General features: G+C 64.8%; 49 protein-coding genes and 1 tRNA gene (2 of these 50 running past the window's edge). 21 read left to right on the top strand and 29 right to left on the bottom strand.

Going from position 1 to position 56,974, the window contains the following annotated elements:
• Positions 1-609, bottom strand: partial view of an RlmE family RNA methyltransferase gene (locus tag ASE49_RS01725; protein WP_056768060.1) — the 5' portion only. It extends 72 nt beyond the left edge of the window; the window shows 609 of its 681 coding nt (coding positions 1-609); its start codon is at positions 607-609; the stop codon falls past the left edge of the window.
• Complete coding sequence (locus tag ASE49_RS01720) at positions 606-1,991, bottom strand: Ppx/GppA phosphatase family protein (protein ID WP_056768057.1); 1,386 nt, start codon at positions 1,989-1,991, stop codon at positions 606-608. Before ASE49_RS01720 ends, ASE49_RS01725 begins: the two co-directional genes overlap by 4 nt.
• Before the next feature lie 154 nt (positions 1,992-2,145).
• On the opposite strand from ASE49_RS01720, the gene ASE49_RS01715 reads away from it, so the two are divergent.
• From ASE49_RS01715 to ispG, 3 genes are all read left to right on the top strand, one after another.
• Positions 2,146-2,219, top strand: a tRNA-Gln gene (locus ASE49_RS01715).
• Between the two features lie 152 nt (positions 2,220-2,371).
• Complete coding sequence (locus ASE49_RS01710) at positions 2,372-2,884, top strand: GNAT family N-acetyltransferase (protein WP_056768054.1); 513 nt, start codon at positions 2,372-2,374, stop codon at positions 2,882-2,884.
• A gap of 63 nt (positions 2,885-2,947) precedes the next feature.
• On the top strand, positions 2,948-4,078 hold the full coding sequence (gene ispG, locus ASE49_RS01705) for a flavodoxin-dependent (E)-4-hydroxy-3-methylbut-2-enyl-diphosphate synthase (RefSeq protein ID WP_056768051.1): 1,131 nt from the start codon (positions 2,948-2,950) through the stop codon (positions 4,076-4,078).
• Positions 4,079-4,172: 94 nt separating this feature from the next.
• Here ispG and ASE49_RS01700 read toward each other — a convergent pair whose 3' ends face one another.
• The 4 genes from ASE49_RS01700 to rpoB all read right to left on the bottom strand — a co-directional run bounded on the left by ASE49_RS01700 (position 4,173) and on the right by rpoB (position 14,545).
• Positions 4,173-4,856: a hypothetical protein gene (locus ASE49_RS01700; protein ID WP_056768047.1), complete on the bottom strand. Its 684-nt coding sequence runs from the start codon at positions 4,854-4,856 to the stop codon at positions 4,173-4,175.
• 187 nt (positions 4,857-5,043) lie between these two features.
• Entirely contained in the window at positions 5,044-5,631 is a 588-nt protein-coding gene (locus ASE49_RS01695; protein WP_056768042.1) for a hypothetical protein, read from the bottom strand.
• Positions 5,632-6,008: 377 nt separating this feature from the next.
• Positions 6,009-10,301: a DNA-directed RNA polymerase subunit beta' gene (gene rpoC / locus ASE49_RS01690; protein ID WP_056768039.1), complete on the bottom strand. Its 4,293-nt coding sequence runs from the start codon at positions 10,299-10,301 to the stop codon at positions 6,009-6,011.
• A 77-nt stretch (positions 10,302-10,378) separates the two neighbouring features.
• Positions 10,379-14,545, bottom strand: a complete 4,167-nt coding sequence (rpoB, locus tag ASE49_RS01685) for a DNA-directed RNA polymerase subunit beta (protein ID WP_056768036.1) — start codon at positions 14,543-14,545, stop codon at positions 10,379-10,381.
• 715 nt (positions 14,546-15,260) lie between these two features.
• On the opposite strand from rpoB, the gene ASE49_RS01680 reads away from it, so the two are divergent.
• The 7 genes from ASE49_RS01680 to groL all read left to right on the top strand — a co-directional run bounded on the left by ASE49_RS01680 (position 15,261) and on the right by groL (position 21,879).
• Positions 15,261-16,028, top strand: coding sequence for a hypothetical protein (locus tag ASE49_RS01680; protein WP_162234210.1), 768 nt, complete (start codon positions 15,261-15,263; stop codon positions 16,026-16,028).
• A gap of 389 nt (positions 16,029-16,417) precedes the next feature.
• Entirely contained in the window at positions 16,418-16,933 is a 516-nt protein-coding gene (gene rplJ / locus ASE49_RS01675; protein WP_056768030.1) for a 50S ribosomal protein L10, read from the top strand.
• An 88-nt stretch (positions 16,934-17,021) separates the two neighbouring features.
• Positions 17,022-17,393 carry a 50S ribosomal protein L7/L12 gene (rplL, locus tag ASE49_RS01670; protein ID WP_056768636.1) on the top strand — a complete coding sequence of 124 codons (372 nt, stop codon included), beginning with the start codon at positions 17,022-17,024 and terminating at the stop codon, positions 17,391-17,393.
• Between the two features lie 152 nt (positions 17,394-17,545).
• Positions 17,546-18,133, top strand: coding sequence for a hypothetical protein (locus tag ASE49_RS01665; RefSeq protein ID WP_056768027.1), 588 nt, complete (start codon positions 17,546-17,548; stop codon positions 18,131-18,133).
• 171 nt (positions 18,134-18,304) lie between these two features.
• On the top strand, positions 18,305-19,723 hold the full coding sequence (locus ASE49_RS01660; RefSeq protein WP_056768025.1) for an MATE family efflux transporter: 1,419 nt from the start codon (positions 18,305-18,307) through the stop codon (positions 19,721-19,723).
• 176 nt (positions 19,724-19,899) lie between these two features.
• Positions 19,900-20,187, top strand: coding sequence for a co-chaperone GroES (groES, locus tag ASE49_RS01655; RefSeq protein ID WP_056768022.1), 288 nt, complete (start codon positions 19,900-19,902; stop codon positions 20,185-20,187).
• 45 nt (positions 20,188-20,232) lie between these two features.
• Entirely contained in the window at positions 20,233-21,879 is a 1,647-nt protein-coding gene (gene groL / locus ASE49_RS01650) for a chaperonin GroEL (protein ID WP_056768020.1), read from the top strand.
• A 305-nt stretch (positions 21,880-22,184) separates the two neighbouring features.
• Here groL and dxs read toward each other — a convergent pair whose 3' ends face one another.
• The 6 genes from dxs to rpe form a co-directional block, all read right to left on the bottom strand.
• Positions 22,185-24,107, bottom strand: a complete 1,923-nt coding sequence (dxs, locus tag ASE49_RS01645; RefSeq protein WP_056768017.1) for a 1-deoxy-D-xylulose-5-phosphate synthase — start codon at positions 24,105-24,107, stop codon at positions 22,185-22,187.
• Positions 24,108-24,222: 115 nt separating this feature from the next.
• Complete coding sequence (locus tag ASE49_RS01640; protein ID WP_056768015.1) at positions 24,223-24,681, bottom strand: Fur family transcriptional regulator; 459 nt, start codon at positions 24,679-24,681, stop codon at positions 24,223-24,225.
• A gap of 64 nt (positions 24,682-24,745) precedes the next feature.
• Positions 24,746-24,895 (bottom strand): hypothetical protein, encoded by a 150-nt coding sequence (locus ASE49_RS18495; protein ID WP_200921938.1) that lies wholly within the window; start codon positions 24,893-24,895, stop codon positions 24,746-24,748.
• 389 nt (positions 24,896-25,284) lie between these two features.
• Positions 25,285-26,877, bottom strand: coding sequence for a bifunctional phosphoribosylaminoimidazolecarboxamide formyltransferase/IMP cyclohydrolase (gene purH, locus ASE49_RS01635; protein ID WP_056768012.1), 1,593 nt, complete (start codon positions 26,875-26,877; stop codon positions 25,285-25,287).
• Between the two features lie 136 nt (positions 26,878-27,013).
• Positions 27,014-28,900: a heparinase II/III family protein gene (locus ASE49_RS01630; RefSeq protein ID WP_200921937.1), complete on the bottom strand. Its 1,887-nt coding sequence runs from the start codon at positions 28,898-28,900 to the stop codon at positions 27,014-27,016.
• A gap of 2 nt (positions 28,901-28,902) precedes the next feature.
• On the bottom strand, positions 28,903-29,565 hold the full coding sequence (gene rpe / locus ASE49_RS01625; RefSeq protein WP_056768005.1) for a ribulose-phosphate 3-epimerase: 663 nt from the start codon (positions 29,563-29,565) through the stop codon (positions 28,903-28,905).
• A 224-nt stretch (positions 29,566-29,789) separates the two neighbouring features.
• Here rpe and ASE49_RS01620 point away from each other — a divergent pair, with 224 nt between their 5' ends.
• Complete coding sequence (locus ASE49_RS01620; RefSeq protein WP_082456245.1) at positions 29,790-30,320, top strand: DUF2141 domain-containing protein; 531 nt, start codon at positions 29,790-29,792, stop codon at positions 30,318-30,320.
• On the opposite strand, the gene ASE49_RS01615 is transcribed toward ASE49_RS01620, so the two are convergent.
• The 3 genes from ASE49_RS01615 to ASE49_RS01605 all read right to left on the bottom strand — a co-directional run bounded on the left by ASE49_RS01615 (position 30,317) and on the right by ASE49_RS01605 (position 33,110).
• Positions 30,317-31,084 carry a nucleotidyltransferase family protein gene (locus ASE49_RS01615; RefSeq protein WP_056768001.1) on the bottom strand — a complete coding sequence of 256 codons (768 nt, stop codon included), beginning with the start codon at positions 31,082-31,084 and terminating at the stop codon, positions 30,317-30,319. The two genes, ASE49_RS01620 and ASE49_RS01615, sit on opposite strands and share 4 nt — an antisense overlap.
• Positions 31,084-31,995: a hypothetical protein gene (locus tag ASE49_RS01610; protein WP_056767998.1), complete on the bottom strand. Its 912-nt coding sequence runs from the start codon at positions 31,993-31,995 to the stop codon at positions 31,084-31,086. Before ASE49_RS01610 ends, ASE49_RS01615 begins: the two co-directional genes overlap by 1 nt.
• 71 nt (positions 31,996-32,066) lie before the next feature.
• Complete coding sequence (locus ASE49_RS01605) at positions 32,067-33,110, bottom strand: diacylglycerol kinase family protein (RefSeq protein WP_056767995.1); 1,044 nt, start codon at positions 33,108-33,110, stop codon at positions 32,067-32,069.
• 149 nt (positions 33,111-33,259) lie between these two features.
• On the opposite strand from ASE49_RS01605, the gene ASE49_RS01600 reads away from it, so the two are divergent.
• From ASE49_RS01600 to ASE49_RS01580, 5 genes are all read left to right on the top strand, one after another.
• Entirely contained in the window at positions 33,260-34,408 is a 1,149-nt protein-coding gene (locus ASE49_RS01600) for a CDP-alcohol phosphatidyltransferase family protein (RefSeq protein WP_056767992.1), read from the top strand.
• The gene (locus tag ASE49_RS01595; protein WP_056767988.1) at positions 34,405-34,836 is read left to right on the top strand and encodes an HIT family protein; all 432 of its coding nucleotides are present in this window, start codon (positions 34,405-34,407) and stop codon (positions 34,834-34,836) included. The genes ASE49_RS01600 and ASE49_RS01595 overlap by 4 nt, the downstream gene beginning before the upstream one ends.
• A 68-nt stretch (positions 34,837-34,904) precedes the next feature.
• Positions 34,905-36,077: a mechanosensitive ion channel family protein gene (locus tag ASE49_RS01590; protein ID WP_056767986.1), complete on the top strand. Its 1,173-nt coding sequence runs from the start codon at positions 34,905-34,907 to the stop codon at positions 36,075-36,077.
• Positions 36,078-36,208: 131 nt separating this feature from the next.
• A complete protein-coding gene (locus ASE49_RS01585; RefSeq protein WP_056767983.1) occupies positions 36,209-38,416 on the top strand; it encodes a TonB-dependent siderophore receptor in 2,208 nt (735 codons plus the stop codon).
• Between the two features lie 113 nt (positions 38,417-38,529).
• Positions 38,530-38,850 (top strand): hypothetical protein, encoded by a 321-nt coding sequence (locus ASE49_RS01580; protein WP_056767980.1) that lies wholly within the window; start codon positions 38,530-38,532, stop codon positions 38,848-38,850.
• Between the two features lie 35 nt (positions 38,851-38,885).
• Here the strand turns inward: ASE49_RS01580 and ASE49_RS17995 are convergent, their stop codons facing one another.
• Both ASE49_RS17995 and mutS read right to left on the bottom strand, forming a co-directional pair.
• The gene (locus tag ASE49_RS17995; RefSeq protein ID WP_156370023.1) at positions 38,886-39,062 is read right to left on the bottom strand and encodes a hypothetical protein; all 177 of its coding nucleotides are present in this window, start codon (positions 39,060-39,062) and stop codon (positions 38,886-38,888) included.
• Positions 39,063-39,085: 23 nt separating this feature from the next.
• Entirely contained in the window at positions 39,086-41,689 is a 2,604-nt protein-coding gene (gene mutS, locus ASE49_RS01575; RefSeq protein WP_235522781.1) for a DNA mismatch repair protein MutS, read from the bottom strand.
• A gap of 114 nt (positions 41,690-41,803) precedes the next feature.
• Between mutS and ASE49_RS01570 the strand changes: the two genes are divergently transcribed.
• Positions 41,804-44,068, top strand: coding sequence for an NADP-dependent malic enzyme (locus ASE49_RS01570; RefSeq protein WP_056767977.1), 2,265 nt, complete (start codon positions 41,804-41,806; stop codon positions 44,066-44,068).
• Between the two features lie 65 nt (positions 44,069-44,133).
• On the opposite strand, the gene sciP is transcribed toward ASE49_RS01570, so the two are convergent.
• Complete coding sequence (gene sciP / locus ASE49_RS01565) at positions 44,134-44,433, bottom strand: CtrA inhibitor SciP (protein ID WP_056767974.1); 300 nt, start codon at positions 44,431-44,433, stop codon at positions 44,134-44,136.
• Positions 44,430-44,792 (bottom strand): hypothetical protein, encoded by a 363-nt coding sequence (locus ASE49_RS01560; protein ID WP_056767971.1) that lies wholly within the window; start codon positions 44,790-44,792, stop codon positions 44,430-44,432. The genes sciP and ASE49_RS01560 overlap by 4 nt, the downstream gene beginning before the upstream one ends.
• 138 nt (positions 44,793-44,930) lie before the next feature.
• Here ASE49_RS01560 and mnmA point away from each other — a divergent pair, with 138 nt between their 5' ends.
• The gene (gene mnmA / locus ASE49_RS01555) at positions 44,931-46,088 is read left to right on the top strand and encodes a tRNA 2-thiouridine(34) synthase MnmA (RefSeq protein WP_056768633.1); all 1,158 of its coding nucleotides are present in this window, start codon (positions 44,931-44,933) and stop codon (positions 46,086-46,088) included.
• A 9-nt stretch (positions 46,089-46,097) separates the two neighbouring features.
• Here mnmA and ASE49_RS01550 read toward each other — a convergent pair whose 3' ends face one another.
• Positions 46,098-46,496, bottom strand: coding sequence for a hypothetical protein (locus ASE49_RS01550; RefSeq protein WP_056767968.1), 399 nt, complete (start codon positions 46,494-46,496; stop codon positions 46,098-46,100).
• Positions 46,497-46,527: 31 nt separating this feature from the next.
• On the opposite strand from ASE49_RS01550, the gene ASE49_RS01545 reads away from it, so the two are divergent.
• Positions 46,528-47,682: a serine hydrolase domain-containing protein gene (locus ASE49_RS01545; protein WP_056767965.1), complete on the top strand. Its 1,155-nt coding sequence runs from the start codon at positions 46,528-46,530 to the stop codon at positions 47,680-47,682.
• An 8-nt stretch (positions 47,683-47,690) separates the two neighbouring features.
• Here the strand turns inward: ASE49_RS01545 and ASE49_RS01540 are convergent, their stop codons facing one another.
• Genes ASE49_RS01540 through ASE49_RS01500 form a run of 9 tightly spaced genes read right to left on the bottom strand, consistent with a single transcriptional unit; the run spans position 47,691 to position 54,188 of the window.
• Complete coding sequence (locus tag ASE49_RS01540; RefSeq protein WP_056767962.1) at positions 47,691-48,056, bottom strand: HesB/IscA family protein; 366 nt, start codon at positions 48,054-48,056, stop codon at positions 47,691-47,693.
• Complete coding sequence (locus ASE49_RS01535; RefSeq protein ID WP_056767959.1) at positions 48,053-48,559, bottom strand: GNAT family N-acetyltransferase; 507 nt, start codon at positions 48,557-48,559, stop codon at positions 48,053-48,055. The genes ASE49_RS01540 and ASE49_RS01535 overlap by 4 nt, the downstream gene beginning before the upstream one ends.
• Positions 48,556-49,032 carry an SUF system Fe-S cluster assembly protein gene (locus ASE49_RS01530; RefSeq protein WP_056767956.1) on the bottom strand — a complete coding sequence of 159 codons (477 nt, stop codon included), beginning with the start codon at positions 49,030-49,032 and terminating at the stop codon, positions 48,556-48,558. Before ASE49_RS01530 ends, ASE49_RS01535 begins: the two co-directional genes overlap by 4 nt.
• Positions 49,029-50,228: an aminotransferase class V-fold PLP-dependent enzyme gene (locus ASE49_RS01525; protein ID WP_056767953.1), complete on the bottom strand. Its 1,200-nt coding sequence runs from the start codon at positions 50,226-50,228 to the stop codon at positions 49,029-49,031. Before ASE49_RS01525 ends, ASE49_RS01530 begins: the two co-directional genes overlap by 4 nt.
• The gene (locus tag ASE49_RS01520; RefSeq protein ID WP_056767950.1) at positions 50,225-50,962 is read right to left on the bottom strand and encodes a SufD family Fe-S cluster assembly protein; all 738 of its coding nucleotides are present in this window, start codon (positions 50,960-50,962) and stop codon (positions 50,225-50,227) included. The genes ASE49_RS01525 and ASE49_RS01520 overlap by 4 nt, the downstream gene beginning before the upstream one ends.
• On the bottom strand, positions 50,959-51,714 hold the full coding sequence (gene sufC / locus ASE49_RS01515; protein ID WP_056767946.1) for a Fe-S cluster assembly ATPase SufC: 756 nt from the start codon (positions 51,712-51,714) through the stop codon (positions 50,959-50,961). Before sufC ends, ASE49_RS01520 begins: the two co-directional genes overlap by 4 nt.
• Before the next feature lie 3 nt (positions 51,715-51,717).
• Positions 51,718-52,212 carry an endonuclease domain-containing protein gene (locus ASE49_RS01510; protein ID WP_056768632.1) on the bottom strand — a complete coding sequence of 165 codons (495 nt, stop codon included), beginning with the start codon at positions 52,210-52,212 and terminating at the stop codon, positions 51,718-51,720.
• A 40-nt stretch (positions 52,213-52,252) separates the two neighbouring features.
• Positions 52,253-53,746, bottom strand: coding sequence for a Fe-S cluster assembly protein SufB (gene sufB / locus ASE49_RS01505; protein ID WP_056767943.1), 1,494 nt, complete (start codon positions 53,744-53,746; stop codon positions 52,253-52,255).
• A 1-nt stretch (position 53,747) separates the two neighbouring features.
• Positions 53,748-54,188, bottom strand: coding sequence for an SUF system Fe-S cluster assembly regulator (locus tag ASE49_RS01500; protein WP_056767939.1), 441 nt, complete (start codon positions 54,186-54,188; stop codon positions 53,748-53,750).
• Between the two features lie 326 nt (positions 54,189-54,514).
• Between ASE49_RS01500 and ASE49_RS01495 the strand changes: the two genes are divergently transcribed.
• Positions 54,515-55,609 (top strand): quinone-dependent dihydroorotate dehydrogenase, encoded by a 1,095-nt coding sequence (locus tag ASE49_RS01495; protein WP_056767936.1) that lies wholly within the window; start codon positions 54,515-54,517, stop codon positions 55,607-55,609.
• A 72-nt stretch (positions 55,610-55,681) separates the two neighbouring features.
• Positions 55,682-56,974: the 5' portion of an AMP-dependent synthetase/ligase gene (locus ASE49_RS01490; RefSeq protein WP_056768631.1), read on the top strand. It continues 537 nt past the right edge of the window; the window shows 1,293 of its 1,830 coding nt (coding positions 1-1,293); the start codon lies at positions 55,682-55,684; its stop codon lies off the right edge, out of view.

Below are 56,974 nucleotides of genomic sequence, written 5' to 3'. Positions count from 1 at the left end.
GCTCGCCGGCGGCTTGGCGTGCTTCACGCTGGTGAAGTGGCGCTTGAGCAGGCCCAGCAGCTGGGTATCAGTGCCCCCCGCCAGAACCTTGGCCACGAACGTGCCGCCCGGCGCCAGCGTCTGGATCGCGAAGTCCGCAGCTGTTTCCACCAGCCCCATGGTGCGCAGATGGTCGGTCTGCTTGTGACCCACCGTGTTTGCCGCCATGTCGGACAGGATCAGATCCGGCGCACCTTCCAGCGCGCCTTCCAGCGCGGCGGGCGCCTCGTCGGCCATGAAATCCATCTCGAAGATGGTCACCCCTTCGATCGGGTCGGTAGGTAGCAGGTCTATGCCCACCACCTTCGCCTCGGGCCGCTTGAGGCGCAGCACCTGGCTCCATCCGCCTGGTGCGATCCCCAGATCGACCGCGCGTTCCACGCCTTTGAACAGGTCGAACTTCTCGTCCAGCTCGATCAGCTTGTAAGCCGCGCGGCTGCGATAGCCGTCAGCCTTGGCCTTCTTCACATACGGATCGTTGAGCTGGCGCGTCAGCCAGCGTGAGGAACTGGCGGTGCGTTTGCGAGCCGTGCGCAGCCGCTCACCGGGATCGCGTCCGGACCGGCTCATGCGGCACCCGCGGTGCTGCGGGCGGCATAGACGCCGGTCGGCGCGGGCCGGCTGCCACGCGGGCCGCCGTGCGATGCGATCAGGCTACGCAGAATGCCTTCGCGGATACCCCGGTCCGCCACGCCCAGCCGGGATGCCGGCCACAAATCCAGGATCGCTTCCAGGATCGCGCAGCCGGCCACCACCAGATCGGCACGCTCACGTCCGATGCAGGCCACTTCACGCCGCTCCTCAATCGCCATGGACGACAGGCGCGCGCTGATGTCGCGCATCGATTCGGCTGGAACGATCAGGCCGTCGACCATCCGCCGGTCATACTGCGGCAGTTCAAGGTGCAGGCTGGCCAGCGTGGTCACGGTACCGCTCGTGCCCAGCAGCCGCAGCGGGCCGTCCTGACTCGCGCTTTCGCGGGCCGGGCCCACGCGCCGGGAAAATGCCGCAAAACTCTCGGCAACAAGGCTGTGCATGTGTGTGTAGCGGGCCAGCCGCTCCTCCTGCGTCGCGCCTTCCGGCCCACAGCTTTCAGTGAGCGACACGACGCCCCATGGCACGCTTTGCCAGTCCAGGATACGCGGTACGGTGCCGGTGCTTTCGATCAGCACCAGTTCGGTGGACCCCCCACCAATGTCGAAGATCATCGCCGGGCCAAAACCCTGCTCCAGCAGCACATGACAGCCCAGCACGGCAAGCCGCGCTTCCTCGCGCGCGCTGATGATGTCCAGGGCGATGCCGGTTTCCTGACGGACCCGCTCGATGAAATCGGGGCCGTTGGACGCACGGCGGCATGCCTCCGTCGCCACCGAACGGGCCAGGAACACATTGCGGCGCATGAGTTTGTCAGCGCAGATCCGCAGCGCCGAAAGGGTACGCTCCATCGCCGCGTCTGACAGCCGGCCAGACTGCGCCAGACCCTCGCCCAGTCGCACCACGCGGCTGAACGCGTCGATCACGGTGAAATTCTCGCCCGAAGGCCGTGCAATCAGCAGGCGGCAGTTGTTGGTGCCCAGATCGATCGCGGCATAGGACTGACGCGGCAAAGACATGCCGGGCGCCGTGGGTGCGAACGCAGGGGCCGCGATGGACGCAGGTGCTGTGCGCGACGCCTCGCCGCCGTCGGAATCAACCGTCGCCGGCGTCAAGCGCGATGGCTCTGCCCCTTGCTCAGCCGCGATGGCGGCGGGCGGGCCCGGGCGGATACCCTCGTTCTTTGCGCGCGGCGCTTTTTTGCCTGCCTTGGGTTCGTGCACACCATTTGCAGTGCGCGCGACCACCTTGGCGGTGTCTCCAGCCGCGGGGCCAGCCTTGCCCTTGCGACCATTGCGGCGCTTTCGCGCGCGCCTCGACACTTCGACTTTTGCTGCCGGCGGATCGTGCTCCGCCATGATTATTTTTACTCGTTACTGTCATCCCGCCGATGGGCGGACACCTGAATGGGATGCTAACGCCCCGGCGCCAAAGGCACAAGGCCTCGTGTTCACAGGGCGAACGAGCGCGCTTGACCCGAATCGCAACCCTCACTAGAGGAGCGGCCTCCGATGCCCCGTCGTCTAATGGTAAGACTACGGATTCTGATTCCGTCTATCGAGGTTCGAATCCTCGCGGGGCATCCAGGATTTCCCAAATTCAGCGATAGGTCGTTGCGGCAGCTGTTCCGGCACAACAGAACCCGCGTAAGCTGGGTGGGACAAACGGTGGAGCGTGTCCGGCTGACCGGCTACATCCTGTAAAACCGAAAACCATCCGCAATGACCGGGAACACCTCATGATCCTGCGCCCAGCTGTGCCCGCCGATGCCGCTGCTCTTGCCCGTCTGGGAGCAGACAGTTTCGTCGCCAAATTCGGGCACCTCTACACGCCCGAAAATCTCGCCGGGTTTCTGGCGAGTACGCACGGCGAGCACAAGATCGCGCGCGAGATCGCGGATCCGGCGATGCGGGTGATGCTGGCGCAGGGCGGCAAGGGGTTACTGGGCTTCTGCAAGCTGGTGATGGCCTGCGGCTGGCCCGAACACGCGCGTGGCAACACCGTTATCGAGCTCAAGCAGCTTTACGCCGCGCCGTCGGCGATCGGCCAGGGCATCGGCACCCGGTTGATGGACTGGGCGCTGGCGGAAGCGGCGCGCTTCGGGGCGGACGAGATGCAGTTATCCGTCTATTCCGACAATCCCGGCGCACAGAAATTCTATGCGCGCTACGGCTTCGAGAAGATCGCCGACATTCACTTCATCGTGGGCAGCCAGCGCGACGAGGAATTCCTGTTCGCTCTGCGCATCTAGGCGCTTGGCACGCATGCCGGATTCGGCTTCTATCCGTCGCATCAAGCGGGTATAGGGGCCTCCATGTCCTCCATCAGACCCTGGCGCGATATCGCGCGCCGCAAGAGCCGCCAGATCATGGTCGGTACCGTCCCCGTCGGCGGCGATGCGCCGATCACGGTGCAGACGATGACCAACACGCTCACCTCGGACGCTGGCGCCACCATCGACCAGATCCGCCGCTGCGAGGATGCCGGTGCGGATCTCATCCGCGTGTCGTGCCCGGATGTGGAAAGCACCGCCGCCATGCGCGAAATCGTGCGCGCGGCCAAAGTGCCGCTGATCGCCGACATCCATTTCCACTACAAGCGCGCCCTTGAAGCCGCCGACGCAGGCGCGGCCTGTTTGCGCATCAACCCCGGCAACATCGGCAGCAGCGATCGCGTGGCCGAAGTGGTGCGCGCCGCCAAGGCCAACGGCTGCGCCATCCGCATCGGCGTCAACGCGGGCAGTCTTGAGCGCGATCTGCTGGAAAAATACGGCGAGCCCTGCCCTGAGGCGCTGGTGGAATCCGCGCTTGATCACATCAAACTGCTGCAGGACCACGATTTCCACGAATACAAGGTGGCAGTGAAGGCCAGCGACGTGTTCCTGGCCGTCGCCGCGTATCAGGGGCTGGCGGACGCGGTGGATTGCCCGCTGCACCTGGGCATCACCGAAGCGGGGGGCCTGATCGGCGGCACCGTGAAATCGTCGATCGGCATGGGCATGCTGCTGTGGTCCGGCATTGGCGACACCTTGCGCGTATCGCTTTCCGCCGAGCCGGAAGAAGAAGTGCGCGTCGGCTTCGAAATGCTCAAGGCCCTTGGCCTGCGCACCCGCGGCGTACGGGTGGTATCGTGTCCATCCTGCGCGCGCCAGGGTTTCGACGTGATCCGGACGGTGGAGGCGCTGGAAGAGCGGCTGCAGCACATCAAGACACCGCTCTCGCTGTCCGTTCTGGGCTGCGTCGTCAACGGACCCGGAGAAGCCCGCGAAACTGATATCGGCCTGACCGGCGGCGGCAATGGCAAGCACATGGTCTACCTGTCGGGCGTTACCGACCACACGGTGCAAAGCGAAGAGATGCTCGATCACATCGTGGCGCTGGTGGAAGCCAAGGCCGCCCAGATTGAGGCGACGGAAGCAGAGGCGGCCGCCATCGCAGCGGAATAGCGCGCAATGCCTTTTGGCCCGCGCGATATTGGCCCGTCCGCTTCCGGGAGAATGCCGGCCCGGGATGTTGCAAGCAGGGGAAAGGTCCACGAGGTCAGAAGCGGGTGAACTCCACCAGTTCGTAGCGCTCTCCCAGCACCGGCACGATGGTCAGCAAAGGCAAGCAGTCCTCTGCGTGCACCCAGAAGTCAGTGACGTGCGGCATCGTATCACTCCACCTGATCGTATAGCGCCGCGCGTCGAAGCGACCTGCAGCCACGGTGATCGTCTCGTACCCGATGAACGTCACCAGCGGCTCGAGGATGCGCACGTCCAGTTCCTCGTCCCCCAGGTGGGCCAGCGAATTGACGGCGCTGGTTATCGGTCGTTCCACGCCGGGATCATCCACCCCGCGCGCCGCCGCGATCACGCTGTCGCCGGCAAGCGGGTGGGTTCCCAGAAACCGGATGGGTCGATCGGCGCTGACGTGCCGGGAGATGCGACCGTGCTCATCCGTCACCCCTTCGCATTGCGCCTGCGCGCCCTCGATATGATACCAGCAACTGGCAAGCCTCACCCCATCCCGCGTCAAGCGCACGAAACCATCGCGCGGCATCCAGTTGCCATCCAGCGACCATGTGACTTCGCGATGCAGCCGCGCGTCGTCCATTTCGCATAAGGCTCGCAGGGTTCGGCCTCCGCTATGGAGTGTCGCAGAAAAGCTTTCCCGGCCCCATTCGCTGCCCGCGCGATCAAGATAAAGGATGCGGCCGGCGTAGCCGGAATGCGAAAATGTCATCGGAAAACTCCCACTGCGGCACAATGCCTGCGCAAGACTATTCCCGCAGCGGCGGTCAATCGGGTCGATGTCGGCATCTTGTCTGCCACGCGATCACCGGGCGTCTCGTTGGCTGGGGATCGGCGCAGCAAAAAGCCCCCCAGATCGCTCCGGAGGGCTTTTTTGTTTGCCGCAAAGGCGTGGCGGATCAGAAGTGTGCGATCACACCGGCCATCGGACGGATGCTGTCGAAATCGAACGTGTCCACTTCGAAGCGCAGGCGCAGACCGCTGTTGCCGGTGAGGCCGCCAAGGCCGATGTCCTTAGGGCCGGCTTCAACGCCAAGACCGTAGATCCAGTCGTGCTGGTCCGAATAGCCGTGCTTGCCGTTGACCCACTCATAACCCGCCGTTGCATAGACCATGCCGCTTTCGCCTGCACGGGCGCCAAGGCGACCCTTCACGCCGTATTCCCAGTCGATGTCGCCAAACCCCTTGGCCACATTACCTTCGACGCCCGCAAACACCGGGCCGACCGGCACGTTGACGCCAACGACGCCCTGGATCAGCGCGCCTTCCATCTTGCCATCATTGATCGAGCCGAACTTGCTGCGACGATCGTACGAATCATACCCGCCCATGACACCGAAGTAGGGTTCGATGCCAAACGCGCGCGTGCCGTCGGGGGCCGTGGCGGGCGCGCTGGTTGTGGGGGCGTCCACAGCGGCATCCTGGGCAAAACCGGCGACGGGGATGGCGGCAACCATAACGGCGGCCAACAGTGCGATCTTCTTCATAGTAATGCTCCATCAATGCCGGGCGCGTGCACCGCAGCATGAATTGGTTTGTGACGTAGTTTGGGAACCCGATGCCGCACCGGCGCATGTGCCCGCTGCTGGACATCGGTGGGATGAAAAAGGTGAAAGCAGGCCTTCCACCGCGAGCTCGCCTAAATACTGGCAGGGTAGGCTTTTGAATTTCAAGACTTAGTTTTTGGCTGCGACCCTTCAATCATCTTGATGGAGTAACGGCCCGCTACGGCTGCAAGTTCCGCTGCACATGCGAAGTTTACGGAACTGTGACGTTTATAATACACCCCGCCAGCCCTACAAAAAACCCCGCCGGATCGCTCCGACGGGGCTTTTGCTGTGCCTTTGGCGGCAGGACGAAAGGCTTATGCCTTGTCGTCCGCAGCCTCGGGGTTCAGGTAATCGCCGGCATCGGCATCGGTGCCGTGGGTCTCGCCTTCGATCGCGGCCAGTGGGCTGTCACCCACATCGTCGCGAACGTCACGGGCCAGTTCCGCCTTGTGCTCTTCCTCGGCGGTGTTCGCCAGGATGAGCGATTCCTGCATCTTGCGGGTGGCCGCGCGCAGGGCAACGTCGCGGCTGGTGGCCGCCACACGAACGCGGTTCATGCCCGCACCGGTGCCTGCCGGGATCAGACGCCCGACGATCACGTTTTCCTTGAGGCCGATCAACGAGTCGGTCTTGCCCTCGACCGCCGCCTGCGTAAGCACGCGGGTGGTTTCCTGGAACGAGGCCGCCGAGATGAACGAGCGGGTCTGGAGCGACGCCTTGGTGATGCCCAGCAGCACCGGCTTGCCTTCTGCGGGACGCTTGTCCTTGGAAAGCTTGCCGTTGATCTCGGCCATCTCCTCGTAGTCGACCTGCTCGCCGGCCAGCAGCGTGGTGTCGCCGCCGTGGGTGATCTCGACCTTCTGCAGCATCTGGCGAACGATCACCTCGATGTGCTTGTCGTTGATCTTCACGCCCTGCAGACGATACACTTCCTGGATTTCGGCGACGAGGTATTCCGCCAGCGCTTCCACGCCCAGCACTTCGAGGATGTCGTGCGGATCGGGCGAGCCCGAAACCAGGTTGTCACCCTTCTTGACCCAGTCACCTTCCTGCACGTCCACGACCTTGGACTTGGGGATCAGGTACTCGACCGGTTCGCCTTCCTCGGGAATGATCGCGATCTTGCGCTTGGCCTTGTAGTCACGCACGAACTCGACCCGGCCAGATACCTTGGCAATCACCGCGTTGTCCTTGGGCTTGCGCGCCTCGAACAGCTCGGCGACGCGCGGCAGACCACCGGTGATGTCGCGGGTCTTGGCGGCTTCGCGGCTGGCGCGGGCAACGATGTCGCCCGCCTCGATCCGCTGGCCGTCCTCGACCGACAACGTTGTGCCCGGGGCCAGCATGTAGCGCGCCGATTCGCCGCTCTCGTCATCCAGAAGGGTGATGCGCGGACGCAGATCTTCCTTCTTCTTGGCGCGGGCAGGCGAGCGATCCTCGGTGACGACGCGGCTGGTCATGCCAGTGGCGTCATCGACATGCTCGGTCAGCGTGCGCGTGTCGATCAGGTCCTGATACTTCACAATACCCGAAGTTTCGGTGATGATCGGCAGCGTAAACGGATCCCATTCGGCCAGGCGTTCGCCCTGCTCCACCTTGGCGCCGTTGGCGTGCAAAAGCACCGTACCGTATGGCACGCGGTGGATTGCACGTTCGCGACCTTCGGTATCGAACAGGATGATCTCGCCGTTGCGCGCCAGCGACAGCAGGCGGTTGCGCTTGTCCACGATCGTGGGAATGTCGCGATATTCGACATGGCCCGCGCTGATCGCTTCGAGGTGCGAGGTTTCGTTCAGCTGCGCCGCACCGCCGATGTGGAAGGTACGCATGGTCAGCTGCGTGCCCGGCTCACCGATGGACTGCGCGGCAATAACGCCCACGGCCTCACCGATGTTCACCGGCGTGCCGCGGGCCAGATCGCGCCCGTAGCACTTGCCGCACACGCCCTGCGTGGCTTCGCAGACCAGTGGCGAGCGGATGCGCGCGTTCTGCAGGCCGGTGGCCTCGATCGCGGCAACCGCCGCTTCGTCGAGCAGCTGCCCATTCGACGCGATCGTGTTGCCTTCCTTGTCGACGATATCCTCGGCCAGGGTGCGGCCCAGGATACGCTCGGCAAGCGAGGCGATCACCGAACCGCCCTGCACGATCGAGCGCATTTCCAGCGCCCGCTCGGTGCCGCAGTCGTCGACCACCACCACGCAGTCCTGCGACACATCGACCAGACGGCGGGTCAGGTAACCCGAGTTTGCCGTCTTGAGCGCGGTGTCGGCCAGACCCTTGCGGGCGCCGTGCGTGGAGTTGAAGTATTCAAGAACGGTCAGACCTTCCTTGAAGTTCGAGATGATCGGCGTCTCGATGATCTCGCCCGAAGGCTTGGCCATCAGGCCGCGCATACCGGCAAGCTGCTTCATCTGCGCAGGCGAACCACGCGCACCGGAGTGGCTCATCATGTAGATCGAGTTGATCTGCGCCATGCGGCCGGTTTCCGGATCGATCGGCTGGGCCTTGATCTCGTCCATCATGGCGTTCGCCACCTGATCGCCGCAACGGCTCCAGGCGTCGATCACCTTGTTGTACTTTTCCTGCTGGGTGATCAGGCCGTCTTGGTACTGCTGCTCGTAGTCAGCCACCAGATCCTTGGTCTCGGCGACCAGGGCCACCTTCGATTCCGGAATGATCATGTCGTCCTTGCCGAACGAGATGCCAGCCTTGAACGCGTTGCGGAAGCCCAGGCTCATGATCGCGTCGGCGAACAGTACCGTGTCCTTCTGGCCGGTGTGACGATAGACCTGATCGATGACGTCGCCGATTTCCTTCTTGGTGAGAAGGCGGTTGACGACATCGAAGGGCACCGTGTGGCTCTTGGGCAGGCATTCGCCCAGCAGCATGCGGCCCGGCGTGGTGTCGAAGCGCTTCATGTACTGCTGACCCTTTTCGTCGGTCTGCGGCACGCGGGCCTCGATCTTCGAGTGCAGGGTGACAGCTCCGTGGAACAGCGCCTGATGCACTTCGGCCATGTCGGCGAACTTCATGCCCTCACCCGGCTCGCCGGTGCGATCCAGCGACAGGTAGTACAGGCCCAGCACCATGTCCTGCGAAGGCACGATGATCGGCTTGCCGTTGGCGGGCGACAGGATGTTGTTGGTGGACATCATCAGCACGCGTGCTTCCAGCTGGGCTTCCAGCGAAAGCGGCACGTGGACGGCCATCTGGTCCCCGTCGAAGTCGGCGTTGAAGGCCGAGCAGACGAGCGGATGCAGCTGGATCGCCTTGCCTTCGATCAGCACGGGTTCGAACGCCTGGATGCCCAGACGGTGCAGCGTGGGCGCGCGGTTGAGCATCACCGGGTGTTCGCGGATCACCTCGTCCAGGATATCCCAGACTTCCTTGCGCTCCTTTTCCACCCACTTCTTCGCCTGCTTGAGGGTCATCGACAGACCCTTCGCATCGAGGCGGGCGTAGATGAACGGCTTGAACAGTTCGAGCGCCATCTTCTTGGGCAGGCCGCACTGGTGCAGCTTCAATTCCGGCCCGGTAACGATGACCGAACGGCCCGAATAGTCGACGCGCTTGCCCAGCAGGTTCTGGCGGAAGCGGCCCTGCTTGCCCTTGAGCATGTCGGACAGCGATTTCAGCGGACGCTTGTTGGCGCCGGTGATCACGCGGCCGCGGCGGCCGTTGTCGAACAGCGCATCGACCGCTTCCTGCAGCATGCGCTTTTCGTTGCGCACGATGATGTCAGGCGCGCGCAGTTCAATCAGGCGCTTCAGACGGTTGTTGCGGTTGATGACGCGGCGATACAGGTCGTTAAGGTCAGACGTGGCGAAGCGGCCGCCGTCCAGCGGCACCAGCGGGCGCAGTTCGGGCGGGATGACCGGCACGACGTCGAGGATCATCCATTCCGGGCGGTTGCCCGAATCGATGAACGATTCCACGACCTTGAGCCGCTTGATGATCTTCTTTGGCTTGAGCTCGGACTTGGTGGTCTCCAGCTCGTGCAGCAGATCGGCCCGCTCCTGCTCCAGGTCCAGGTTCATCAGCATGTGCTTGACGGCCTCGGCGCCGATGCCGGCGGTGAAGGCGTCCTCACCGTACTCGTCCTGCGCGTCCAGCATCTCGTCTTCTGTGAGCAGCTGGTACTTTTCGAGCGGGGTCAGGCCCGGCTCGGTGACGATGTAGCTTTCGAAGTACAGCACGCGCTCAAGCAGCTTGAGCTGCATGTCGAGCAGCAGGCCGATGCGCGAAGGCAGCGACTTGAGGAACCAGATGTGCGCAACCGGCGCGGCCAGTTCGATGTGGCCCATGCGCTCACGGCGCACCTTGGTGACGGTGACTTCGACGCCGCACTTTTCGCACACGACACCCTTGTACTTCATCCGCTTGTACTTGCCGCACAGGCACTCGTAGTCCTTCACCGGACCGAAGATGCGCGCGCAGAACAGGCCGTCACGCTCGGGCTTGAACGTGCGGTAGTTGATGGTTTCCGGCTTCTTGATTTCGCCGAAGGACCAGGAGCGGATGCGCTCGGGGCTCGCCAGACCAATCTGGATCTGGTCGAACGTCTCGGTCTTGGCCATCTGGTTCGTGAATTTTGTAAGGTCGTTCATATTTTCAGTCCCTCTGGAGGGTCAAATGTCTTGGGCGAAACGCAGGAGCGCCGTCGCTAAACGGCGCTCCTGCCGATTCACTCCGCCGCGATCGCGATGCCGTCGTCGTCGCGGTCGATGGACGACAGCTCGACGTTGAGGCCCAGCGAGCGCATTTCCTTGACGAGCACGTTGAAGCTCTCAGGGATGCCGGCCTCGAAGGTGTCGTCGCCCTTGACGATCGCTTCGTAGACCTTGGTGCGGCCGACCACGTCGTCCGACTTCACCGTTAGCATTTCCTGCAAGGTATACGCCGCGCCATAGGCCTGGAGCGCCCAGACCTCCATTTCTCCGAAGCGCTGGCCACCGAACTGCGCCTTACCGCCCAGCGGCTGCTGGGTGACGAGGCTGTACGGCCCGATCGAACGGGCGTGGATCTTGTCGTCCACAAGGTGGTGCAGCTTGAGCATGTAGATGATGCCCACCGTCACCTTGCGGTCGAACTTGTCGCCGGTGCGTCCGTCATACAGGTCAGACTGACCCGAACTGTGCAGCCCGGCCAGCGCCAGCATGTCGGCAACGTCAGCTTCCACCGCGCCGTCGAACACCGGGGTGCCCATGGGGACGCCCTTGGTGACGTTCTGCGCCAGTTCGAGCAGCGATTCGGTATCGCGGCTCTCGATGTCCTCGACGTAATGCTCACCGTAGATCACCTTCAAACGCTCACGCACCGCTTCGGGCGGGGCTGCGGTCTCCGGGTTGGGGTTGGCATGGCGCCAGTCCTCCAGCGCCTGCTTCACCTGCTGGCCCAGACCACGCGCGGCCCAGCCCAGGTGGGTTTCGAAGATCTGCCCGACGTTCATGCGCGAAGGCACGCCGAGCGGATTGAGCACGAGATCGACCGGGGTGCCGTCTTCCAGGAACGGCATGTCCTCGACCGGCAGGATGCGCGAAATGACGCCCTTGTTGCCGTGACGGCCAGCCATCTTGTCGCCCGGCTGCAGCTTGCGCTTCACCGCCACGAACACCTTGACCATCTTGAGCACGCCCGGAGCCAGCTCGTCGCCGCGCTCCAGCTTCTCCTTGCGATCCTCGAACTTCTCCTGGATCGCCTTGACGGTGGCGTCGTACTGGGTCTTCACCGCTTCGAGCTGCGACTGCATGTGGTCGTCCGCAACCGCGAACTTCCACCACTCGTGGCGCTCGGCCTCAGCCAGCACGTCCTCGGTGATCTCGCCACCCTTCTTCACGCCCTTGGGCGCAGATGCGGCAACCTGGCCCAGCAGCATGTCGCGCAGGCGGTTGTATGTGGCGCGGTTGAGGATCGCGCGCTCGTCCTCACGGTCCTTGGCGAGGCGTTCGATTTCCTCGTTCTGGATCGCGCGGGTACGATCGTCGATCTCGATACCGTGGCGGTTGAACACGCGCACATCGACGATTGTGCCCGAAACGCCCGGGGGCAGGCGCAGCGAGGTATCACGCACATCGCTCGCCTTTTCGCCGAAGATGGCGCGCAGCAACTTTTCTTCCGGCGTCATCGGCGATTCGCCCTTGGGCGTGATCTTGCCGACCAGGATATCACCCGGGTGCACTTCTGCGCCCACATACACGATTCCCGCCTCGTCGAGGTTGCGCAGGGCTTCCTCACCGACATTGGGAATGTCGCGGGTGATGTCCTCTGGCCCCAGCTTGGTGTCGCGGGCCATCACCTCGAACTCGTCGATATGGATCGAGGTGAACACGTCGTCCTTGACGATGCGCTCGGAGATCAGGATCGAGTCCTCGTAGTTGTAGCCGTTCCACGGCATGAACGCGACGAGGCTGTTGCGGCCCAGTGCCAGTTCACCCAGCTCGGTCGACGGACCGTCAGCCAGGATGTCGCCCTTTTCGACCACGTCGCCCACCTTCACCAGCGGACGCTGGTTGATGCAGGTGGACTGGTTCGAACGCTCGAACTTCTGCAGACGATAGATATCGACGCCGGACTTGCCGGCTTCGATATCGCCGCTGGCGCGGATCACGATACGGGTGGCGTCCACCTGATCGACCACGCCGGCGCGGGTGGCGGAAATCGCGGCGCCCGAATCGCGCGCCACGGTGCCTTCCATGCCGGTGCCCACGAACGGCGCGTCAGCCTGAACCAGCGGCACCGCCTGGCGCTGCATGTTCGAGCCCATCAACGCGCGGTTGGCGTCATCGTTTTCCAAGAACGGGATCAGCGATGCGGCGACCGACACCAGCTGCTTGGGCGAAACGTCCATCAGCGTGATCTGGTCGCGCGGGCTCATCACGAACTCGCCGTTCTGGCGGGCCGAGACGAGTTCTTCGGCGAAGCTGCCGTCCTCGTTGGTGCCGGCCGACGCCTGCGCGACGGTGTGCTTCTGCTCCTCCATCGCGGACAGATACACGACATCGCCGGTCACCTTGCCGTCGATCACCTTGCGGTACGGCGTTTCGATGAAGCCGTACTTGTTGACGCGGGCGAAAGTGGACAGCGAGTTGATCAGACCGATGTTCGGGCCTTCCGGCGTTTCGATCGGACAGATACGGCCATAGTGGGTGGGGTGAACGTCGCGCACTTCGAATCCAGCGCGCTCACGCGTCAGACCGCCTGGCCCGAGCGCCGACACGCGACGCTTGTGCGTTACTTCGGACAGCGGGTTGGTCTGGTCCATGAACTGCGAGAGCTGCGAGGAGCCAAAGAACTCACGCACCGCGGCCACTGCGGGCTTGGCGTTGATGAGATCGTTGGGCATGACCGTCGATACGTCGACCGAGGACATACGCTCCTTCACGGCGCGCTCCATGCGCAGCAGGCCAACGCGGTACTGGTTTTCCAGCAACTCGCCCACCGAACGCACGCGGCGGTTGCCGAGATTGTCGATGTCGTCGATCTCGCCCTTGCCGTCCTTGAGGTTCACCAGTTCCTTCACCACGGCAAGGATATCCTCGACGCGCAGGGTGGTGACCGTGTCCTCGGCATCAAGGCCAAGGCGCATGTTCATCTTGACGCGGCCCACGGCCGACAGGTCGTAGCGGTCGGCATCGAAGAACAGGCCGTCGAACAGCGCTTCTGCGGTTTCCTTGGTCGGCGGCTCGCCGGGGCGCATCACCTTGTAAATGGCCTCAAGGCCCATCTCGCGGTTCTCGGCCTTGTCGGCCTTGAGCGTGTTGCGGATCCACGGACCGGTGTTGATCTCGTCGATGTCCAGCAGTTCGATGCGGTCGATACCGGCCTTGTCGAGCGCTTCCAGGTTCTCAGGCGAAACTTCGTCGCCGGCCTCGATGTAGATGCGGCCGGTGGACTCGTCGATGAGGTCCTTCGCGGAATAACGTCCGAAGATTTCTTCGGTCGGGATCAGCAGTTCCTCAAGGCCGTCCTTCTGCGCCTTGTTGGCGGCGCGCGGCGAAATCTTGGTGCCGGCGGCGAACACGACTTCGCCCGACTTCGCATCGACGATGTCGAACGTCGGCTTGGCGCCGCGCCATGCTTCGGGGGTGTACGGCAGCTGCCAGCCACCCGACCCGCGCTTCCACGCGATGGTCTGGTAGAAGTAGTCAAGGATCGCTTCGCTATCGAGGCCCAGGCCATACAGCAGCGACGTGACGGGGAGCTTGCGCTTACGGTCGATGCGGACGTTGACGATATCCTTGGCGTCGAATTCGAAGTCGAGCCAGGAACCGCGATAGGGGATCACGCGCGCGGCGAACAGGAACTTGCCCGAAGCGTGGGTCTTGCCGCGATCGTGGTCGAACAGCACGCCGGGCGAACGGTGCATCTGCGAGACGATGACGCGCTCAGTGCCATTGATGAAGAACGTGCCGTTCTTCGTCATCAGCGGCATGTCGCCCATGTAAACGTCCTGCTCCTTGATATCGAGGACCGAACGGGTTTCCGTCTCGGCGTCCACCTCGAACACGATCAGGCGCAGCGTCACCTTCATCGGTGCGGCATACGTGATGCCGCGCTGGCGGCACTCGGTCACGTCGTACTTGGGATCTTCCAGTTCGTAGTGAACGAAGTCCAGTTCGCTGGTGCCCGCAAAATCGCGCACCGGGAACACCGACCGCAAGGTCTTTTCCAGTCCGGAGACATAGCCGATCGACGGGTCCGAGCGCAGGAACTGCTCATAGCTCTCGCGCTGCACTTCGATCAGGTTGGGCATCTGCACGACTTCGTGGATGTCACCGAAGATCTTGCGGATACGCTTCTTTGCGGAACGCACCGGATTGGTCACGCCGGGTTCGATGGGCTTGGTTGCCATGAGCTGGACTTGCCTCTTACAAAGGGCCGATTCGCAACTGGTGCGCGCCGGCCCGGAAATTTCGTCGTCGCGAGAACGCCTGCTTTCAAGGCAAGCCATCCGAACGCGCAAAAGGCCGCCAGACGCGGCGCTTTTTCATAGAAAAGCACTTGCAGCCCGCAGCCTTCGACGTCGGATGAAACCTGATCGCTTCCTTCCCGGGCACGTCCCCGCGCATGGACCCGCCTTGCTCGAAGCGATCGAGCGAGAGCCGCATATAGAAGCCGCCCCCCACTATGTCAAACCGCGTGACTGTGCCATTTCCGTTAATCTGGCAGCAAGAAATGCAGGCGATTAGCACATAGTAATTTGGTTTATTTCGATCAACTCGTCGCAAATTGCCCGTCAACTTATCCTGTATTTCGCGGGCGCAATACGACTTCGTGCCGTTTTGCGTGTTGCTACTTGCATGGAAAACACAAGCACCCCCCGCTCGTCCCGCGCCATGACGGCGATCGCCGCCGTTTTCGCGCTTTCCGCAATCCCGGCAGGATCGGCTCATGCACAAGATGTACAGTCGGCCCCCGCTATAGCGCCCGCGCCAGTCCCTGCACCCGCGCCGCAGCCAACGATCGTATTGCCGTCCCCCCCGCCTGCAGACACAACGCCGCCTGCCAGCACAGCTTATGGTACACCGCCGGTCATGATTTCGGCCCCGCCGCCAGCATCGGAATCGGTGGCTGCGCCGACTGATAGCGCCGAAACCGCATCGACGAGTGATACAGCCCCGCCGGTCGCTGCGGTCAGGCGCGCCGCGGGCCGCACGCCGATCGAAGCTGCGCGTCGTTCGCCGGTCAAGCCTGCTGTGCCCGCGACCCGTGATCAGGCCGCGGCTAATGACAGCGCGCTGGCCTCAGGCGCGGTCCCGCGTGCCGCCGTGTCGCCGGCGCCCGTAGCCAAGCCCGCCGCCCGTGCGACGACGCCAGTCGTTCCGGCCACGCAGCAGTCGAACGTGCCGGTCGCAGGGATTGCTGGCATTCTCGCGGCACTAGGCGTTGCAGGCCTCGGAATTTTTGCGCTGCGTCGCCGCCGTCGCAACGAGCCGGAGTATGACGAGGCCGACTACGCGCCCGCATCGCTGGCTGAAACGGCTTTAGAGGCCGAACCAGCGCAAATGGCCGTCGCCCGCGAGGTCGCGCGCCCTGCAATGCCCACGCTGTCGGGTAACACCGCGAGCCGGGTGCTGGCCACTGCGGGTATGCCGCATTCGCCCGAAGAGCGTCAGGCCCTGCTGGAGAGCATGGTCGCGGCAGAGCCGGACGAGGGCAATCCGTTCACCTCGCGCAAGGCGAGGATGCGTCGGGCCCGTATCCAGTTGCAGCATGCGGAACATCAGGAGGTGACGATGCAGAACACGCCGTTCGATTATCGTACCTACCAGCCTTCGATACCGCGCACCGATCAGGTCAGACATTCAGAAAAGCCACCGCTGATCGACGCTTAACCACCAATCCAATACCGTCACGCGAAAGGGCGGCTCCGTATGGGGTCGCCCTTTTTCGCAAATCCCAACATTCCTGCTGCGCTTGACTCGGCGGTACGTTTCCATCATTGGGCCCGCTCGACCGGTGCGGGAATCGTTTTTTTCGATTTTTGTGCTGTCGTCCGTCCGAGACAGTTGCTGAGGGTTTCCTTCTTAATTTGCAGCCTAGGCGGGGAACAGGAATTATTCCGGCCGTTCGCTTTTCAAAAGCGTGGTGCCATTTTCGTGCTTCAGCGCGAAGCTCCTTCCCCTTCGAACGGAATCGCCCGCAGCGCCTCACGGCATTGCGGACACACGTAGCCGGCTACGCGAGGTTCACGCCGCGTGTAGCCATTGTGAAGGAGTAAGGCATGGATCGTTCGCAGAAAGCCGAATCGGTCGCCACTCTCAGCGCGGTCTTCAACGAGGTCGGCGTGGTGGTCATCACCCGCAACCTCGGCATGACGGTGGCCCAGTCCACCGCCCTGCGCGGAAAGATCCGTGATGCGGGTGCGACCTACAAGGTTGCGAAGAACCGTCTTGCCAAGCTTGCCATCGTAGATACCGACTATGCCGGTATCGGCGACTTCCTGACCGGCCCGACGGCCATCGCCACATCCGTGGACCCCGTCGCCGCTGCCAAGGCCGTCGTCGAATTCGCCAAGACGACCGACAAGATCGAGATCGTCGGCGGCGCGATGGGGTCGCTGGTTCTGAACGCGGACGGTGTCAAGGCTCTCGCCTCGATGCCCTCGCTCGACGAACTGCGCGCCAAGCTCATCGGCCTCGTTCAGGCTCCCGCGACCAAGATCGCCCAGCTGTCCACCGCTCCGGCGGCCAAGCTGGCCCGCGTCTTCGCCGCGTACGCCGAGAAGGACGCCGCCTGAGCGCGAGCGAAAGCAGCACGTTTCTAACGATTTATTCCGCCGTTCGGCATGAGGCCGGCGGCGGACCACAGGATCAGGAGTGAATATCATGGCCGACATCGCCAAGCTTGTAGAAGAACTGTCGAAGCTGACCGTCCTCGAGGCCGCTGACCTCGCCAAGGCGCTTGAAGAAGCATGGGGCGTTTCCGCCGCTGCTGCCGTTGCCGTTGCCGCCCCTTCGGGCGACGCTCCGGCCGCTGCCGAAGAGAAGACCGAATTTGACGTCATCCTCACCGGCGACGGTGGCAAGAAGATCCAGGTCATCAAGGAAGTCCGCGCCATCACCGGCCTGGGCCTCGCTGAAGCCAAGGCTCTTGTCGAAGGCGCGCCCAAGGCCGTCAAGGAAGGCATTAACAAGGCTGAAGCCGAAGACATCAAGAAGAAGATCGAAGAAGCCGGCGGTACCGTCGAACTCAAGTAAGCTTCTTGCCGGGTCTTCCGGTGGAAATCAGGAAAGGGCGGCCCGGCAACGGGTCGCCCTTTTCGTTTGCGGTTGTAATCGTGCGTTCAGCTTTGCGGTAGCAACCTGTCCTCCTCAACGCAGGGTCGCATTACCAAGGAGGATTGAACCCCATGCGAATGCTTCAACGCAAATACCTTGTCGGCGGCGCCGTACTGGCACTGCTCGGCGCAGGCGTCGCGCAAGCCGCCACGCAGCAGATTCACACTATGAACTTGGCAGCGCCCGATGAGGTGGTCGTGCAGGTGCAGTACAGCGGCGATGTGCCGCCACAGGTGCAGGTGGTGCCGGCAGCAATGACGCAAGAAGCCGCGCCCGATCCGTTTGCATCGATGGCGCAGATATCGGCGATGATGGATGCGCAGATGGCCGCTATGATGCAGCGCGCCGCGCTTATGCAGCATCAGGCCGCGCACATGCAGCAGCGCGCGGTGCAGGCCAGCGATAGCACCGGCGCTCCGGGCGTCACCTTGGTCGGCGACATGCCGCAAGGTATGCATGTGACGTATTATTCATCCACTACCGACGCGCACGGCTGCACCCGCGCCACCACGTACAACTCGGACGGTTCGGGCGCAGCACCCCAGGTCGTGCAAGCCGCATCGGACGGCTGCGATGCCGCCAAGCCGACCACGCAGGCGATCCCTGCAAAGGCAGAAGCACCCGTGGAACAGGCTCCCGCCCCCGGCCGGAAAGTCTGAACGCATACCCGCGGCGTTGTCTGTCCCGAACGCCGCACCACGAGGGCCTTGCGCACGGGATCGCGCAAGGCCCTTTTCGTGTCTGGCCCGATCGCGCGCCTGATGGCCAAAGCATAACGCTGCCAAGGAAACGCTTTCCCTCGCGCGCCGCGCCCCCTATCGCGCGGGCCTATGTCGGGCAGCATCCCAACCCATCCGTTCCGCACCGAACTGGCCGCCACCGTGCGGCTGGCCGCGCCGCTTGCCTTGGCCAACATGCTGCAGATGGCCGTTTTTGCGGTGGACGTGATCTTCGTGGCCCGGCTTGGTCAGGAATCGCTTGCCGCCTCCAGCCTTGCCGTGGCCATCGTGGCAGTTCTGATGATGGGCCTCAACGGCGTGACCGGGGCCGTCGCTCCGCTGATCGCGGCGGAAGTGGGCCGACGGCGCCATTCGGTGCGCGAAGTGCGCCGCTCGGTACGCATGGCCTTGTGGGTGGCGGTCACGATCGGGCTGGTGACGGTCGCCATCTCGTTCCAGGGTCAGCGGATCATGCTGGCGACCGGGCAGGATGCCCATGTCGCGCAGATCGCCGGTCACTTTATCAAGGTGCTCTCGCTGGCGCTGGTGCCGATGGCGGTGGCCAACGTGTTGCGCACGTTCGTGTCCACGCTGGGCTGGCCAGTCTTCGCGACGCTGATCACCGCTTTGTCGATCGGCGTGAACGCGCTGGGCAACTACGCGCTTGTGTTTGGTAACCTGGGAGCCCCTGCGCTGGGGCTGACGGGGTCGGCCATTGCCAGCGCCATCACTGCGTGCAGCACGGTTGTCGCATACGTGTTGGCGATCCGTTTCAACCGCACCTTGCGGCGATTTCGCATCTTCGGGCGCTGGTGGCGACCGGAGTGGCAGCGCATGCGTCAGATGCTGGTGCTGGGCCTGCCGATCTCCGCCACGCTCATCGCGGAGGGCGGCCTGTTCAGCGGCGCGGCGTTCCTGATGGGCCGGGTGGGAGAAACCGAACTGGCGGCCCATACCGTGGCGCTGCAGATCGCCGCCTTCGCCTTTCAGGTGCCGTTCGGCATCGGGCAGGCCGCGACTATCCGCGTGGGCTACCACTACGGCGCCGGGAACCGCGATGCCATCGGCCGCGCCGGTTGGGCGGCCCTTGGCACCGGCATGGCGTTCGTCGGGCTCTCCGCCTTCGCCATGCTGGCCTTCCCGCGCACGATCCTGTCCGCTTATCTGGATGTGACCGCGCCGGCCAACGCAACGCTCGTCGCGCTGGCGGTACAATACCTGTTTGTCGCCGCCGTATTCCAGTTGACTGACGGGCTGCAGGCGGTGGCCGCCGGCGCCTTGCGCGGCCTGCAGGATACCCGCGTGCCTGCGGTCATCGCCATTGTGGGCTACTGGCTGGCCGGCTTCACCACCTCCGTCGCCCTGGGGCTGTTCACGCCCTTGCGCGGGGTCGGCGTGTGGATCGGCCTTGCCGTAGGCTTGACCGTCGCGGCGGTGCTGCTGTTGGCACGCTGGTACTGGCGCGGGCGGCTGGGACTGTTGCCGACGGGCCAAAGTCCGCATTCGGCGCCGATCGTCGGCCTGTCATGACCGGGTCATCGGGGCGTCCTACCGGTTGATCGCCAAGCGCCATACGCCGCATGATTTTTCTGACACGCGGCGCTTGACGCACCCCCACTCCAAGACCATATCGACGCTCGTTGGCACTCTCAACTGATGAGTGCCAACCCAGTTTTTATGTTCGTTGGATTAAGGGAGACACCCCAATGACTTTCCGCCCGCTGCACGACCGTGTTCTCGTGCGCCGCGTCGAAGCCGAAGAGAAGACGGCCGGCGGCATCATCATTCCTGACAGCGCCAAGGAAAAGCCGGCTGAGGGCGAAATCGTCGCCGTCGGCACGGGCGCCCGCGCTGAAAACGGAACGATCACGCCGCTCGACGTCACTGTTGGCGACCGCGTGCTGTTCGGCAAGTGGTCCGGCACCGAAGTCAAGGTCAGCGGCGAAGACCTGCTCATCATGAAGGAATCGGACATCCTGGGCGTCATCGCCTGAGATCTGCCGCTTCCCACTACCTGATCTAACAAAAGGAATTCTATCATGGCAGCCAAGGACGTACGCTTTTCGCGCGACGCTCGTGAGCGCATTCTGGCCGGCGTGGATACGCTCGCCAACGCCGTCAAGGTGACCTTGGGCCCCAAAGGCCGCAACGTCGTCATCGACAAGAGCTTCGGCGCCCCGCGCATCACCAAGGACGGCGTTACCGTCGCCAAGGAAATCGAACTCAAGGACAAGTTCGAGAACATGGGCGCGCAGATGCTGCGCGAAGTGGCCAGCAAGGCCAACGACAAGGCCGGTGACGGCACCACCACGGCAACCGTACTGGCCCAGGCCATCGTGCGCGAAGGCATGAAGTCGGTCGCGGCCGGCATCAACCCGATGGACCTCAAGCGCGGCATCGACATCGCTGTCCTCAAGGTTGTCGAAAACCTCAAGGCCCGTTCGACCCCGGTTTCCGGTTCGTCGGAAATCGCCCAGGTCGGCATCATCTCGGCCAACGGTGACGTGGAAGTCGGCGAGAAGATCGCCGAAGCCATGGACCGCGTCGGCAAGGAAGGCGTGATCACTGTCGAGGAGGCCAAAGGTCTCGAATTCGAACTCGACGTCGTCGAAGGCATGCAGTTCGACCGCGGCTACCTATCGCCCTACTTCGTCACCAACCCCGAGAAGATGACGGTCGAACTCGAAAACCCGTACATCCTCATCCACGAAAAGAAGCTCTCGTCGCTCCAGGCGCTGCTTCCGATTCTGGAAGCGGTCGTGCAGTCGGGCCGTCCGCTGCTCATCATCGCCGAGGACATCGAGGGTGAGGCTCTGGCCACGCTCGTCGTCAACAAGCTGCGTGGCGGCCTGAAGATCGCCGCCGTCAAGGCGCCGGGCTTCGGCGATCGTCGCAAGGCCATGCTGGGCGACATCGCCACGCTGACCGCCGGCGAGATGATCTCTGAAGACCTGGGCATCAAGCTGGAGAGCGTCACGCTCGGCATGCTGGGCCAGGCCAAGAAGGTCACCATCGACAAGGACAACACGACCATCGTCGATGGCAACGGTTCGGCCGAAGACATCAAGGGCCGGGTCGAGCAGATCCGTTCGCAGATCGAAGTCACCACTTCGGACTACGACCGCGAGAAGCTGCAAGAGCGTCTGGCGAAGCTGGCCGGCGGCGTGGCCGTCATCAAGGTTGGCGGCGCTTCGGAAGTCGAAGTGAAGGAGCGCAAGGACCGCGTCGACGACGCGCTGCACGCGACCCGCGCTGCGGTTGAAGAAGGCATCGTCCCTGGCGGCGGTACGGCCCTGCTGTACGCAACGCGCGCCCTGGAAGGCCTGACCGGCGCCAACGAAGACCAGACCCGCGGTATCGACATCGTCCGCAAGGCGATCGTTGCCCCGGTGCGCCAGATTGCCGAAAACGCCGGCAGCGACGGCGCGGTGGTTTCCGGCAAGCTGCTTGACCAGACGGACGAGAACATCGGCTTCAACGCCGCGACCGACGTGTACGAAAACCTGAAGGCCGCTGGCGTGATCGACCCCACCAAGGTCGTGCGCACCGCGCTGCAGGACGCCGCCTCGGTAGCCGGCCTGCTGATCACCACGGAAGCGGCGATCGTGGAGCGTGCCGAAGACAAGCCGGCAATGCCCCCGATGGGCGGCGGCGGCATGGGCGGCATGGGGGACATGGGCTTCTGATAAAGCCGTGATGGTGCGGGCCATGCGGCTCGCACCATCATCCCAAATGCCAGACATGCAAAAGGCCGGGGAGCAATCCCCGGCCTTTTCGTTTGCCCATGCGGCTATGAACGTAAATTAAGGCGTCCGAGGAACCCGAAGTTCTCCATCTGGGACTACCTGCCCGGCGGCAACTGGTGGGGCTCCAACTACTGATGCCACAGCGGCACCAAAAACGGGCGCGATGCTTGGTAGCACCCGCGCCTGCTTCAGGTATAACCAGGATGTGGCCGTAGACCAAACGACACGGCGTAAACGGCTGGAATTCAGGCCCTGGCTTCGGCAACGCCCGCGCTGTTGTAGCGCAGGGCTTTCAGCACGGTGTCCACGATCTGCGGTGCATTGAGGCCCGCCTCGTCGTATTGCGCATCGGGCTTGTTCTGATCCTGGAACACGTCCGGCAGGCGCATGGTGCGAATTTTCAGGCCGGCATCGGTCAGCCCTTCGTCGCTTGCCATCGTCAGCACATGCGCGCCAAGTCCCCCGATCGAACCTTCCTCCACCGTCACAATCACTTCGTGAGTCAGCATCAGGCGGCGGATCAGATCGGTGTCGAGCGGCTTGGCGAACCGCAAGTCGGCCACTGTCGTTGACAGGCCGCGGGCTTCCAGCACATCGGCGGCCTTGAGCGCCTCGCTCAGGCGCGTGCCGAGCGAGAGCAGCGCAACCTTGGTGCCTTCGCGTACGACGCGCCCCTTGCCGATTTCCAGTAGTTGCGGCGTTTCGGGCAAAGCAAGACCGACGCCGTTACCGCGCGGATAGCGAAACGCGATCGGCCCGGCATCGTACCGCGCGGCGGTATGGACCATGTGGACCAATTCCACTTCGTCCGCCGCCGCCATCACCACCAGGTTGGGCAGGGTTGCAAGATAGGTAATGTCGAACGAGCCGGCGTGCGTTGCCCCGTCCGCGCCCACCAGCCCCGCGCGGTCGATCGCGAAACGCACCGGAAGGTTCTGGATCGCCACATCATGCACCACCTGGTCGAACGCGCGCTGGAGGAACGTGGAGTAGATGGCGCAGAACGGCCGCATGCCTTGCGCTGCCAGACCCGCCGCAAAGGTGACGGCGTGCTGTTCGGCGATGCCCACGTCAAAACTGCGATCAGGAAACTGCTTTGCAAATGCATCAAGCCCCGTGCCGGCCGGCATCGCGGCGGTAATCGCGCAGATCGTCGGATCATTGGCGGCTTCTGCCACCAGCGCCTTGGCGAAAACGCCCGTATAGCTGGGCGGACCAGCCGGCGCTTTGGCCTGTTCGCCGGTCACGACGTTGAAGGTCTGTACGCCATGATACTTGTCCGCCGCCTGTTCCGCCGGGGTGTACCCCTTACCCTTCTGGGTGACGACGTGGACAAGAATCGGGCCTTCGCCGGCATCTCGCACGTTTTCCAGCACCGGAACCAGCGCATCAAGATCATGCCCATCCAGCGGTCCGACGTAGTAGAAGCCCAGTTCCTCGAACAAGGTGCCGCCCATGGCCATGCCGCGGGCGAATTCGTCGGTCTTCTTGGCAGCAACGTGCAGCGGGCGTGGCAGCCGGCGCGCGAACTTGCGGGCCAGTTCGCGCAGGCCCAGGAACTGGCCGGAGGATACCAATCGCGCCAGATAGGCGGATAGTCCGCCCACCGGCGGCGCGATCGACATATCGTTGTCGTTGAGGATGACGATCAGGCGATTGCCGGCTTCCGCCGCGTTGTTCATCGCCTCGTAGGCCATGCCGGCGCTCATCGCGCCATCGCCGATCACCGCGATCCCGCGCCCGGGCTCGCCCTTGATCTTGCTGCCGATGGCAAACCCAAGAGCTGCCGAAATCGAGGTGGAGCTGTGCGCCGTGCCGAACGGGTCGTATTCGCTTTCTGACCGCTTGGTGAAGCCGGACAACCCGCCGCCCTGCCGCAAGGTGCGGATACGGTCCCGCCGCCCGGTCAGGATCTTGTGCGGATAGGCCTGATGACCAACGTCCCACACCAGTCGATCCACCGGCGTATCGAACACATAATGAATGGCGACGGTCAATTCGACGACGCCAAGACCGGACCCCAGATGCCCGCCGGTCTGCCCGACAGCGGATATCGTTTCGGTTCGCAACTCGTCTGCCAGCTGGCGCAATTGCGCGGGCTTGAGTGTGCGCAGGTCTTCGGGAGTCGAAACCGTGTCGAGTAGAGGCGTGGCCGGTTTGGCGTTCATTACTCGTGCCCTACACGCTTGTGACTAGCCTGTCGATTGATCCTGTCTGCAATATCGCGCCGCAATCGGCTTGGTCGCACAGTCTTTTGGCAAAGACGTGGTCGTGGCCGCCCGGTCAGCTGCAGCTGGCGCAGATCCCGCGCAGTTCCACCACCGGGCGTATATCCACAAAGCCGGCTTGGCGCGCCGCACCCACCAGCGCGCCGGTGAGTTTGTCATCGTCGATGTGAACGGCCTGTCCGCAGCTGTCGCAGATCAGAAAGATGCAGTCATGCTGGCACCCGGGATGGCTGTTGGCCACATAAGCGTTGGCGCTTTCCACCCGCCGCGCCAGATTGTTTCGAACGAAAAGGTCGAGAATGCGGTAGACGCTGTTGGGCGCTACCCGTTTGCCACGCAGCGCGGAGACACTTTCGGCCAGATCGTAAGCGGAGGCCGGACGTTCGCGATCCGCCAATGCGCCGAACACGTCGGCCCGCATTTCGGTCCACTGCTCTCCAGCCCCGGTCAATGCGGCGCGCGCGGCGGTGACCAGATGGTCGCCCGAATGTTCGTGATGATTATGACCTGCCATGCCGCCTATATGGGGACTGGCGCGGCCCTAGGCAATCGGCACCGCGATCGGGTGCCGATGCGCGTCAGTGGCTTTGGGCAGCCTGCGCAGGGGGCACGATGTCATGCGCCAGCGGCGTGATCGTACCGATCCCCATCGCGCCGAGCACCAGCAGCGCCCCACCGGCAAAACCAAGCGCGAAGAAACGGGAAAATTCGCCTTTGATGAACTTCATGGCGGGATCGGCTTTCAATGCTGCGAGCGGAGCCCCATGGCTCCTGAGGAATGTGTGCAGCCCCATTGGCCGCAAGTGTCTTGCCGTCCAGTGAACGAGCGCCGTTATCTGGCAGCCTTGCGGTGAAACGAGGCTTTCAAGCGACGAACGGCAGGAACATGGTGGCTAATGCCGCCAAGCTGCCACAATGATGGATGTTACAACCAATCCAGCGACCGGCAGCGCGGCGCAGCCGAAGGGTAAGGCGACGGCTGCAAGAATGCTGCGCCGCGACCCGATTCGCCCCAGCCGCAATAGAACGGACGCCAGCGTCAGTCCGGTCAGGAAGCCCACTACGACAAGGGGACCGAGCCAGCCTATCGTCACTGCGCCGTCCCCTTTTCAGCCGCTCAATGCTTGAAGTGGCGCATGCCGGTGAAGACCATGGCAAGCCCGGCTTCATCGGCAGCTGCAATCACTTCATCGTCCCGGATGGACCCGCCCGGCTGGATCACGGCCGTGGCGCCGGCTTCGGCAGCGGCCAGCAGCCCGTCCGCGAACGGGAAGAAGGCGTCCGACGCGACCGCCGATCCCACGGTGCGGGCCTTGTCCCAGCCAAACTTTTCAGCGGCCTCGGCAGCCTTCATCGCCGCGATGCGCGAGGAATCGCGCCGATTCATCTGGCCTGCGCCGATGCCGGCGGTAACGCCATCGCGGGCATAGACGATGGCGTTCGATTTCACGTGGCGCGCCACGGTCCACGCGAACAGGCAGTCCGCCAGTTCACGGTCGGTGGGTTCGCGCTTGGTGACGACCTTGAGATCGTCAAACGCGATCGCGCCGTTGTCCCGTCCCTGGACCAGCAGCCCGCCGGTGATCTGGCGCACGGTCAGGCCGGGGCGGCGCGGGTCCGGCAAGCCACCGGTCAGAAGCAGCCGCAGGTTCTTCTTGCGGGCGAAAAACGCGCGCGCCTCTTCATCGGCATCGGGGGCGACGACGACTTCGGTGAAAATCCTGCAAATCGCTTCGGCGGTGGGGCCGTCCAGCGTCTGGTTCACAGCGACGATCCCGCCAAACGCGGACACGTCGTCACACGCCAGCGCGCCTTCCCAGGCGTCGAGCAGCGAATCGGCCTGCGCCACGCCGCACGGGTTCGCATGTTTGACGATGACGACTGCCGGCTTCTGTCCCCGAAACTCGGCGGCCAGCTCCAGCGCCGCGTCGGCATCGTTGTAATTGTTGTAGGACAGTGCCTTGCCCTGCACCTGCTCGGCCTGCGCCAGCCCCGGCGTGAACGGACCGGTAGGGGTATACAGTGCCGCGTTCTGATGCGGGTTCTCGCCGTAGCGCAGGCCCGTCGCCAACCGGCCATTGACGCTGAGCATCTCCGGAAATTCAAGGCCCTGGTCGGCAAAGGCGAACCACTGGCTGATCATGGCGTCATAAGCTGCGGTCTGCGCGAAGGCGCGGGCGGCCATCAGCTTGCGGAAGCCTAGCGTGGTGCAGCCATCCGTCGCCTCCAGTTCCACCAGCAGGCCTTCGTAATCCGAAGGATCGGTGACGATGGTGACATAGGCGTGGTTCTTCGCCGCCGAACGGACCATCGAGGGGCCGCCGATGTCAATATTCTCGATCACTTCGTCGCGGCCAGCGCCCTTGGCCACCGTCGCTTCGAAGGGATAAAGATTGACCACCACCAGATCGATCGCGCCGATGTGATGCTCGGCCATGGCCGCGGCATGTTCGGGATTGTCGCGCACCGCCAGCAGGCCGCCGTGCACCATCGGGTGCAGCGTCTTGACGCGCCCGTCCATCATTTCGGGAAAGCCGGTGATCTCGGCGATGTCCTTCACCGCAAGGCCCGCATCGCGCAGGGCCTTGGCGGTGCCGCCGGTGGACACCAGTTCCACGCCGCGATCGCTCAACACCTTGCCAAGCTGCGCCAGCCCGGTCTTGTCGGACACCGACAGCAGGGCGCGGCGGATCTGGACGGTATCGGACATGGCGGGTTCCTTGGCGATTCGAAGTGTTTTCGGGGCGAGGCGTTTCCGGGCGGGCCCTTAGGACGGCGGGCAGATCGGGGCAAGTACGGCCAAGGCGCACTGTCCGCCACGCGGGCCGTGCGGAAGCCACTGGCCGTCAGTTCATCTTCTTGATGATCCAGCCGAATGTGCCACCACCACGCGATACCAGCCCTTGCACAACAATCTGCTGCGTGGCCTGCGGGCGGCCCTGCCCATCGACCCACAGCGAATCTTCCACCGATACCTGGGCATCTTCGCCGCCAGAACGGAACAGCCAGTAGCCGCCGTCGGGTAGCAGCAGGCCAACACCCTGGCCGTCCGCCGTCAGGCTGACATCCACGTCCGGGCCCAGGTGAAAGCGGATCGCAAAGCCCACCTTGCCACGCTTGGCCTTGCGGCTGGCGGGCAGCAGCAGATCCTCGCCGCGCAGTTCGCTGCCATCATCGCGCAGCAGCAGGATACGCTGGTGGGTCAGGCCGTAGCGCGCGACGTAGCCGTTGTGACTGGCTTCGATCCGGGTGGCGGTGGCGCCTTTTTCCTGCGCCAGCGTCTTGCGGTCCACCGCAACTTCAGTGACGCCCGAGCCGATCATCCCGTTGATGAGAACGGCGGTGGAATTGGCATCGTCCAGCGTCAGCGTGGAATGGGCGGCGGTGGCCCGCAGGCCCTGTTCCAGCCGGATCGGCACTAGGCCGCCCCCGCTGGCCGCGCCGCCGCAGTTGATGATCAGGCGATGCGGCCCGTGCGACAATTCGAACGCCAGCGTGGACGCACAGCCAAAGCGCGCCTGTGCCGGCATCGGCGGCGGCGCGGTATCAAATTGCAGCACGGACTTGTGCGCCACAACGCGCTGGTAGCCCCACTGACGTACATCGCGCAGCGGGCGCGTGCGCACGCCGCTGGCGCGAACCAGACCTTCGACATCTTCTGCGGACACCGCCCAGCCGCCCTGCCAGGAACCCAGCCCGCCATCGCCATGCGTCAAGGCCAGCAGCGGCGGCACCAGCAGTTCCACCACCCGCTCGATCGCGGGCGGCGCATCGCGGCGGGTGGCGTGATAGCAGTTGCGCAGGCGCACCAGCAGGGCGATCGCTTCCATCTGCGCCAGCGGGCTGCGCGACAGGACGCCGCCATCGTCGCCGATCAGTTCGCCCAGCGCCTTGATCAGCCCGGCTTCACCGAACAGCCGGCGCGGACGCCCGTCCGGCAGCAACAGGCCGGCGCACACGATGCCGACCCAGCCGGCAACTTCCGAAACGCCATCTTCGGCCTGCCCGACATGGCGATCGAGCCAGCGCGCGGTCGCCGCGATATGCGCCAGCGTGCGCACCCGCAGCGCCTTGTCCCCTGACAGGATGAGCGGCGCATGGGCAAGCCAGTTGGCAAGGCGCGCGCCGGTGTTGCCAACGCTCCACGCCGGGCCCTTGCCGGGCCGTGGCGGCAGCTTGGGGTGGGCCTGCAGCCATGCAGTGAGGATACGCTCGGCCACCGGCGCGCCTTGTTCGCGCGGGGCGCAGGCCTCAAGATCGGTCAACCACGAAAACGTGTGCACCACCTTTTCCAGCGGCGGGGTAACACGGGCGGTGCCGGTGAAATCGACCTGCGCGATCGGCGTCTTGGCGCCGTGCACCAGAAAGTGTCCGGCGCGGATCGCGGTGCCGGCGGCGCGGTTGCCAGGCAGGGTGTTGTTGACCGTGGCCAGCAGCCGGGTCCGCCCCTTCTTTCCCATTGGCGCGGATAGCATGGCCCCTGGCACGCCGATGCGATAGGCCAGCCTGATCAAGCGCGCACCAACGCCTACCGCGGGCGGGCAGAAATCGACGAGCGCGAGGGCGCGCCCCGGCTCAGCCTGACCGGAGTCGACCCGCCCGCCGGTTGACGCCAGCGCGGACTGGCGCTCGACGTCAGCCCCCTCGCCACCCGCTCCTTCTGGTGACGGCGCAGCCTCACCCGGCGAGTCCGACTTGCCCGCCGCCGGCCAGAAACGGGCGCGTCCGGCCACGTTCAGCCCAGACCCTTGAGCGTCTTGATGTTACCCGCATACTGCGCCGGCCCACCCTTGAAGGTAGCCGACCCCGCCACCAGCACGTCAGCGCCGGCGGACACGCATTGCGGCGCGGTGTGCGGATCCACGCCGCCGTCCACTTCAAGGCGAATGTCGCGGCCCGACTTGTCGATCATCTTGCGCACCGCCTCGATCTTGCGAAGCTGGCTGGAGATGAAGCTTTGCCCACCGAAACCGGGGTTGACGCTCATCACAAGCACCAGGTCGATGTCGTCGATCAGATAGTCCAGCATCTTGGCCGGGGTGCCAGGGTTCAGCGCGATGCCGGCCTTCTTGCCCAGGTTGCGGATCGTCTGCACGGTGCGATGAATGTGGGGGCCAGCTTCGGGATGCACGGTGATGTTATCTGCGCCGGCATCGGCGAACGCTTCGAGATACGCGTCGATCGGCGAAATCATCAGGTGCACGTCGAAGGGCTTGGCCGTGTGCGGGCGCAACGCCTTGACCACGGCGGGGCCGATGGTGATGTTGGGCACATAATGCCCGTCCATCACATCGACGTGGATCCAGTCCGCCCCGGCTTCGTCGATGGCGCGCACTTCCTCTCCCAGCCGGGCGAAGTCTGCAGACAGAATTGAGGGGGAAATCAGAGGAATAGTCATGGCGGGCGTATCAAGGCTCCTTGGATTACGGGTATGCCACCATATCTTGGGCCGACAAGGCGCAGGCAGCCTTTTTCCACACGCGATATGGTGTTGGGCCGTGAGCGGCGCACTATAGAGTGCGAAATTCAGTGGTCATTCACGGCGGGTATCGCTGTAACGCACGAGCAAGCACGCACGCCTGATGGTGGAACCCGCCGCCGGGCGCACTACATGGAATACCGATGAACACCAGACATGCAGACATATCGACGCCGCGCGCAACCGGCCTACCACTTCTGGCCGCGCTGGTCGCCGGACTGCTCACCCCGGCCCCGCTGCTGGCGCAAGAGCGCGATATCTATCACAACGAGATCCGCAACGACATGAGCCGCTGCCGGGCCGATCGCGGCCCGGCGCTGATGGTCACCGTGGACGGCGTGAAATCCTCCTCAGGCAAAGTGCGCATCCAGTCCTACCGCGCCACCCCGGGGGACTGGCTAGTGAAAGGCCACTGGCTTACCCGTATCGAAGTGCCGGCACGGGCAGGCACGATGACGTTCTGCGTACCACTGCCGGCATCGGGCTTATACGGGATCGCCGTGCGGCATGACGTGAACGGCAGCGGCGAAACCGACATCCGGGTGGATGGCGGCGCGATGTCCAACAACCCGTCGATCAACATCTTCAACATGGGCAAGCCCAGTTACACCAAGGTCGGCGTGCCGGTGGGCAACGGGGTACGCTCGATACGGGTGCAGATGCGCTATCTTTAAGGCGCGGCAACCGGGGTTCGCAATGTGATGATGGCGCGCGCGTCTGCCAGGTCCTGTGGCTTGTCCACGTCCACGGCGGCGAGCCCGTCCCGCGCCGCCACAAGGTGTGCTTGCACCCCAATCTTGCCGCCCAACCGGCTGATGGCAGCCGCCAGCGTGAGGCGGCCCAGCGCGTAGCTTGCCAGCATGCCCGCGCCCAGCCGGGCAGCGATGCGCCAGGGACGCTTGCGGTCCGCCTCCACCATCTTCCAGGTGTCGATCGCCAGACCCGCGCGGCTTGTGGCCAGCAGGAACAAGTTGCAGCCGGACCATTGCCCGTCCGCGAACCGCAGATACGTGCGCCGGCTGCCGGGCATCGCGGCCTCTATCGCTTCGCGCCGGGCCAGCAGTACCGCTACGTCCGCGCTGGCCGGGGTGTCATCCAGAAAATCGCGAACCCACTGACCCTTCAGCAACGCATGGTCGCTCGTGGTGACCAGCAGCGGCGTGCCCATCGTCGCCAGCGCGATGGCCACACTGGCGCTCGGCCCAGCCCCGGTGCCCAGCACCTCGCAGCCCAGCGCCTGCGCGAGCGCACCGACCTGCGGGTCATTGGCGGATACCGCGATGCGCGTGACCCCCGCCTCGCGCAGCGCGGTGACGACGTGGGCAAGCATCGGCTGCCCCGCGATCTCGACCAGCGCCTTGTGGGCAACGCCTTCCGCTGCCGCAACCGGATCAGGCGCGCCGGGCCGGGAGCCGGCGAGCACCACGGCAACAGGCATCACGCCCCGCGCGCCTTCTTCTTGCCGCGCCAAACCTGCCACAGCACGCCGGGCGCCGCGAGCACCGGGTGGCGTTCACGCCAGGGCGAGATCGCCACCGGCACGCCTGTGTGCCGCTCGATCTTCCATGCAGCATAGCGCGCCGCGCCATCGAATGTGGTCGAAGCCTTGAGCAGGCGCACGACGTTGTAGGGCTTGCCCAGCCGCTGCCGCCGCTTCCACCACGCCAGCGTGCGGACCCGGGTGCGCGCATCGAGCGCCGGCTCCAACGTGATGCCATCCGAGACCGAAAACGCGATCCCGTCCGCCACCCAGGCGAGCGGCAGCAGTCCATCGAAGTGCGCCGGGTCGGCGGCCAGAATGGAATCCTCACGGCCCGCCTTTTCGACGCGGAATTCGGCGGCGTACGTTGCGCGGAACAAGGCGCGCCAGTAGTCCTGCGGCGTGCCGCGCGGTGGGCCCAGCGCTGCGGCGAGCCGGGCGGCGGTGCGCGCCGCATCGGCGATTGCTGCCGCCACCTTGGCGTGCGTCGCGCAGTCCCGATACCATACCAGCGCACTGAACTGCACGAAACGGGCCCATATGGTAGTGTCGAGCCGCTGCCCGGCGGCGGCTTGCGCAAAGGTTTCCAGCGCCATTGTCGCTACCTTGGCGCGCAGCGGCGTGCCGCCGCAGGTCCATTCGTGATAACTGACGCGCGGCCAGATCCGCTCAATCTGCGGACCGGGCAGCAGCACGTAGAAATCGAGAACGCCGTCGAGCGCACCGGTCCGCAGGTTGGAGCCATAGAACAGCACGGCCACCGCCCCGGATGCGTGCGCCAGCCGCTCTGCAAAGGCGCGCACTTGTGGCACGACGTCTTGCGAAAGCGTTGCCCGCACGCGGGTATCGAGATCGGGCTTGTCGGTCATGCCCCGTCAATCGGGCAGCACGGCGGTAATTACAACCCCGCCGGGTTTCCAAGCCGCAATGCTTCGTGGTTTCAGGGAACCACGAAGTCGATCAGGGGGCCTTCCTCAACGATGTAGCGGCCCGCAGGGAACGCCTCGCCATCGAGAATGAAAGACCCACCGATATCCAGCTCGATGTCGTTGGCGCAGAACCGCTGCGCGCCGTTGCGAGGCAGAAAGCGCGCGGAAAAGCCGAACATCATCGCGGGCAGCAGGGCAATCAGCCAGCGCACCGGCCAGTCGATCACGGCAAGCTTGAGGCCCGGCGCCGGGTTGGGGCCGAACGGACGCGCGCCCAGCGGAAACCGCTCGAACGTGGTGGCGATCATCAGGTAGCGTTCCTGCGCGCTGCCGCGCCCGGCGTACGGCAGGCTCTGCCCGGTGCGCCGATCGCGGATGCGCGTGGGCGTGCAGGTACGCCATACATTTCCGGCGCGCCCGAACAGCGTCTGAATCACGCCCCACAGGATCGAAAGACCGACGGCGAAGCTGTTGAACGCACCGCGCCGATGCGCTTCCTGGCCCGCCTCCGTGCCCAGCGCAAAGGCACCGGTGCCCAGAATGAAGCCTTGGATAGCGGTCCCTGCGCGGTCGACCGGCGAAACCCGCAAGGGTCGGCGCGCAAGCAGCCGACCGCGTTGCGCGGAGGCAAGCCCTTCGGCCAGCGACCAGTGATTGGGCAGGCCCAGATCGACGGCCAAGGCATTCGTCTTGCCTTTGGGCAGCACGATTACCCGGGGCCATTGTGCGCGGAAAATGTCGGACCCGGCGGACAACACGTCACGGACCGTTCCATCGCCGCCGTCAACCACCAGGTAATCGATACCGCGCCGGGCGAATTCCTGCAGGGTAGCGCGCAGATCTTCCCGTGTGGCGGGGGTCTGCGTGAGGATGTTGGAGCATTCCGCCATCTCTGGCACGTTGTATTGATTGCGATGGCTGCGCGGGTTGCGCACGATCCCGACCAGCGGAACGGCGCGCGCATGACGCGCGGGCCGGCGGGCCGGCGCATCGCCAGTCCGGGCAAGCTCACCAAAGACCGGCAGCGTCTCGAATGGGGATATCGAACGGTTCACGACGCTGCATTTAATGCGCCGCACCCGTAAAAGCACCAGGAAAACCTTACTGACACATAAAAATTACAATTGTGTGGCGTATGTCTGCGCTATCGCATGTTTTTTGCAGCGATTGCGCGGTGCTTTTGCATTCAGTAGGTGGTGGCCGGATGAATGAGGTCGCTCCCGCGCCGCCGGTCGCCACGATCGGCCATAACCCCGTACGACTTTGGGGGCTTATCAGCGCTCAGCGCGTTGGCCGAATCGCCCGTGCGGCAAAGCTTGCCGTCATCGACCCCGATGGCCCGTTCGCTACGCCCGCCATCCTTGCCAATGCCGCGCATGCCTGGGACCCGGCGTGGTTCGCCCTTGTTCTGAGCCGCCCCGGCATGGTGCTGATCCTGAACGGCGTGCCGGCACTGGCCCATGCGCCGGATGCAGCCAGCGCGAACCGCATCGCGGAGGCGATGCGGCGCGGATCGCCTTTGCCTCGGACAGACGGGCTGGAGGCGGTGGCATTCGAAAGCGGCCCTACGATCGAGAACAAGCAGCTGCGCAAGCGCGAAACGCCGTTCCTGCTGCCACTGACTCCGGACACCGTTCGGCAGATCGAACGGGCAAGCTACTTCGGCGCGTACAAGGGCGTGACCGACCTGTTGACCAAGTACCTGTGGCCCGAATGGGCGCTGGTGCTGACCCGCATCTGCGCGCGGCTGGGCATTACCCCCAACATGGTGACGACGATCGGCGCGGTGTTCTGCGTGGTGGCCACCGCGCTGTTCGCCTACGGGCACTACTGGGCCGGGATGGCTGCCGGGCTGGTGTTCATGGTGCTGGACACGGTGGACGGCAAGCTAGCGCGCTGCACGATCACATCCTCGGCGTGGGGCAACGTGTTCGACCACGGCATGGACCTTGTGCACCCCCCCTTTTGGTGGTGGTTCTGGGCGACCGGCCTGGCGTTCTGGGGGATGGCGTACGATACCGCCACGTTCTGGTGGGTTCAGGCCGCCATCCAGGGCGGCTACGTGGTACAGCGGCTGATCGAGGGCGCGTTCATTTCCGCGCACGGCATGCATATTCACGTCTGGCGCCGGTTCGACAGCCGGTTTCGCCTGATCACCGCCCGCCGCAATCCCAACATGGTCATCTTGTTCGCATCCATGCTGTTCGCCCGGCCCGATCTTGGGCTGATAGCCGTCGCATGGTGGACGGTTGTCTCATGCCTTGTCCATGCGGTGCGACTGGTCCAGGCAAGCGTGGCGCGGGCCAGACAGGGCGCCCTTGTCTCATGGCTTTCCGATGGAGCACCTGCATGAACGCGACGATGGAGAAGTTCGGCTGGCCCGCAACGACCGTAGCCGCGTTCCAGCACTGGACCGTGCTGGCCCGGCCCGCGCAACCCACGCTGGGATCGCTGGTGCTTGCCGCCAACAGCGACGTTACCGCATTCGGCGACCTGCCAGATGCCGCACATGCCGAACTCAAGGCGGTGACCAGCGCTATCGAGACTGCGCTGGCCGAAGCGGTTTCCTACCAGAAGCTGAACTATCTCATGCTGATGATGGTGGACCCGCACGTCCATTTCCATGTCATCCCGCGCTACGACGGCGCGCGCGAATGGCACGGGCACACGTTCACGGACGCCGGCTGGCCCAAAGTGCCGGACCTTTCCCACGCCGTATCGCTCAACGATGACGAACTGGCGACGCTGGTAAGCTGGCTCAAGAGTTTCTTCGCCCACTGACCGCCGCGCGCGGCGCACAGTTCAGGCGGTTATGGCAACTGCTGCACTGCAGCATCGTTTGAGCGTACATGATCGACTTTATCGCACGCCATCTCACCAGCCTTCCGGGCTGGGCCCAGCCGCCCGTGCTGGGGATCCTAGCCGCGGCCTTGGGTATCGTGATCGCGCTTGTGGCGCACGCCCTGCTGTTTTACCTGCTCCAACGCTTTTCGCAGCGCAGCGCCAGCCAGTCCGACGATCTGGTGGTGAACCGCCTGCTGCGGCCCACCCGCTGGGCGTTCATGGCGCTGGGCATCGTGCTGGCCGCTCGCGACACAGCGCCGCTGGAGCATTGGTGGGAACGCTTTGCCCCTTTCGTGATGCCGCTGATCACCGGTTGGGTCGCGATCGCGATCCTCAAGGCATTCGTCGAGGCGATGATCGTGCGGGCCGACATCACCGTGGAGGACAACCGCAACGCGCGCCGCCGCCGCACGCGCCTGTCCATCTTCAGCCGCATCGGCACGTTCCTGATCGTATTCTTGACGATCTCCGGGATGCTGGCCTCCATTCCCGGCGTGCGCGAGATCGGGGTGACTCTGATGGCCTCCGCCGGCCTAGCCGCGCTGGCCGTTGGCGCAGCGGCCCAGCCCGCGCTCAAGGCGCTGATCGCAGGATTCCAGATGGCGCTGACCGAGCCGATCAGCATCGACGATGTGATCATCCTGGACGGCGAGTGGGGCCGCATCGAGGACATTCGCACGACGTACGTGGTGGTGCGCTTGTGGGACGACCGCCGCCTGGTAGTGCCAGCGAACCGCTTTCTGGAAGACACGTTCCAGAACTGGACGAAAACGACCTCGCAGTTGCTGGGCACCGTGTTCCTGTACCTCGACCATGGCGTGGACATTGCGCCGATCCGCGCGGAGTACACCCGCCAGATCACCGCCCACCGCTTGTGGGACCGGCGTGCCCAGATCCTGCAGGTGACCGATTGCAAGGACCAGACGCTGGAAGTGCGATTGCTGATGAGTGCGAAGGATGGTCCGACTTTGTTCGACCTGCGCTGCGAACTGCGCGAAGGCATGATGGACTGGATCCGGCGCGAAATGCCCGAAGCGCTCGTGCGCCACCGGATCACCCAAGTGGCGCCATTGGAAGTCGCCGCGCCATCGCTCGCGGACGTGATGCCGGGCAATCCCCAGCCGCGCAACGATGCCAGCGGCGCAGGCAGCCTCAGCGAAGACCCGCGCGAGGCCTGAAATGGCCATATCACGACAATAATATCACACCCCTCCTCAAAGCGTGATTCCGCTATTGCGACCTAATCGCATTAGCACTACTCGGCGTTCCGTGACGATGGAATGATGAGGGTTTCAAGATGCTTCGAGTGATGAACCGCGGGCGATGGATGCTCGGTGCGGGAACCGGCATGATCGCCGCGTGCCTGCTGGCCGGCGCTGCGCGGGCCGACGAAGCCGAGGGTGAGGGCCAGGCACGGCGCGACGAGATCGTCGTCACCGGCCTGCGCTCGGTTGCCGAAGCAAGTTCGGGCACCAAGACCGACCTGCCCTTGTCGGAAACCCCGCAGTCCATCTCGGTCATCGATTCGAGCGAGATCGCAGGGCTCGGCCTGCAGAACCTCAACCAGGCGCTGCGGTTCGTGGCCGGTGTAACGCCGGAAACGCGCGGATCGTCCGCCGAGGTCTATGACCAGTACAAGCTGCGCGGGTTCGACGCGCCGACGTTTCTCGATGGCCTCAAACAGTTCGGCAGTTCGCTGGGCTATGCCGTCCCGCAAGTCGACGTCTCGCGGCTGGATCGTGTCGAAATCGTCAAGGGCGCTGCGTCGGCGCTTTACGGTGCGTCCAGCCCCGGCGGATTCGTGAACCTGCAAAGCAAGCTGCCCCTGGACCGTGATTTCTACGGCGCGGTCTCCGGCACCTACGGCAACTACGACCTCTACCGCGTCGATGCCGACGTCGGCGGCAAGACCGGCAGCGTGCTGTGGCGCGTGTACGGCAGCGCCAACGGCGCCGATGCGCAGCAGGACTATGGCAAGCGTGAGCGACAGACGGTGTCCGGCGCGGTGACGCTGGGCGCGGGCAGCAGCACGGATTTCACCGTGCTGGCGGCGTATTCGCACGATCCCTACAACGGCAACTACGGCGTGTTCCCGGCCGTTGGCACGCTGTTCACCAACCCGGTCGGCGGCAAACTGCCGACGTCATTCTATGGCGGCGAGCCGGGTGACTTCTTCCGCCGCGAACAGCTGGCATTCACGTATATCTTCAATCACGATTTCGGCGGCGGATGGAAGTTCCGCTCCTCGGGCCGCTACACCAACGTCAAGAGCGACCTTGGCATCATCTACACCAGCGGCCCGCAGGCCGCGCCTGCCACTGACCCGACGCGGTATTCGCGCGCATCGTATGCCACCAAGGAAGAGCTCAATAACTGGGTGTACGATAACCAGCTGACCGGCTCGTTCGAAACCGGGCCGCTGCAACATTCGGTCCTGCTCGGCACCGACCGTCAGGTGTCCCACGCGCGGGAGCTTTACGCCTTCGGCAGCGCCACGCCGATCGACGGGTTCGATCCGGTCTATGGCACCATGCCGACGCCTACGAACCCCTACGTCGTTCCCGGCTACGACCCGGTCACCTTCGGTTACGACCCGAATGCCTATGGGGTTCCCAACCTCGACACCGCGCAGCAGCGCCAGCAGGGCATCTACGCGCAGGACCAGATCTCGCTGGGCGGGCTGCGCGTGATTCTAAGCGGACGGAACGACTGGGCGCGGCAGGCGCGGCAAAGCAACGGCGGGGCAAGCCAGGTCAAGAAGGACGAAAAGTTCACCTACCGCGCCGGCGCGCTGTACAAGACCGCTTTCGGCCTGGCGCCGTACGTCAGCTACTCCACCTCGTTCGAACCGCAGGCCGCGCTGCTGGTGGATGGCACGCTCGCCAATCCCTCGCTCGGCAAGCAGTTCGAGGCGGGCGCGAAGTATCAGGTGCCCGGCACCGACATCCTGCTCACCGGCGCGTACTTCCACATCGAGCAGACCAACGTGGTGGTCTACAATCCGCTCAACTTCCTGGCTACGCAAGCAGGCAAGGTCCGCTCGCGCGGGTTCGAGGTGGAAGCCAGCGGCTCGCTGCCGTACGATTTCAACTTCCGCTTCGCGTTCAGCACCCAGAACGTGAAGAATGTCCAGGACGTGGACCCGGCGCTGGTGGGTCGCGGTCTTGCCACCGTGGGCCGCGGCGGCGTCAGCGCCAATCTGGCGTGGGCGCCCAAATCGGGCGCGGCAGAAGGTCTGACCATCGGCGGCGCAGTGCGCCACGTGCGCCGCACGTATGCCGGGCTCTACACGCAGACCGACGGCACCCAGGTACCGGAGAACACCCCTGCCTACACCGTGTTCGACGGGCTAGTGCGCTATAGCCTTGCCAAATGGGGACTGGACGGCGTGACCATCGGGGTGAACGCCACCAACATTCTCGATAAGAAGTATCTGACCAGCTGCTTCGCCAACTATTCCTGGTGCTGGTACGGCAACCGCCGCACCGTGCAGGGGACGATCGGCTTCACCTGGTAATCTCCGGGTCCGTTTGAACCGAGACTAAAAAGCCCGGTCCTTCGTGGCCGGGCTTTTTAGTCTCGCGGAACCGCCTCGTGCACTGGTCCGTTACCGTGCAAAGGAGATTTGTGATGATCGACCGCCCCGACGACCTCGCCCCCGAAACCACCAACAACGAGCAGGAAGACGAGGACACGCAGTCGCAGACCGTCACCGATCAGGCGATGGACCGCAACACCGCCGCGCAGGGCCTTAGCGACACCGAAAAGGTCAAGGGCGGCATCCAGGATGAGGACAACATCACCGACATTGTCGATCACATGAACCAGATGGATCGCAGTGGCACAATCGACATGTCCGCCTACGACGGCGAGGAGACAATGGACGATCTGGAGAACCGCTACGGCACCCGCAATGCCGCTGATGACCAGTTTGCCGGCGACGACAGCTGATTACGCCAAGCCCGTACGTGGGCCAGGGCCAAACACTATTTGTTTAAATCCCACGGCGACGGCGCATGTTGCGTTGTCGCCGTCTGGCTTTGATCCGTGTCGGCATCGTCAGTCGCGGGAATCGAGCAGTATGCGGTCATCAACATTCCGGCCGACCAGGCAAGCGCATGCCATCGGCTTTTGAAAACCTGGTTGATCTTGGTGCCGAACATGGGGGCACCCTACCGCACGTCGGTTAAGATTCCGCTCCCGCCACACGCTTGAGATCGTAGAGGATCTCCAGCGCATCGCGCGGAGCAAGCGCGTCCACATCCATTTCGCGCAGCGTGTCGCGCAAGGTATCGCATTTTTCTTCGCGCACGTTTTGCGCGGCGGCAAACAGCGGCAGGTCTCCAAGGCCGGCGGCCAGCCCGCCGGTTTCGGCGCGGCCCTTTTCCAGCTTATCCAGCACGGACTTTGCCCGGCTGATCACTTTGGGCGGCACCCCGGCAAGCCGCGCGACGGCAAGGCCATAGCTGCGGTCCGCCGGACCCTCGGCCAGTTCGTGGAGGAGAACCAGTTCACCCTTCCATTCGCGCGCGCGCACGTGATGCAGCGACAGCGCCTCGCACGTTTCGGCCAGGCGGGCCAGTTCGTGATAATGGGTGGCGAACAGGCAGCGGCAGCGATTGGTCTCGTGCACCGCCTCTGCCACTGCCCATGCCAGCGCCAGCCCGTCGTAAGTGGACGTGCCGCGCCCCACCTCGTCCAGGATGACGAAGCTGCGCGGGCTTGCTTGCGCAAGGATCGCGGCGGTCTCCACCATTTCGACCATGAAAGTGGAGCGCCCGCGCGCCAGATTGTCGGACGCCCCCACGCGGCTGAACAGGCGGTCCACCATGCCGATCCGGGCGGACTGTGCCGGAACGAAGCCGCCCGCCTGAGCCAGAAGCACGATCAGCGCGTTCTGCCGCAGGAACGTGGACTTGCCGCCCATGTTAGGCCCGCCGATCAGCCACAGCCGGTCGTGGCTGGCCAGCCGGCAGTCGTTCGCCACGAAGCGCTCGCCCTGGCTCTTTAGCGCCGCTTCCACCACCGGATGACGCCCGCCTTCGATATCGAGCGAAAGGCCGTCGACCACTTGCGGGCGCGTCCACCCGCCTTCCGCCGCGCGCTCCGCCTGCCCCGCCGCAACGTCGATGCGGGCAAGGGCGGCGGCAGTCAGCGCGATCTGACGGCGCGACGCTACAGCGAGTGCGACCAGTTCCTCGAAGTGGGCTTCTTCCGCCGCCAGCGCATGGCCGCCTGCCTCGGTAATCCGCGCCGCTTCCTCGTGCAGTGCCAGCGCGTTGAAGCGCATGGCGCCGGCCATCGTCTGGCGATGGGAAAAGCCGCTGCCCGCCTCCATCAGCTTGTCCGCGTGGCGTTGGGGCACTTCGATGAAATAGCCCAGGACGTTGTTGTGCTTGATCTTCAGCGCGGCAACGCCCGTCTCGTCCCGGTACTTCGCCTCCAGCGCGGCGATGGCCCGCCGGGCGTTGCCGGACATCTGGCGCAATTCGTCCAGCGCCGCATCGTACCCGGAAGCAATGTAGCCGCCCTGCCCCCGCTCGGTCGGCGGCGAGGGCACCAGCGCCCGTTCGAAATGATCGACGAGCGTGCCGTGGCCGCCCAACGACGGCAGCAGCCTGCCCAGCAGCACCGGAACATCGTCCATCTGGCGCAGCCGGTCGCCCAACTGGCGCGCACCGGCCAGCCCATCGCGCAGCTGGCCCAGATCGCGGGGCGATCCACGCCCCGCCACCACCCGGCCAAGCGCCCGCCCGACGTCTGGCAGCGCCCGCAGCGCGGCGCGCGTATCGTCGCGCCGCAGCGCATGGCCGTGAAACCATTCCACCAGCTCCAGCCGCTCGGCGATGGCCAGCCGGTCGGTCAGCGGCGCCGAAATATCCTCGGCCAGCAGCCGCGCGCCCGCGCCGGTGACACAGCGATCGATCGCCGCGATCAGGCTGCCGGCGCGCCCACCGCGCGAGGATTCGAGAATTTCCAGGCTGGCGCGCGTCGCCTCGTCCATCGCCAGCGTGGCATCGCCCGCGCGCGCTTCGGGCGGTAACAGCAATGGCAGCTTGCCGCGCCCCACATGGTCCAGATACGCGATCAGCCCGCCCGCCGCCGCCAGCATCGGCCGGGTGAAGGTGCCGAAACCGTCGAGCGTCGAAACGCCGTGCACCAGCTTGAGCCGCGCCTCACCGCCGTCAGAGGAAAACTCATGGGCGCCGCGTGGGATCGACCCTTCGGGCGCAGCGTCCCACCCCTCGGGCACCACCACTTCGCTTGCGCTGAGCCGTGCGAGGGCCGCCGGGAGGTGGTCGGGCGCGCATTCCTCAAGCTCCATCCGCCCGGTGGAAATATCGCAGGCGGCGATGCCGAACGTGCCGCGCACTTCGCATACCGCCGCCAGCACGTTGGCGCGGCGCGGCTCCAGCAGGGCCTCCTCGGTCAGCGTACCGGCGGTAACGAAGCGCACGATGTCGCGCGAAACCAGCGCCTTGGAACCCCCGCGCTGCTTCGCCTGCGCCGGGCTTTCGGTCTGCTCGGCAATCGCGACACGGCACCCCGCCTTGATCAGGCGCGCAAGATAGCCTTCGGCGGCATGCACCGGCACCCCGCACATCGGGATCGGCTGACCCAGATGCTCCCCGCGCGTCGTGAGCGCGATGTCCAGGATCTGGCTGGCAGTTCTGGCGTCCTCGAAGAACAGCTCGAAGAAGTCACCCATGCGATAGAACAGCAGGCAGTCCCCCGCCTGTTCGCGCAAGGCAAGATACTGCGCCATCATCGGAGTCGCGGCGGAAGTCATGCGCACGGCGTTAGCGGCGCACCTGACACTTTGGGAAGCTGCCTGAGACCGCCTTTCCCCTATCGCGTTGGCCACGGATTGGTTAGGGGGCATGGCGCAACCGGGAGATGACGCTTGTCCGAAAAAAGCAAGATCCAATTCACGGATCGCGAGGCACTTTTCTATCACCAGACGATCCGTCCGGGTAAGATCGAGATCATCGCGTCCAAGCCGATGGCCACGCAGCGCGACCTGAGCCTTGCCTATTCGCCCGGAGTCGCGGTGCCGGTGCAGGCGATCGCGGACGATCCGGCGACGGCTTACGACTACACCGCCAAGGGCAATCTGGTGGCGGTCATCTCCAACGGCACTGCAATTCTGGGCATGGGCAACCTTGGCGCGCTGGCTTCCAAGCCGGTGATGGAAGGCAAGGCGGTGCTGTTCAAGCGCTTCGCTGACGTCGATTCGATCGACATCGAACTGGCCAGCGAGGACACCGAGGCGCTGATCGAGGCGATCGCGATGATGGAGCCCAGCTTCGGCGGCATCAACCTTGAAGATATCAAAGCCCCCGAATGCTTCATCATCGAGCAGGCGCTGCGCGAACGGATGAAAATTCCGGTGATGCACGATGACCAGCACGGCACGGCGATCATCGCCGCCGCTGGCCTGATCAACGCCTGCCTGATCACCGGCCGCAAGCTGGAGGACGTGAAGGTGGTGGTGAACGGCGCGGGCGCATCGGCGCTGGCGTGCACCTCGCTGATCAAGTCCATGGGCGTGCGCCATGAAAATGTGCTAGTCTGCGATACACGCGGCGTCATCTATCCCGGGCGCGAAAAGGTGGACCAGTTCAAGTCCGCCCATGCCGTTACCACGACGAAACGCACGCTGGCAGAGGCCATCGAAGGCGCCGACGTGGTGCTGGGCCTGTCGGCCAAGGGTGCGATCACGCAGGATATGGTCAAGCGCATGGCGCCCGAACCGATCATCTTCGCGATGGCCAACCCGGACCCAGAAATCACCCCGCCCGAAGCGAAGGCCGTGCGGCCCGATGCGATCATCGCCACCGGCCGGTCGGACTATCCCAACCAGGTCAACAACGTGCTGGGCTTCCCGTTCATCTTCCGCGGCGCGCTCGATGTGCGCGCTACCGCGATCAACGAAGAGATGAAGATCGCCGCCGCCACGGCCATCGCCGAACTCGCCCGCGAAAAGGTGCATGAGGATGTGGCGGCGGCCTACGGCGGTGAAACGCAGGTGTTCGGGCGCGATTACATCATCCCCGCCCCGTTCGACCCGCGGCTGATGGAAGTGGTGCCGATGGCGGTCGCCAGGGCCGCGATGGAGTCCGGCGTCGCGCAAAAGCCGATCGCGGATTTCGAGGCCTATCGCGACCAGCTGAAGGCACGGCTCAATCCCACTACTTCAGTACTGACCCGCATGTACGCGCAAGTGAAGGCCAACCCGCGCCGGGTGATCTTTGCCGAAGCCGACAACGAAGTCGTGCTGCGCGCAGCCGTGCAGTACCGCGATTTCGAGTACGGAGAGCCGGTGCTGGTCGGACGCACGCAGGACATTCTGGACAAGATGGCGGAACTGGGCGTGCCCGACCCCGGCAGCTTCAGAATCGAAAACTCACTGGTATCCGATCACGTGGCGCCGATGGTGGACCTGCTGTACGAACGCCTGAAGCGGCGGGGCTTCCTGCGCCGCGATGTGCAGCGCATGGTCAACACCGATCGCAACCTGTTTGCCGCCGGGCTGCTGAAGCTGGGTGAGGGCGATGCGATGATCACCGGCATGACCCGCCCCTTCGCCCAATCCATGAAGGAAGTGCGCCGCGTGCTGGACCCGGCGCCCGGCAAGCTGCCTTTCGGCATTCACATGCTGGTGGGCAAGAACCACACGGTGTTCATGGCCGATACCACGATCAACGAGCGCCCGACGGCCGAGGAACTGGCGGTGATCGCCACGGAAACCGCCGCAGTGGCCCGCAAGCTGGGCCATGAACCGCGCGTGGCGTTCCTCAGCTTTGCCACGTTCGGCAACCCCGCGGGCAAATTGCCCAATACCGCGCGCGAGGCGATCCGCCTGCTCGACGAGCGGCAGGTGGACTTCGAATACGAAGGCGAGATGGCGCCGGACGCCGCGCTCAACCCCAAGGTGATGGCACTGTATCCGTTTTCACGCCTGACCGCGCCGGCCAACGTGCTGATCATGCCGGGCCTGCAATCGGCCAACATTTCCGCCAAGCTGCTGCGCGAGGTGGGCGGAACGACCACGATCGGACCGATGCTGATGGGCATGGAAAAGCCCGTGCAGATCGTGCCAATGACCGCGATCGCACCTGAAGTGCTGAACCTGGCGGCACTGGCCGCAGCCGGGATCGCGGGCTGAACGCAAACGGGGCAGGGTGCGCAAGATGCTCACCGTGCCCCGTCATGCTTTCGCGTTGAGAGTATTCAGAACTTCTGCTGGCGTTCGTACAGATCGCGGTAGTGCTGGATGCGGGTAACCCGCAGGCCCTGCATGCCAGAGCGATCGACAGCGCGCTGCCACGACGCGAATTCCTCCAGCGTCAGCTGATACCGCTCGCACACATCGTCGATCGAAAGCAGCCCGCCGTTGACCGCGGCCACGACCTCAGCCTTGCGGCGGACCACCCAACGCGTGGTGTTGGGCGGCGGCAGGTCATCGATCGTCAGCGGTTCGCCAAGCGGACCGATCACTTGCGCGGGACGGATTTTCTGGTTCTCGATCATGGGTACCCTCGCTCGCCGTCGGCGGTTGCGCCTGCGGCGAAAGGCTGGTCTATCGGCTGGGGCTTGCCATTGGTTGAACCTTCAGGGTTAACAAGCGATGACGGTCTCAGATACGCGACCAGCGTGGATGCCGCGATGCCATCGAAGCTGCCGCGCAGCCGCAGCCGGGTGGCCGCGCTGCCGTTGCCCAGGCCCCCTTCGCGCGCGCCGGCTCCGGCGAAAAGGCGCTGCCGCAAGGCCTGCCAGTCTATCGCCGCAAAGGCTGCAGGCACGCCATCAACGCGGCCCGGCATGTCCGCTGCGTCCGACAGGGGCCCTTTCGTCGTATCTGTATTGGTGGGGTTGCGTGCAATGCTCATGAGCCCGCTTATACGCCGTGATGGTCAAGGGATCGTAAAGGTCGCCTTCACGTTTTCTTCATGCGCTTGATGTCGCCCCGGCGGCGCGTGGGTGACAAAAGGTAGGAATCGCGCAGGCATCGCTGTATGGGCTGCGCGATGAACATGGTTTCTCCCTTGCTCACGCCCGATGTCGATGCAGGCGAATTGTTCCAGCTGTCCCGCCCGATGACCGCGCGCCGGATTGTGGTGGCGATGTCGGGCGGGGTGGACAGCTCGGTCGTGGCGGCGCTGGCGGCGGCCAGCGGGGCCGAAGTGATCGGCATGACCCTGCAACTGTACGACTACGGCGCGGCGACCGGGCGCAAGGGCGCATGCTGCGCGGGCGACGACATTCGTGATGCGCGCGCGGTGGCGGACCGGCTGGGCATCGCCCACTACGTGTTCGACCATGAAAGCGCCTTTCGCGAAGAGGTCGTCGAACGCTTTGCCGACGATTACCTGGCCGGTCGCACGCCGATCCCGTGCATCCGCTGCAACATGGGACCCAAGTTCACCGACCTGCTGGCGATGGCGCGCGAACTGGGCGCCGATTGCCTGGCGACCGGGCATTACGTGCGCCGGGTCATGGGCAAGGCCGGGGCGGAATTGCACCGCGCCGCCGATCCCGCGCGCGACCAGAGCTATTTTCTCTACGGCACCACCGACCCGCAGCTGGACTTCCTGCGCTTTCCGCTGGGCGGACTGCCCAAGACCGAAACCCGGCGACTGGCCGAGGGTGCGGGCCTGCGCGTGGCGGCCAAGCCTGACAGCCAGGACATCTGCTTCGTGCCGGACGGCGATTACGCCAAGGTGGTGCGCGCCGTACGCCCCGAGGGCGAGGCGCCCGGCGAGATCGTGCATGCGCAAAGCGGGCAGGTGCTGGGCACGCATCGCGGGGTCATCCATTACACCGTGGGCCAGCGACGCGGTCTTGAGATCGGCGGTCAGCCTGAGCCGTTGTATGTCACGGGAATCGAGGCGGACACCCGCCAGGTCCGCGTAGGGCCGCGCCGCCTGCTGGCCACTGCCTCTGCCAAGGTGATTGAAACCAACCGGATCGGGCCGATGCCGCAGGGTCCGTTGACGGCGAAGGTCCGCTCGCTGGCAAAGCCGGTGCCGGTGTCCGTGGACGGCACGCTGGGGGATGGCGCGCCGGTGACGATCCATTTCGATCAACCGGAATACGGCGTGGCGCCAGGGCAGGCGGCGGTCATCTATGCCGGGGACCGGGTGGTCGGCGGGGGCTGGATCGATTCGACGCAGGCCGCGTACTGATCCCGCCCGTTAGTCCTGCCAAGGCTCCAACTGGCAGCCGCGATCGCTGCTGAAGTCCGCGCTTTGCCGCGCCAGCAGCGGAACGGAAGCGTGGATGGTGTGCTTGGCGGCATCTTCCGAGAGCGAGACCCAGCGCCCCGTGCCGCCCACGCCGGCAATCGCAAGATCCGCCTGGCAGCTGGCCAACGGGCGCTGGGATACAAAGCGGCACACGCACCCCGATTGCGCACCGTAAGCCGCGCCCACCAGCGCTTTTTCCTGCATCCCGCGCCACACCAGCGCCAGGCACACCACAAGCACCAGCGTGATCAGTATCGCCAGATTGCGTTTCCAGCGCGAAGGCTGGCGCACCGGGTATGGGCTACCGGCACCCTTCTCCCCTGATCGCCATCGCCGGGTGGTTGCCATTATCGAAAGCCTCGCACATGACCGGCGCGCCATGTCGGTGCGCCGCCCTCCCCTTATCGCCGCGATGCTTTCGCTGCTAGCCCTTGGTCCGGTGCTGGCCAGCTGTCATTCGCGCGGGCCGGACGCGCCCCCGCCGCCCAGCACGCAAGCTATAGCCGCCATGAAAAACACCGGCGGCGCACCACGCGATTCGCTGGGGCGCGCTATCGATCGCCTGTTCGATGAGGAGACCGTGGGGCACACCGACGCCTTGCTGATCATGAAACGCGGCGCGGTGATCGTCGAGCGCTATGGGGACAATGTCCGGCCCGACACCCGCCTGCCGGGCTGGAGCGCCGGCCAGTGCGTGACGACGCTGATGATCGGCCAGTTGGTCAGCGATGGCCGGTTGCGACTGAACGAATCGGCGCCGGTGCCCGAGTGGCAGCGCCCCGGCGATCCGCGCGGGGTCATCACCCTCAAGCACCTGTTGCAGATGCGCTCGGGCCTGCGCCACGTCGAAGCTGCGCGGATGGGCGTGGGCAAGCTCACGTCCGAATCGGACCGCACGCGCATGCTGTTTCTGGACGGGCGGGACGATATGGCCGCCTATGCCGAAGCGCAGCCGCTCGAAGCGCCGGCCGGCAAGTTGTTCGAACATTCCTCTGCCAGCGCCGTCATTCTTGCCGATCTGGCAGCCCGGGTGCTGTCGCCTGACCGCAATCCCGAGCGGCGGCGGCTGGCCGTAAACGAATACCTGCGCAGCCGTATCCTGGTGCCGATTGGCATGCCGTCCACGATCGTCAGCTTCGACCGCGCAGGCACGATGACCGGGTCAGGCATGATCGCCGCCTCTGCTCGGGATTGGGCGAACCTGGGCGAATTCCTGCGCCATACCGGCTCCGTCAGCGGGGCGCAGATCTTGCCCCGGCGCTGGGTGCAGGCGATGCTGGCGCCCTCCCCGCGTGAGCCCGGCTTTGGCGAGGGCGTGTGGCTCAACCAGGGGGAGCGTGGCGACGGCGCGAAGCTGTGGCCCGGCACCGCGCCAAAAACGGTGTTCGCCTGCCTTGGCGAATATGGCCAGTACGTGATCGGCTCACCCGATCAGTTGCTGACCGTGGTGCGCATCGGGCGCAGCGACGCCGCGCAGGAACGCGCGTTGCACGATCACCTGGGCAACCTGCTCGCGCTGTTTCCGAAAAACTGACGCACCGGTCAGACGGTAAAGCTTTCTCCGCAGCCACAGGCGCCCTTGGCGTTGGGATTGTTGAACACGAAGCCGGCGGTGAAATCGTCTTCCACCCAGTCCATCGTGCTGCCGATCAGATACAGCACTGAAGCCCCGTCGATGTAGAACACGCCGCCGGGTGTCTCGATCTTCTCGTCCAGCGTCGTTTCCTGCGTCACATAGTCCACCGAATACGCTAGGCCCGAGCAGCCCCGGCGCGGGGTGGACAGCTTGACGCCCACGGCATCGGCGGGCGCCTCGCGCATCAGCTTGGCGATCCGCGCCTGCGCGTTGGCGGTCAGTTCGACCGCGGCGGGACGGGGGCGTGCGATGCGGGTTGCAGTTTCGGTCATGTGAACCTCTTTTGCCAGAACAACGCGTGTCCGGATTCGCTGTCGAGCTGGTAATCGCCATACCCCAGCTTTGCGTAGAGCGCCTTTGCGCGATGATTGCCGCTCAACACTTCGAGCGTGACCTTGCAGGCGCCGCGCTTGCGCCCTTCGTGCTCGATCGCGGCGAACAGGGCGCGGGCTACGCCTTTGCCGCGCTGCTGCGGCACCACCGCCACATCATGGATGTTGACCAAGGGGCGCGCGGCGAAGGTGGAAAAGCCCATGAAGCAGTTGGCCAGGCCGACAGGCTCCCCGTCCAGCCGCGCCAGCAGCACGAATGCGCCGGGCACTTGCGCCAGCGCAGGCACCAGCCGCTCCTTGACGTCGGCCGGCAGCGGCACGCCGCCGCCCATCGGATCGCGTGCATAGACATCGAGCAGATGCACGATCGCCGCGCCATCCGCAGCGTCGGACAGGTCCGCCTGCGCGATCACGATGTCGTTGAGCACAGCGTCCTGGGTCATAGCATCCCCAGTTCCAGCTTGGCCTCGTCGGTCATCTTGGCCATGTCCCACGGCGGGTCCCACACCAGGCTGACTTCGCAGTCGCGCACACCGGGCACCGCCGCCACGCGCATTTCCACTTCGCCAGGCATCGATTCGGCAACCGGGCAATGCGGCGTGGTGAGCGTCATCATCACCGCGACCGACGCATCGGGAGATACCTCGACGCCGTAAATCAGCCCCAGATCGTAGATGTTGACCGGAATTTCAGGGTCGAAGATTTCCTTCAGCGCTTGGATCACGCCTTCGTAGATCGCGCCGCCCGGCTCCGCAGGGTTCTGGTCCGCCGGCGCTTCCGCCAGGAACCCGGCCAGGTAATCGCGCTTGCGCTCACCACTGTCGGCAGGCGGCGCCGCATCGTCCACGCGGGCGCGCGGCGGCGGCGGAGCGGCGTCTACATGCTCGACGCTGAAGTTGGGCTTCTCGTCGTTCATCCAAAAATTCTCCTGGTGCGCTCAATCCCTTTCAGGAGCGCTTCGATATCTGTTTCGTCGCTGTAGAGGCCGAAGCTGGCCCGCGCCGTGGCGGGCACGCCCAGATGTTCCATCAGCGGTTGTGCGCAGTGATGCCCGGCACGGATCGCCACGCCTTCCTCGTCCAATATGGTGCCAAGGTCGTGCGGATGCACCCCGTCCAGCGCAAAACTGACGATGCCAAGCCCGTCTTCCGGGCCGAACACGGTCACATCGTTGCGTTTGCGCAGTTCGGCGCGCAACACGGCGGCAAGTTCGCGCTCATGACGCTCGGCACGGTCAAGCCCGATGCCGGCAAGCCAGTCCATCGCCGCGGCCATGCCGATCGCCTCCACGATGTTGGGCGTGCCCGCCTCGAACCGCTGGGGCGCGGGCGCGAAAGTGGTCTTTTCGAAGGTGACCTTGTCGATCATCGACCCTCCGCCCTGCCACGGCGGCATCGCGTCAAGGATCGCCTTGCGCGCCCACAGCACGCCGATGCCGGTGGGGCCATAGAGTTTATGAGCGGAAAACGCGTAGAAATCGCAATCCAGCGCGAGCATGTCCAGCGCCAGACGCGGGGCGGCCTGGCATCCGTCGATCAGCAGTTTCGCGCCCACGGCGTGCGCCAACTTCGCCGCGCGGGCAACGTCCAGCACCGATCCCAGAACGTTGGACACATGCGCAAAGGCCACCAGCTTGTGCGCCGGGGTAAGCATCCGTTCCGCCGCGTCGAGATCGATCCGCCCATCCGGGGTGAGCGGGCACACATCGATCGCCACCCCGCCGCGCAGCAGCTGCCACGGCACGATGTTGGAGTGATGCTCTAGCAAGGACACCAGAATGCGATCGCCTGCACGCAAGTTTTCGGCAGCCCAGCTTTGCGCCACCAGATTGATCGATTCCGTGGCGCCACGGGTAAAGACGATTTCGTCCTCGTGCGCGTTCAGGAACGCGGCGGTGCGTCGGCGCGCGGCCTCGAAAGCCACCGTCATGTCTGCCGAGCGCGCGTAAACACCGCGATGAACGGTGGCGTAATTCGCGCCCATCGCGTGCACCGTGGCGTCGATCACCGCTTGCGGCTTTTGCGCCGTGGCGGCGGTGTCCAGATAGTGCCAGTTGTCCGCCAGCCCGGGGAACTGGTCCTTGAGCGTGCGTTGTACGGTATCGGTCGTCACAGGATCGCCTCCAGCCGGGCCAGCGCTGCCGCGCTCAGCGTCGCCTCGTCCGGCGCACCGGTGAACGCCTCGGCGATGAACGCCTGCAGCATCAGCCGCTTGGCTTGCGCCGGGGTGAGCCCGCGTGACATCAGATAGAACAGCCCTTGGGCATCCAGTTCGCCCACGGCGCAGCCATGCGCGGCCTTGACGTCGTCGGCGTAGATTTCAAGCTCGGGCCGGGCGTTGGCGGTCGCGGTGCGCTCCAGCAGCATGGCTCGCACGGATTGCCCGGCATCGGTGCCGTCCGCCCCGCGCGCCACAGCGATCCGGCCCAGGTACGTGCCGACCGATTTGCCGGCCAGCACCGTGCGCACGATCTGCGCCGATGTGGCGTTCAGCCCGGTGTGGGTCACCTCGGTGACGATCTCCAGCGTCTCCGCCCCGGCCGCCAGTTGTGCCGCGCCCAGCGTGAAGTCCGCGTCATCGGCCAGCCGCACGTCGATGGCGATGCGGCCATAGGACGGGCCGCCGCTCAAGATGCGAAGGTCGAACTTTGCGCCTTTGCCAAGGGTGATCGACACATGGCGCGCCACCGCGCCCGCGCCGGTCTCGACGATCTGCAGCGTGTCACTTGCGCCATCGGCAACGACGATCTCCTGCGTCGGGATCGGCCACACGCTTTCCAGCGCTGCGAGGTCCGAATAGCGGAAATCCTCGTGCTTGCGGGTGGGCAGGGTCATTGCGACGTTCATGCCGCCGTCTCTTGCACCACCGCCTCGTAACCTTCTTCTTCCAGGCGCAGGGCAAGGTCGGCCCCGCCGGACTTGACGATGCGCCCTGCCGCAAGAACGTGCACGAAGTCCGGCTTCACGTAATCGAGCAGCCGCTGGTAGTGGGTGATCAGCAGCACTGCCTTGTCAGGCTTGCGCATGATCGCGTTGATGCCCTCGCCGCAGATCCGCAGCGCATCGATGTCGAGGCCGGAATCGGTCTCGTCGAGGATCGCCAGCCGGGGATCGAGGATGCCCATCTGCACCATCTCGGCGCGCTTCTTTTCACCGCCGGAGAAGCCCACGTTCACCGGGCGCTTGAGCATGTCCATGTCCATGCGCAGCAGGCCCGCCTTTTCGCGCGCCAGCTTCAGGAACTCACCGCCGGACAGCGGCTCTTCGCCGCGGCCCTTGCGCTGCGCGTTCGCCGCTTCGCGCAGGAACTGGACGAACGAAACGCCGGGGATTTCCACCGGGTACTGGAAACCCAGGAACAGGCCGGTCGCCGCGCGTTCGTGCGGTTCCAATTCCAGCAAGTCTTGGCCCAAAAAGTCCACGGTCCCGCCGGTCACGTCATAACCGGGGCGACCGCCCAAGGTGTAGCCCAGCGTGGACTTGCCGGCGCCGTTGGGCCCCATGATCGCGTGGATTTCACCAGCGTTGATGGTGAGCGACAATCCCTTGAGGATCGGCTTGTCGGCGACGGTGGCCTGAAGATTGTGTATCGTGAGCATGGTTTATCCCTCGTCGCTCATAAAGGCGCTGGCAGGGCGCGTTCCAGCCTTGCGGCGGGCGCTGCGCTTGTCGAACGGCACGGCAAGTTCGGTTTCGATTTCGCGCACCACGCTGGTGACGTTGCCGGTCACCTCATCCTCTGAAAAGCGCAGCACGCGGATGCCCACTTCGGTCAGCTTGCGGTCCTGCAGCTCGTTCACGTCGGGGTTGGAATCCTCGGCGCTCAACTGAATTACGATCCAGCGCGACGGGCAGGCGAAATCGACGATCGCCGAGCCGACAACGGACTGGCGGATGAACTTGACCCCGCCCAGCTTCGAGCCGGACAGCTGCGCCCACAAGGCTTTCTGCGCCTCGGTCGGGTTGCGGCGCTGATCGCGCGCGCGTTCCTTCAGCGTCTCCAGCCGCGCGCCAGTTACGGCAAAGCTGGCCTTGGCGTCCGCCTTGGGCGTGCCCGCCGCGAGGCTGACGCCGAGTGTCTTGCGAGCGGCGGTCATGGATGCTTGTCCTTCATCATTCATAGTCGGCATGCAGGGTTCACCCCACGCTCCCTTCCAGGCTGATGCCCAGAAGCTTCTGCGCTTCTACCGCGAATTCCATCGGCAACTGCTGCAGCACTTCCTTGGCAAAGCCGTTGACGATCAGCGCCACCGCGCTTTCGGTATCGAGGCCGCGCTGCATCGCGTAGAACAGCTGGTCGTCGCTGATCTTGCTGGTGGTGGCTTCATGCTCGATCTGGGCACTGGGGTTGCGCACTTCGATGTAGGGCACGGTATGCGCGCCGCAGTCCTTGCCCAGCAGCAGCGAATCGCACTGGGTGAAATTGCGCACGCCGTCCGCATTGGCGGCCACGCGCACCAGCCCGCGATAGGTGTTGTTGGACTTGCCGGCGCTGATGCCCTTGGAGATGATCGTGGACCGGCTGCCCTTGCCGTTGTGGATCATCTTGGTCCCGGTATCGGCCTGCTGGTAATTGTTGGTGACCGCCACGGAGTAGAATTCACCTACCGAATCCTCGCCGTTGAGGACGCAGCTGGGATACTTCCACGTGACGGCTGATCCGGTTTCGACCTGGGTCCAGGAAATCTTGCTGCGCGCGCCTTGGCACAGCCCGCGCTTGGTCACGAAGTTGTAGATGCCGCCCTTGCCGGAAGCATCGCCGGGATACCAGTTCTGGACGGTGGAATACTTGATCTCCGCATCGTCCATCGCGACCAGTTCCACCACCGCCGCATGCAGCTGGTTTTCGTCGCGCATCGGGGCGGTGCAGCCTTCCAGATAGGACACGTAGCTGCCCTTTTCGGCCACGATCAGGGTGCGCTCGAACTGGCCGGTATTCTCCGCGTTGATGCGGAAATACGTGCTCAGTTCCATGGGGCAGCGCACGCCTTCGGGGATGTAGACGAAGGTCCCGTCCGAAAAGACCGCGCAGTTCAGGGTGGCGAAGTAATTGTCGTTCATCGGCACGACTTTGCCCAGCCACTTGCGGACAAGCTCGGGAAATTCGCGGATCGCTTCGGAGATCGACCGGAAGATGACGCCCGCCTGCTCCAGTTCCTTGCGGAAGGTGGTGGCGACGGAGACCGAATCGAACACCGCGTCCACCGCCACCCGGCGCGCGCCCTCCACGCCGGCGAGCACTTTCTGCTCCTCCAGCGGAATGCCCAGCTTTTCGTAGACGCGCAGGATCTCGGGATCGACCTCGTCCAGGCTGGCGAGCGTATCCTTCTTCTTTGGCGCGGCCCAGTAATACGAATCCTGATAATCGATCGGCGGCACGTTCAGCTTCGCCCAGTCCGGCGGGGTCATCTCCAGCCAGCGAGCATATGCTTTCAGCCGCCACTCCAGCATCCATTCGGGCTCGTTCTTCTTGGCCGAAATGAACCGCACGGTATCTTCGGACAGGCCCTTGGGGCCGTATTCCTGCTCGATATCGGACGACCAGCCGTGTTCGTAGTCCGCCGCGCGGGCGGCAGCGTCACGCGCAGCCTGATCGCGCTCGGGGGCGATGGGCAAGGTTTCCTGGGTCATCTCACACTTCCTCGACGAGCTGGGTCAGCGCAACCTGGGCGAGCGCACCGCGCACGGCGGCGTTCACTTGCGGCCAGTGGCTTTTCACGTGGCAGCTTTGCTCCAGCGTGCAGTCACTTTTCACCCGGTCCATGCAGGTGGTCAGAGCAATGGGCCCATCGACCGCCTCAACGATATCGGCCAGCGAAATGGCCGACGGGGGGCGTGCCAGCCGCAAGCCGCCACCAACGCCGCGCGAGGTGCGCATCAGGCCTGCCGCCGTCAGCTTGCTCACCAGTTTTTGCACGGTAGGCGTAGGCAAACCGGTTTCGGCGGCGAGCTGGGCTGCGGATATCCGCGCTCGGCGCCCGCCCGCGCTTTCGATCAGCGAACAGGTGCCGCAATGCCGCGCCGCCGCCGACATGACGATGACGGCATAATCTGCCATGCTGGAAAGGCGCATTGCGGGGCTCGCGAACCTTGTTGCTATATCGCCGACTCAACTGGGCGCTAAATCGGATCAAATAATTCCGATTTCATCTAGGGGAAGTTTTAGCCGGTTTCAATGCCCTTGTGCCAACCTCCGACCACCCCGGATGGTCGCAGACGAAAAAAAGGCGATCTCCAGCCAAGCCGGAAACCGCCTTTAAAGGTAATAAAGAACTTGAGCGCGAAGCTGCAAGCCCTTCGGGTCGCAGCGCCTGTCTATGCCTCTGATCGTGCGATTCATTGTATAAACGCGACACCATCCTCGTAGCTTTGCGTAGAATTCGCAATTTCATTTCGCAGATGCAGCAGGAAAGAAGGTTTGAGCCGCGCCGTGCGCGTGGGTATGCCCCCCCCGTGCTATATTCCCTGCTCAAGCCCGCCCTGTTCCGAATCGACGCCGAGCGCGCCCATGGCCTGGCGCTGCAGGCGCTGAGGCGCTCGCCCTGGCTCACGCCCGCGCCGTTCCCCATGCTGGCCACGAGCGTTGCCGGCTTGGCGTTTCCCAATCCCGTTGGCATGGCCGCCGGGTTCGACAAGGACGGCGAGGTGCCCGATGCCTTGCTGGGGCTGGGCTTCGGCTTTGTGGAAGTGGGATCGATCACGCCGCTGCCTCAGGCCGGCAACCCGAAACCGCGCCTGTTCCGGTTGGTGGAGGACCGCGCGGTCATCAACCGGATGGGCTTCAACAACGGCGGGGCGGATGCCGCGTTCGCCCGGCTCAGCCAGCGCAAGGCACGCGGCGGGGTGGTGGGGATCAACATCGGCGCGAACAAGGATTCGTCCGATCGCGTTGCTGATTATGCGATCATGACCCGGCGCATGGCCCCGCTGGCGAGCTATCTGGCGGTCAACATCTCCAGCCCCAATACGCCGGGACTGCGCGCATTGCAGGACGAATCGGCGCTGATCGGCTTGCTTGACGCCGTGACGGAGGCGCGCGATGCCGTGTGCGGGAAAGTCGGGCCGCCGATCTTCCTCAAGGTGGCGCCCGATCTGGAGCTGGCGGACATTGATGCCATTGCGCGCATTGCCATCGACCAGCGGCTGGGCGCGCTCATCGTATCCAACACCACCATTTCGCGCCCCGCCCTGGCCTCGGCCCATGCCGGCGAAACGGGGGGCCTGTCCGGCGCACCCTTGCGCGATCTGGCCCAGCAACGGCTGCGGGATTTTCGCACCGCCACGGGCGGCGCCGTGCCGCTTGTGGGCGTGGGCGGCATCGCCAATGCAGACGATGCCTGGGCCCGCATCCGCGCCGGGGCCAGTGTCATCCAGCTTTACAGCGCGATGGTATATGGAGGCCCGGGGATCGCCAGGTCCATCTGCAAGGGATTGGCGGCGCGCATGGCGCGCGATGGCTTTTCCTCGATAGCGCAAGCCGTGGGCACGGGCTGAGCATCGCTGCAACCGGCTGGTGGACCGGGCGTTTGCCAAGCAGAGGAGTTGGAAGAGGATATGGGGGCGGTCATGGAGCTGGCGGATTTCGACCGGAGCCCGAACATCGTGGCGCTGTTCCTGCAACGCGCCGCACACCTGGGCGACGCGCCCATGTTGCGGGTCAAGCGCAGCGACCAGTGGCAGGCGGTCAGTTGGGCGGAGGCTGCGCGCCAAGTTGCGCTGATTGCGCAGTCCCTGCTTCAGCTGGGTCTCAAGCCAGGCGACCGGGTGCTGATCGTGTCTGAAAACCGGCCTGAATGGTGCCTGGCCGACCTTGCGATCATGGCGGCAGGCTGCGTGACCGTGCCGACCTACACCACCAACACCACCCGCGATCATATCCACATCCTTGAAAATTCCGGCGCGCGCGCGGCCATCGTCTCCACCGCAAAGCTGGGCCGGGTGCTGCTGCCCGCCATCGTCCAGACGGACCTGTGCAAGCACGTCATCGGCATGGAGCCGCTGGCCCCGATGCAGGGCGGCGCCTTCGAGACGCATGTGTGGGACGACCTGCTACGCGGCGATGCCGGGAACGCGCGCGCAGGGATGGAACGCCGCATCGCCGCGATCGGCCGGCAGGACCTGGCCTGCATCATCTACACCAGCGGCACCGGCGGCGCGCCGCGCGGGGTGCGCCAGCATCACGGCATGCTGCTGTCCAATGTGGCGGGCGCCGCGCAAATCATCGCTGAGGATTTCGGGTGGGACAAGGGCGGACCAGCCGGGGATGGCAAGCGCGAGATATTCCTGTCCTTCCTGCCGCTCAGCCATGCTTACGAGCACACCGGCGGCCAGTGGCTGCCCATCGGCCTTGGCGGGGAGATCTACTATTCTGAAGGCTTGGACAAGCTTGCCGCCAATATCGAGGAGGTGCGGCCCACCGTGATGGTGGTCGTCCCGCGCCTGTTCGAAGTGCTGCGCACGCGCATCATGAAGCAGGTGGAAAAACAGGGTGCGATCCCCGCCCGGCTGATGGAATGGGCGATCGGCGGCGGCCAGCGCAGCCAGGCCGGCAAGCGGCGCCTGATCGACTATCCGCTCAACCTGCTGATTGAGCGCACCTTGCGGCCAAAGGTCCGCGCGCGGTTCGGAGGCCGGATGAAAGCGCTGGTTTCGGGCGGCGCGCCGCTAAACCCGGAGATCGGCGTATTCTTCGAGGCGATGGGGCTCACGCTGCTGCAGGGTTATGGGCAGACCGAGGCCGGTCCTATCATAAGTTGCAATCGCCCGGCTGCCGGCGTGAAATTCGAAACGGTCGGCCCACCCCTGCGCGGGGTGGAGGTGCGCATCGCCGCTGACGGCGAAATCCTGGTGCGCGGCGAA

Source organism: Novosphingobium sp. Leaf2 (assembly GCF_001421325.1).
In the GTDB taxonomy this organism is placed as follows: domain Bacteria; phylum Pseudomonadota; class Alphaproteobacteria; order Sphingomonadales; family Sphingomonadaceae; genus Novosphingobium.
Note: the sequence above shows the minus strand (reverse complement) of the source record. Positions and strands in the feature narration are given on the sequence as shown.

Excerpts from the sequence above, each read along its gene's own strand:
- ASE49_RS01720 (WP_056768057.1), bottom strand. The coding sequence starts at position 1,991 with ATGGCGGAGCACGATCCGCCGGCAGCAAAAGTCGAAGTGTCGAGGCGC.
- ASE49_RS01710 (WP_056768054.1), top strand. The coding sequence starts at position 2,372 with ATGATCCTGCGCCCAGCTGTGCCCGCCGATGCCGCTGCTCTTGCCCGT.
- ispG (WP_056768051.1), top strand. The coding sequence starts at position 2,948 with ATGTCCTCCATCAGACCCTGGCGCGATATCGCGCGCCGCAAGAGCCGC.
- ASE49_RS01700 (WP_056768047.1), bottom strand. The coding sequence starts at position 4,856 with ATGACATTTTCGCATTCCGGCTACGCCGGCCGCATCCTTTATCTTGAT.
- ASE49_RS01695 (WP_056768042.1), bottom strand. The coding sequence starts at position 5,631 with ATGAAGAAGATCGCACTGTTGGCCGCCGTTATGGTTGCCGCCATCCCC.
- rpoC (WP_056768039.1), bottom strand. The coding sequence starts at position 10,301 with ATGAACGACCTTACAAAATTCACGAACCAGATGGCCAAGACCGAGACG.
- rpoB (WP_056768036.1), bottom strand. The coding sequence starts at position 14,545 with ATGGCAACCAAGCCCATCGAACCCGGCGTGACCAATCCGGTGCGTTCC.
- rplJ (WP_056768030.1), top strand. The coding sequence starts at position 16,418 with ATGGATCGTTCGCAGAAAGCCGAATCGGTCGCCACTCTCAGCGCGGTC.
- rplL (WP_056768636.1), top strand. The coding sequence starts at position 17,022 with ATGGCCGACATCGCCAAGCTTGTAGAAGAACTGTCGAAGCTGACCGTC.
- ASE49_RS01665 (WP_056768027.1), top strand. The coding sequence starts at position 17,546 with ATGCGAATGCTTCAACGCAAATACCTTGTCGGCGGCGCCGTACTGGCA.
- ASE49_RS01660 (WP_056768025.1), top strand. The coding sequence starts at position 18,305 with ATGTCGGGCAGCATCCCAACCCATCCGTTCCGCACCGAACTGGCCGCC.
- groES (WP_056768022.1), top strand. The coding sequence starts at position 19,900 with ATGACTTTCCGCCCGCTGCACGACCGTGTTCTCGTGCGCCGCGTCGAA.
- groL (WP_056768020.1), top strand. The coding sequence starts at position 20,233 with ATGGCAGCCAAGGACGTACGCTTTTCGCGCGACGCTCGTGAGCGCATT.
- dxs (WP_056768017.1), bottom strand. The coding sequence starts at position 24,107 with ATGAACGCCAAACCGGCCACGCCTCTACTCGACACGGTTTCGACTCCC.
- ASE49_RS01640 (WP_056768015.1), bottom strand. The coding sequence starts at position 24,681 with ATGGCAGGTCATAATCATCACGAACATTCGGGCGACCATCTGGTCACC.
- ASE49_RS18495 (WP_200921938.1), bottom strand. The coding sequence starts at position 24,895 with ATGAAGTTCATCAAAGGCGAATTTTCCCGTTTCTTCGCGCTTGGTTTT.
- purH (WP_056768012.1), bottom strand. The coding sequence starts at position 26,877 with ATGTCCGATACCGTCCAGATCCGCCGCGCCCTGCTGTCGGTGTCCGAC.
- rpe (WP_056768005.1), bottom strand. The coding sequence starts at position 29,565 with ATGACTATTCCTCTGATTTCCCCCTCAATTCTGTCTGCAGACTTCGCC.
- ASE49_RS01620 (WP_082456245.1), top strand. The coding sequence starts at position 29,790 with ATGAACACCAGACATGCAGACATATCGACGCCGCGCGCAACCGGCCTA.
- ASE49_RS01615 (WP_056768001.1), bottom strand. The coding sequence starts at position 31,084 with ATGCCTGTTGCCGTGGTGCTCGCCGGCTCCCGGCCCGGCGCGCCTGAT.
- ASE49_RS01610 (WP_056767998.1), bottom strand. The coding sequence starts at position 31,995 with ATGACCGACAAGCCCGATCTCGATACCCGCGTGCGGGCAACGCTTTCG.
- ASE49_RS01600 (WP_056767992.1), top strand. The coding sequence starts at position 33,260 with ATGAATGAGGTCGCTCCCGCGCCGCCGGTCGCCACGATCGGCCATAAC.
- ASE49_RS01595 (WP_056767988.1), top strand. The coding sequence starts at position 34,405 with ATGAACGCGACGATGGAGAAGTTCGGCTGGCCCGCAACGACCGTAGCC.
- ASE49_RS01590 (WP_056767986.1), top strand. The coding sequence starts at position 34,905 with ATGATCGACTTTATCGCACGCCATCTCACCAGCCTTCCGGGCTGGGCC.
- ASE49_RS01585 (WP_056767983.1), top strand. The coding sequence starts at position 36,209 with ATGAACCGCGGGCGATGGATGCTCGGTGCGGGAACCGGCATGATCGCC.
- ASE49_RS01580 (WP_056767980.1), top strand. The coding sequence starts at position 38,530 with ATGATCGACCGCCCCGACGACCTCGCCCCCGAAACCACCAACAACGAG.
- ASE49_RS17995 (WP_156370023.1), bottom strand. The coding sequence starts at position 39,062 with ATGTTCGGCACCAAGATCAACCAGGTTTTCAAAAGCCGATGGCATGCG.
- mutS (WP_235522781.1), bottom strand. The coding sequence starts at position 41,689 with ATGACTTCCGCCGCGACTCCGATGATGGCGCAGTATCTTGCCTTGCGC.
- sciP (WP_056767974.1), bottom strand. The coding sequence starts at position 44,433 with ATGATCGAGAACCAGAAAATCCGTCCCGCGCAAGTGATCGGTCCGCTT.
- ASE49_RS01560 (WP_056767971.1), bottom strand. The coding sequence starts at position 44,792 with ATGAGCATTGCACGCAACCCCACCAATACAGATACGACGAAAGGGCCC.
- mnmA (WP_056768633.1), top strand. The coding sequence starts at position 44,931 with ATGAACATGGTTTCTCCCTTGCTCACGCCCGATGTCGATGCAGGCGAA.
- ASE49_RS01550 (WP_056767968.1), bottom strand. The coding sequence starts at position 46,496 with ATGGCAACCACCCGGCGATGGCGATCAGGGGAGAAGGGTGCCGGTAGC.
- ASE49_RS01545 (WP_056767965.1), top strand. The coding sequence starts at position 46,528 with ATGTCGGTGCGCCGCCCTCCCCTTATCGCCGCGATGCTTTCGCTGCTA.
- ASE49_RS01540 (WP_056767962.1), bottom strand. The coding sequence starts at position 48,056 with ATGACCGAAACTGCAACCCGCATCGCACGCCCCCGTCCCGCCGCGGTC.
- ASE49_RS01535 (WP_056767959.1), bottom strand. The coding sequence starts at position 48,559 with ATGACCCAGGACGCTGTGCTCAACGACATCGTGATCGCGCAGGCGGAC.
- ASE49_RS01530 (WP_056767956.1), bottom strand. The coding sequence starts at position 49,032 with ATGAACGACGAGAAGCCCAACTTCAGCGTCGAGCATGTAGACGCCGCT.
- ASE49_RS01520 (WP_056767950.1), bottom strand. The coding sequence starts at position 50,962 with ATGAACGTCGCAATGACCCTGCCCACCCGCAAGCACGAGGATTTCCGC.
- sufC (WP_056767946.1), bottom strand. The coding sequence starts at position 51,714 with ATGCTCACGATACACAATCTTCAGGCCACCGTCGCCGACAAGCCGATC.
- ASE49_RS01510 (WP_056768632.1), bottom strand. The coding sequence starts at position 52,212 with ATGACCGCCGCTCGCAAGACACTCGGCGTCAGCCTCGCGGCGGGCACG.
- sufB (WP_056767943.1), bottom strand. The coding sequence starts at position 53,746 with ATGACCCAGGAAACCTTGCCCATCGCCCCCGAGCGCGATCAGGCTGCG.
- ASE49_RS01500 (WP_056767939.1), bottom strand. The coding sequence starts at position 54,188 with ATGCGCCTTTCCAGCATGGCAGATTATGCCGTCATCGTCATGTCGGCG.
- ASE49_RS01495 (WP_056767936.1), top strand. The coding sequence starts at position 54,515 with ATGCAGCAGGAAAGAAGGTTTGAGCCGCGCCGTGCGCGTGGGTATGCC.